The organism is Stenotrophomonas sp. STM01, assembly GCF_014852135.1.
In the GTDB taxonomy this organism is placed as follows: domain Bacteria; phylum Pseudomonadota; class Gammaproteobacteria; order Xanthomonadales; family Xanthomonadaceae; genus Stenotrophomonas; species Stenotrophomonas capsici.
Window position 1 is genome coordinate 111,438 of sequence record NZ_JACVBA010000005.1, and the last position, 56,631, is coordinate 168,068.

52 protein-coding genes, 2 tRNA genes and 1 pseudogene (1 of these 55 cut by a window edge) are annotated in these 56,631 nt (G+C 64.4%); 39 read left to right on the plus strand and 16 right to left on the minus strand.

All coding sequences use genetic code 11. The features are described from left to right. Positions 1-1,251, plus strand: the 3' portion of a protein-coding gene (aroA, locus tag IB227_RS17630) for a 3-phosphoshikimate 1-carboxyvinyltransferase (RefSeq protein ID WP_192288462.1). 63 nt of this gene lie to the left of the window's left edge; 1,251 of the gene's 1,314 nt are visible here — the last part of the coding sequence; its start codon lies off the left edge, out of view; its stop codon occupies positions 1,249-1,251. Here the strand turns inward: aroA and IB227_RS17635 are convergent. After that, positions 1,235-1,744: an energy transducer TonB gene (locus IB227_RS17635; RefSeq protein ID WP_225591958.1), complete on the minus strand. Its 510-nt coding sequence runs from the start codon at positions 1,742-1,744 to the stop codon at positions 1,235-1,237. The genes aroA and IB227_RS17635 overlap by 17 nt on opposite strands. A 98-nt stretch (positions 1,745-1,842) precedes the next feature. Continuing rightward, positions 1,843-2,496, minus strand: a complete 654-nt coding sequence (locus tag IB227_RS17640) for an energy transducer TonB (protein WP_192288463.1) — start codon at positions 2,494-2,496, stop codon at positions 1,843-1,845. 109 nt (positions 2,497-2,605) lie between these two features. On the opposite strand from IB227_RS17640, the gene serS reads away from it, so the two are divergent. From serS to IB227_RS17675, 7 genes are all read left to right on the plus strand, one after another. After that, positions 2,606-3,886, plus strand: a complete 1,281-nt coding sequence (gene serS, locus IB227_RS17645; RefSeq protein ID WP_192288464.1) for a serine--tRNA ligase — start codon at positions 2,606-2,608, stop codon at positions 3,884-3,886. Between the two features lie 210 nt (positions 3,887-4,096). After that, positions 4,097-5,089, plus strand: coding sequence for a LysR family transcriptional regulator (locus IB227_RS17650; RefSeq protein WP_132864139.1), 993 nt, complete (start codon positions 4,097-4,099; stop codon positions 5,087-5,089). A gap of 69 nt (positions 5,090-5,158) precedes the next feature. After that, positions 5,159-5,248: transfer RNA gene (locus tag IB227_RS17655), tRNA-Ser, on the plus strand. Positions 5,249-5,772: 524 nt separating this feature from the next. Continuing rightward, positions 5,773-7,347 (plus strand): sensor domain-containing diguanylate cyclase, encoded by a 1,575-nt coding sequence (locus IB227_RS17660; protein WP_192288465.1) that lies wholly within the window; start codon positions 5,773-5,775, stop codon positions 7,345-7,347. A 98-nt stretch (positions 7,348-7,445) separates the two neighbouring features. Next, the gene (gene tadA / locus IB227_RS17665; RefSeq protein WP_192288466.1) at positions 7,446-7,964 is read left to right on the plus strand and encodes a tRNA adenosine(34) deaminase TadA; all 519 of its coding nucleotides are present in this window, start codon (positions 7,446-7,448) and stop codon (positions 7,962-7,964) included. A gap of 87 nt (positions 7,965-8,051) precedes the next feature. Beyond that, on the plus strand, positions 8,052-8,627 hold the full coding sequence (orn, locus tag IB227_RS17670) for an oligoribonuclease (protein WP_132864136.1): 576 nt from the start codon (positions 8,052-8,054) through the stop codon (positions 8,625-8,627). A gap of 4 nt (positions 8,628-8,631) precedes the next feature. Beyond that, positions 8,632-9,483: an EcsC family protein gene (locus IB227_RS17675; protein WP_192288467.1), complete on the plus strand. Its 852-nt coding sequence runs from the start codon at positions 8,632-8,634 to the stop codon at positions 9,481-9,483. A gap of 151 nt (positions 9,484-9,634) precedes the next feature. On the opposite strand, the gene ppsA is transcribed toward IB227_RS17675, so the two are convergent. Further along, positions 9,635-12,010, minus strand: coding sequence for a phosphoenolpyruvate synthase (ppsA, locus tag IB227_RS17680; RefSeq protein WP_192288468.1), 2,376 nt, complete (start codon positions 12,008-12,010; stop codon positions 9,635-9,637). A gap of 195 nt (positions 12,011-12,205) precedes the next feature. Between ppsA and IB227_RS17685 the strand changes: the two genes are divergently transcribed. The 3 genes from IB227_RS17685 to IB227_RS17695 all read left to right on the plus strand — a co-directional run bounded on the left by IB227_RS17685 (position 12,206) and on the right by IB227_RS17695 (position 14,291). Then, positions 12,206-13,027, plus strand: coding sequence for a pyruvate, water dikinase regulatory protein (locus tag IB227_RS17685; protein WP_132864133.1), 822 nt, complete (start codon positions 12,206-12,208; stop codon positions 13,025-13,027). Positions 13,028-13,242: 215 nt separating this feature from the next. Continuing rightward, on the plus strand, positions 13,243-13,749 hold the full coding sequence (locus tag IB227_RS17690) for a DUF1249 domain-containing protein (RefSeq protein WP_192288469.1): 507 nt from the start codon (positions 13,243-13,245) through the stop codon (positions 13,747-13,749). Positions 13,750-13,802: 53 nt separating this feature from the next. After that, positions 13,803-14,291 (plus strand): 8-oxo-dGTP diphosphatase, encoded by a 489-nt coding sequence (locus tag IB227_RS17695; RefSeq protein WP_192288470.1) that lies wholly within the window; start codon positions 13,803-13,805, stop codon positions 14,289-14,291. A gap of 3 nt (positions 14,292-14,294) precedes the next feature. On the opposite strand, the gene IB227_RS17700 is transcribed toward IB227_RS17695, so the two are convergent. Further along, complete coding sequence (locus tag IB227_RS17700; protein ID WP_192288471.1) at positions 14,295-14,942, minus strand: class I SAM-dependent methyltransferase; 648 nt, start codon at positions 14,940-14,942, stop codon at positions 14,295-14,297. A gap of 164 nt (positions 14,943-15,106) precedes the next feature. Between IB227_RS17700 and IB227_RS17705 the strand changes: the two genes are divergently transcribed. The 7 genes from IB227_RS17705 to IB227_RS17735 all read left to right on the plus strand — a co-directional run bounded on the left by IB227_RS17705 (position 15,107) and on the right by IB227_RS17735 (position 21,627). Continuing rightward, positions 15,107-15,721 (plus strand): phosphatidylcholine/phosphatidylserine synthase, encoded by a 615-nt coding sequence (locus tag IB227_RS17705; RefSeq protein ID WP_192288472.1) that lies wholly within the window; start codon positions 15,107-15,109, stop codon positions 15,719-15,721. A gap of 53 nt (positions 15,722-15,774) precedes the next feature. Then, complete coding sequence (gene phaE / locus IB227_RS17710; protein WP_192288473.1) at positions 15,775-16,890, plus strand: class III poly(R)-hydroxyalkanoic acid synthase subunit PhaE; 1,116 nt, start codon at positions 15,775-15,777, stop codon at positions 16,888-16,890. Next, positions 16,887-17,954 carry a class III poly(R)-hydroxyalkanoic acid synthase subunit PhaC gene (gene phaC, locus IB227_RS17715; protein WP_192288474.1) on the plus strand — a complete coding sequence of 356 codons (1,068 nt, stop codon included), beginning with the start codon at positions 16,887-16,889 and terminating at the stop codon, positions 17,952-17,954. Before phaE ends, phaC begins: the two co-directional genes overlap by 4 nt. Continuing rightward, complete coding sequence (locus IB227_RS17720; protein WP_192288475.1) at positions 17,954-18,328, plus strand: DUF5329 domain-containing protein; 375 nt, start codon at positions 17,954-17,956, stop codon at positions 18,326-18,328. The genes phaC and IB227_RS17720 overlap by 1 nt, the downstream gene beginning before the upstream one ends. Before the next feature lie 8 nt (positions 18,329-18,336). Then, positions 18,337-18,804, plus strand: coding sequence for a hypothetical protein (locus IB227_RS17725; protein ID WP_192288476.1), 468 nt, complete (start codon positions 18,337-18,339; stop codon positions 18,802-18,804). 122 nt (positions 18,805-18,926) lie between these two features. Then, positions 18,927-19,142, plus strand: coding sequence for a hypothetical protein (locus IB227_RS17730; RefSeq protein WP_132864124.1), 216 nt, complete (start codon positions 18,927-18,929; stop codon positions 19,140-19,142). A 115-nt stretch (positions 19,143-19,257) separates the two neighbouring features. Further along, positions 19,258-21,627 (plus strand): Tex family protein, encoded by a 2,370-nt coding sequence (locus tag IB227_RS17735; RefSeq protein WP_192288508.1) that lies wholly within the window; start codon positions 19,258-19,260, stop codon positions 21,625-21,627. An 86-nt stretch (positions 21,628-21,713) separates the two neighbouring features. Here the strand turns inward: IB227_RS17735 and IB227_RS17740 are convergent, their stop codons facing one another. After that, positions 21,714-22,082, minus strand: a complete 369-nt coding sequence (locus IB227_RS17740; protein WP_132864122.1) for a response regulator — start codon at positions 22,080-22,082, stop codon at positions 21,714-21,716. Between the two features lie 129 nt (positions 22,083-22,211). Between IB227_RS17740 and IB227_RS17745 the strand changes: the two genes are divergently transcribed. Further along, a tRNA-Leu gene (locus IB227_RS17745) sits at positions 22,212-22,298 on the plus strand. A gap of 83 nt (positions 22,299-22,381) precedes the next feature. Here the strand turns inward: IB227_RS17745 and IB227_RS18665 are convergent. From IB227_RS18665 to IB227_RS17755, 3 genes and pseudogenes are all read right to left on the minus strand, one after another. Then, positions 22,382-22,486, minus strand: a pseudogene (locus tag IB227_RS18665) (integrase); the annotation flags it as partial. A gap of 227 nt (positions 22,487-22,713) precedes the next feature. After that, the gene (locus tag IB227_RS17750; RefSeq protein WP_192288477.1) at positions 22,714-23,010 is read right to left on the minus strand and encodes a hypothetical protein; all 297 of its coding nucleotides are present in this window, start codon (positions 23,008-23,010) and stop codon (positions 22,714-22,716) included. A gap of 563 nt (positions 23,011-23,573) precedes the next feature. Further along, positions 23,574-23,957, minus strand: coding sequence for a nuclear transport factor 2 family protein (locus IB227_RS17755; protein WP_192288478.1), 384 nt, complete (start codon positions 23,955-23,957; stop codon positions 23,574-23,576). 535 nt (positions 23,958-24,492) lie between these two features. Between IB227_RS17755 and IB227_RS17760 the strand changes: the two genes are divergently transcribed. Beyond that, positions 24,493-25,044: a hypothetical protein gene (locus IB227_RS17760; protein WP_192288479.1), complete on the plus strand. Its 552-nt coding sequence runs from the start codon at positions 24,493-24,495 to the stop codon at positions 25,042-25,044. Between the two features lie 100 nt (positions 25,045-25,144). Here the strand turns inward: IB227_RS17760 and IB227_RS17765 are convergent, their stop codons facing one another. Next, positions 25,145-25,600 (minus strand): GNAT family N-acetyltransferase, encoded by a 456-nt coding sequence (locus IB227_RS17765; RefSeq protein ID WP_192288480.1) that lies wholly within the window; start codon positions 25,598-25,600, stop codon positions 25,145-25,147. A gap of 388 nt (positions 25,601-25,988) precedes the next feature. On the opposite strand from IB227_RS17765, the gene IB227_RS17770 reads away from it, so the two are divergent. After that, positions 25,989-26,183 carry a hypothetical protein gene (locus IB227_RS17770; protein ID WP_192288481.1) on the plus strand — a complete coding sequence of 65 codons (195 nt, stop codon included), beginning with the start codon at positions 25,989-25,991 and terminating at the stop codon, positions 26,181-26,183. A 95-nt stretch (positions 26,184-26,278) separates the two neighbouring features. Here IB227_RS17770 and IB227_RS17775 read toward each other — a convergent pair whose 3' ends face one another. The 6 genes from IB227_RS17775 to tssJ form a co-directional block, all read right to left on the minus strand. After that, entirely contained in the window at positions 26,279-27,058 is a 780-nt protein-coding gene (locus IB227_RS17775) for a DUF3011 domain-containing protein (RefSeq protein ID WP_192288482.1), read from the minus strand. 155 nt (positions 27,059-27,213) lie between these two features. Further along, on the minus strand, positions 27,214-27,444 hold the full coding sequence (locus IB227_RS17780) for a DUF1653 domain-containing protein (protein ID WP_192288483.1): 231 nt from the start codon (positions 27,442-27,444) through the stop codon (positions 27,214-27,216). Positions 27,445-27,957: 513 nt separating this feature from the next. Next, on the minus strand, positions 27,958-30,480 hold the full coding sequence (locus IB227_RS17785) for a type VI secretion system Vgr family protein (RefSeq protein WP_192288484.1): 2,523 nt from the start codon (positions 30,478-30,480) through the stop codon (positions 27,958-27,960). A gap of 10 nt (positions 30,481-30,490) precedes the next feature. After that, positions 30,491-31,285, minus strand: a complete 795-nt coding sequence (gene icmH / locus IB227_RS17790) for a type IVB secretion system protein IcmH/DotU (protein WP_192288485.1) — start codon at positions 31,283-31,285, stop codon at positions 30,491-30,493. Then, a complete protein-coding gene (gene tssK / locus IB227_RS17795) occupies positions 31,282-32,616 on the minus strand; it encodes a type VI secretion system baseplate subunit TssK (protein WP_132864115.1) in 1,335 nt (444 codons plus the stop codon). Before tssK ends, icmH begins: the two co-directional genes overlap by 4 nt. 279 nt (positions 32,617-32,895) lie before the next feature. Further along, on the minus strand, positions 32,896-33,507 hold the full coding sequence (gene tssJ / locus IB227_RS17800) for a type VI secretion system lipoprotein TssJ (RefSeq protein WP_192288486.1): 612 nt from the start codon (positions 33,505-33,507) through the stop codon (positions 32,896-32,898). 252 nt (positions 33,508-33,759) lie between these two features. Between tssJ and IB227_RS17805 the strand changes: the two genes are divergently transcribed. The 16 genes from IB227_RS17805 to IB227_RS17880 all read left to right on the plus strand — a co-directional run bounded on the left by IB227_RS17805 (position 33,760) and on the right by IB227_RS17880 (position 54,215). Next, on the plus strand, positions 33,760-34,389 hold the full coding sequence (locus IB227_RS17805; RefSeq protein ID WP_192288487.1) for a tetratricopeptide repeat protein: 630 nt from the start codon (positions 33,760-33,762) through the stop codon (positions 34,387-34,389). 29 nt (positions 34,390-34,418) lie between these two features. Further along, positions 34,419-34,919, plus strand: a complete 501-nt coding sequence (gene tssB / locus IB227_RS17810; RefSeq protein WP_132864113.1) for a type VI secretion system contractile sheath small subunit — start codon at positions 34,419-34,421, stop codon at positions 34,917-34,919. 3 nt (positions 34,920-34,922) lie between these two features. Next, positions 34,923-36,413, plus strand: a complete 1,491-nt coding sequence (tssC, locus tag IB227_RS17815) for a type VI secretion system contractile sheath large subunit (RefSeq protein WP_192288488.1) — start codon at positions 34,923-34,925, stop codon at positions 36,411-36,413. A gap of 143 nt (positions 36,414-36,556) precedes the next feature. Then, complete coding sequence (locus IB227_RS17820; RefSeq protein ID WP_132864111.1) at positions 36,557-37,054, plus strand: type VI secretion system tube protein Hcp; 498 nt, start codon at positions 36,557-36,559, stop codon at positions 37,052-37,054. A gap of 124 nt (positions 37,055-37,178) precedes the next feature. Beyond that, the gene (gene tssE / locus IB227_RS17825) at positions 37,179-37,667 is read left to right on the plus strand and encodes a type VI secretion system baseplate subunit TssE (protein WP_132864110.1); all 489 of its coding nucleotides are present in this window, start codon (positions 37,179-37,181) and stop codon (positions 37,665-37,667) included. After that, positions 37,667-39,502 (plus strand): type VI secretion system baseplate subunit TssF, encoded by a 1,836-nt coding sequence (gene tssF / locus IB227_RS17830; protein WP_192288489.1) that lies wholly within the window; start codon positions 37,667-37,669, stop codon positions 39,500-39,502. Before tssE ends, tssF begins: the two co-directional genes overlap by 1 nt. After that, a complete protein-coding gene (gene tssG / locus IB227_RS17835; protein WP_192288490.1) occupies positions 39,466-40,557 on the plus strand; it encodes a type VI secretion system baseplate subunit TssG in 1,092 nt (363 codons plus the stop codon). Before tssF ends, tssG begins: the two co-directional genes overlap by 37 nt. A gap of 66 nt (positions 40,558-40,623) precedes the next feature. Continuing rightward, a complete protein-coding gene (gene tssH / locus IB227_RS17840) occupies positions 40,624-43,374 on the plus strand; it encodes a type VI secretion system ATPase TssH (RefSeq protein WP_192288491.1) in 2,751 nt (916 codons plus the stop codon). Between the two features lie 22 nt (positions 43,375-43,396). Beyond that, complete coding sequence (locus IB227_RS17845; protein ID WP_192288492.1) at positions 43,397-43,747, plus strand: hypothetical protein; 351 nt, start codon at positions 43,397-43,399, stop codon at positions 43,745-43,747. A 127-nt stretch (positions 43,748-43,874) separates the two neighbouring features. Beyond that, a complete protein-coding gene (locus tag IB227_RS17850) occupies positions 43,875-46,604 on the plus strand; it encodes a type VI secretion system Vgr family protein (RefSeq protein WP_192288493.1) in 2,730 nt (909 codons plus the stop codon). Between the two features lie 2 nt (positions 46,605-46,606). Next, positions 46,607-47,569 carry a DUF4123 domain-containing protein gene (locus IB227_RS17855; protein WP_192288494.1) on the plus strand — a complete coding sequence of 321 codons (963 nt, stop codon included), beginning with the start codon at positions 46,607-46,609 and terminating at the stop codon, positions 47,567-47,569. Positions 47,570-47,580: 11 nt separating this feature from the next. After that, positions 47,581-51,072: a T6SS effector BTH_I2691 family protein gene (locus tag IB227_RS17860; protein ID WP_192288495.1), complete on the plus strand. Its 3,492-nt coding sequence runs from the start codon at positions 47,581-47,583 to the stop codon at positions 51,070-51,072. Then, positions 51,072-51,980, plus strand: coding sequence for a DUF6708 domain-containing protein (locus IB227_RS17865; protein ID WP_192288496.1), 909 nt, complete (start codon positions 51,072-51,074; stop codon positions 51,978-51,980). Before IB227_RS17860 ends, IB227_RS17865 begins: the two co-directional genes overlap by 1 nt. A gap of 169 nt (positions 51,981-52,149) precedes the next feature. Next, the gene (locus tag IB227_RS17870; protein ID WP_192288497.1) at positions 52,150-52,479 is read left to right on the plus strand and encodes a hypothetical protein; all 330 of its coding nucleotides are present in this window, start codon (positions 52,150-52,152) and stop codon (positions 52,477-52,479) included. A 48-nt stretch (positions 52,480-52,527) separates the two neighbouring features. Beyond that, on the plus strand, positions 52,528-53,058 hold the full coding sequence (locus IB227_RS17875; protein ID WP_192288498.1) for a DUF6708 domain-containing protein: 531 nt from the start codon (positions 52,528-52,530) through the stop codon (positions 53,056-53,058). Positions 53,059-53,273: 215 nt separating this feature from the next. After that, entirely contained in the window at positions 53,274-54,215 is a 942-nt protein-coding gene (locus IB227_RS17880; protein ID WP_192288499.1) for a hypothetical protein, read from the plus strand. A 202-nt stretch (positions 54,216-54,417) separates the two neighbouring features. On the opposite strand, the gene IB227_RS17885 is transcribed toward IB227_RS17880, so the two are convergent. Next, entirely contained in the window at positions 54,418-55,155 is a 738-nt protein-coding gene (locus IB227_RS17885; RefSeq protein WP_192288500.1) for a hypothetical protein, read from the minus strand. Between the two features lie 196 nt (positions 55,156-55,351). On the opposite strand from IB227_RS17885, the gene IB227_RS17890 reads away from it, so the two are divergent. Further along, positions 55,352-56,233 (plus strand): M15 family metallopeptidase, encoded by an 882-nt coding sequence (locus IB227_RS17890; RefSeq protein ID WP_318639562.1) that lies wholly within the window; start codon positions 55,352-55,354, stop codon positions 56,231-56,233. A gap of 101 nt (positions 56,234-56,334) precedes the next feature. Further along, positions 56,335-56,595, plus strand: coding sequence for a PAAR domain-containing protein (locus tag IB227_RS17895; RefSeq protein ID WP_132862274.1), 261 nt, complete (start codon positions 56,335-56,337; stop codon positions 56,593-56,595). Positions 56,596-56,631: the final 36 nt, after the last annotated feature.

Genomic DNA, 56,631 nt, shown 5'->3' on the forward strand with positions numbered 1-56,631 from the left:
CCCGGCGACAAGTCGGTCTCGCACCGCTCGGTGATGTTCGCCGCGCTGGCCGATGGCGTCTCGCACATCGACGGCTTCCTGGAAGGCGAGGACACCCGCGCCACGGCGGCCATCTTCGCCGAAATGGGCGTGCGCTTTGAAACCCCGTCACCGTCGCAGCGCATCGTGCACGGCGTGGGCGTGGATGGCCTGAAAGCCCCGCAACGCGAGCTGGACTGCGGCAATGCTGGCACCGGCATGCGCCTGCTCGCCGGCCTGTTGGCCGCGCAGCCGTTCGACAGCACCCTGGTGGGCGACGAATCGCTGACCAAGCGCCCGATGCGCCGGGTGACCGTGCCGCTGGCGCAGATGGGCGCCCGCATCGACACCCAGGACGACGGCACCCCGCCGTTGCATATCCACGGTGGCCAGACGCTGCTGGGCATCCATTACGAACTGCCGGTGGCCAGTGCCCAGGTCAAGTCGGCGCTGCTGCTGGCTGGCCTGTACGCGCAGGGCGAAACCACTGTGGTCGAGCCGCACCCCACCCGCGACTACACCGAGCGCATGTTGCGTGCGTTCGGCGTGGAGATCGACTTCGAACCGGGCAGGGCGCGCCTGCGTGGTGGCCAGCGCCTGCGCGCGACCGATATCGCGGTGCCGGCGGACTTCTCCTCGGCGGCGTTCTTCATCGTGGCGGCCAGCATCATCCCGGGTTCGCATGTGCGGCTGCGCTCGGTCGGCCTGAACCCGCGCCGGACCGGCCTGCTGACCGCGTTGCGCCTGATGGGCGCGGACATCACCGAGGAAAACCATGCCGAGCACGGTGGCGAAGCCGTGGCGGACCTGGTCGTGCGTCATGCACCGCTGAAGGGTGCACAGATCCCCGAAGCCGTGGTGCCGGACATGATCGACGAGTTCCCGGCGCTGTTCGTCGCCGCGGCGGCGGCCGAAGGCCAGACCGTGGTGACCGGCGCGGCCGAGCTGCGGGTCAAGGAATCCGACCGCCTGGCGGCGATGGCCACCGGCCTGCGCACCTTGGGCCTGCGCGTGGACGAAACCGACGACGGCGCGACCATCCACGGTGGCGTGCTGGGCAGTGGCACCATCGAAAGCCATGGCGATCATCGCATCTCGATGGCATTCGCCATCGCCGGCCAGCTGAGCACCGGCGAGGTGCGCATCAACGACGTGGCCAATGTGGCGACGTCGTTCCCGGGCTTCGACCAATTGGCTAGCGGCGCTGGCTTCGGGCTCAGCGCCCGGTCCTGAATTCCACCGGGACCTGCACGACGCTGGCGATGGCCTTGCCATCGCGCAGGGCAGGGTGGAAGCGCCATTGCAACAGGGCTTCGATGGCGGCCTGGTCCAGCCGCACGTCCTGCTGGCCCTGGTGCGAGACGATGACGGCATCGGTCACCCGGCCGCTGCTGTCGATCTGCAGGCGCGCGATCACGTCGCCTTCGATGCCCGCGTCAAGCACGTCGGCCGGATAGCGCGGCATCGGGTTGCCGACGATCGGTTCGGCGTCCATGTCGATCACCGCCGGCGCGGGTTGCGGCTTGGCTGCCAGGGGCGGACTGGCCGCCGGCATGGCCGGAGGCGTGGCTTCGGTCAATACGGCCGGATGCGTTGCCTGCCATCCCATCAGCAGCAGCAACGCCAGCATCCCGGCCGCCAGCAACGCCCACAGCCAACCGGCCACGGCATGGGTGCCGCGGCCGGTGGTGTCTGCACTGGTTTGGTCATGCGGGATGCTGGACATCGACGGGGCGTCTCGGTAGTGACTCGACGCCGCCAGTCTGGTCTGCCGGCGGTGAGCCGGGCTTAAACCCATCGCCCTGGCGCGGGCGATGGTTCAGCTTACTGAGCCGGTTTGAAATCGAACGGGATATCCAGGCTGGCCTGCATCGGTTGGCCATTGCTCAGCGCCGGCTGGAATCGCCAGCCACGCACGGCATCCAGCGCCGCACGGTCGAGGTCACGCGAGCCACTGCGCTGGATGACGCGTGCATCCAGAGCGGTGCCATCCACGCCGACCACGACCTGCACCACCACCGTGCCGCTGTCGCCACGGCGCAGGGCGGCCGGCGGGTACTCGGGCGGACGCTGGCCGGGCAGGGGGCTGGGGCGGTCGGTGGGGGTTGCCGCGACCGGCGCCGGCGCGTCACCGGCCGGGCTTTGCGTGGGCGCGGTTTCGGCGATTGGTTGCGGCGGCGGGGCGGGCGGTGCCTCGACCAGCTCGGGTTTCTCCTCGACCGGCGCCGGGCGGGCCTCGGGCATGTCGGCCGCACCCGCACCGGCGGGCAACGGGGCCGGCAGCGGGGCCAGTTCGGCCACGGCGGTCTGCGGCTGGGCCGGGTCGGCGCGGTAGAAGTCGTTGTTGCGGCGCGCGTTGAGCCAGACCACGACAAACAGCAGCAGACCCACGGCAAAGGCGATGCCGGCGATCTTCAGGCTGCTGCGTGGCAGATGGAAGGTGATGTTCTGGTCGGAGCGGGAAGAAGAGGCGGGCATGGGCTTGACCGGATTGAACGGGAAGATTCTGGCACAGGATGGACAAAGCGCGGCAGACGGACGCCGTTCGCGCGATAATCCCCTTTCACATCCGTACACAGTGCCTCCCATGCTTGATCCAGCCCTTCTTCGCCAGCAACCCGCCGAACTTGCACAGCGCCTGCGCGATACGCGCGGCTACGCGTTGGACGTGAGTGCGTTCGAGGCCCTCGAGGCGGACCGCAAGCGCATCCAGGTCCGTACCCAGGAGCTGCAGAGCCTGCGCAACAGCCGTTCCAAGGCGATCGGCCAGGCCAAGGCGAAGGGCGAGGACGTGTCGGCGATCATGGCCGAGGTGGCCGGCTTCGCCGACGAGCTGAAGGCCTCCGAAGCCCAGCTCGACGTGCTGCGCGAGAAGATCGAGATGCTGTCGATGGGCATCCCCAACCTCCCGGCGGACGATGTGCCCGCCGGCAAGGACGAGAACGACAACGTCGAGCAGCTGCGCTGGGGTACGCCGCGCACGTTCGATTTCCCGGTCAAGGACCATGTCGAGCTGGGTGCCCGTGATGGCTGGCTGGACGCCGAAACCGCCGCCAAGCTGTCCGGCGCGCGCTTCACGGTGCTGCGTGGCCAGCTGGCGCGACTGCACCGTGCGCTCGGCCAGTTCATGCTCAACCTGCACAGCAACGAGCACGGCTACGAGGAAACCAACGTGCCGGTGCTGGTCAACGCCGACTCGTTGCGCGGCACCGGCCAGCTGCCGAAGTTCGAGGAAGACCTGTTCAAGACCGCGCTGGGCGAGTCCACGCGTTACCTGATCCCCACCTCGGAAGTGCCGCTGACCAACATCGTGCGCGACGAGATCATTGAGGCCGAGCGCCTGCCGCTGCGCATGACCGCGCATTCGATGTGCTTCCGTTCCGAGGCCGGTAGCGGTGGTCGCGACGTGCGCGGCATGATCCGCCAGCACCAGTTCGAGAAGGTCGAGCTGGTCAGCGCGTGCCGGGCCGAGGAAAGCGAGGCCGAGCACCAGCGCATGACCCAGTGCGCCGAGACCGTGCTGCAGCAGCTGGGCCTGCCGTATCGCAAGGTGCTGCTGTGCACCGGTGACATGGGCTTCTCGGCGGTGAAGACCTACGACCTGGAGGTCTGGCTGCCGTCGCAGCAGACCTATCGCGAGATCTCCTCCTGCTCGAACTGTGGCGACTTCCAGGCCCGCCGCATGCAGGCGCGCTGGCGCAACCCCGCCACCGGCAAGCCGGAGCTGCTGCACACGCTCAATGGCTCGGGCGTGGCGGTGGGCCGGGCGATGATCGCGGTGATGGAGAACTACCAGAACGCCGATGGTTCCATCAGCATCCCGGCCGTGCTGCAGCCCTACATGGGTGGCGCGAAGCGCATCGGCTGACGGTGCGTTGCGCATCTGGCCGATTCCGGAACAGCCCGCCGCATGGCGGGCTTTTTCGTTGCCCGAACGGAACATATTGAACCGTAAGCATTTCTGGAACGCTGCGCGGCGGGATGGGGATGCTTAAATAGGACTGTTTGGGGCCTGATTTGTAAAATCAGGACAAAGCTGTTTGAATTCGGTGATTCGTTCCAATTCTGGGATCAATTCATGCAGGACCTCAACGACCTCTATTACTTCGCAATGGTCGTGGACCACGGCGGTTTTGCGGCGGCCGAGCGCGCCCTGGGCATCCCCAAGTCACGCCTGAGCCGGCGCATCAGCCAGCTGGAAACCGACCTGGGAGTGCGCCTGCTGCAGCGTTCGACGCGACGTTTCGCGGTCACCGATGTCGGCATGAGCGTGCATCGGCATGCCCAGACGATGCTGACCGAGGCGCAGGCCGCCCGCGAGGTGGTGGACCGGCTCAGTGCCGAACCGCGCGGCCTGGTCCGTGCGAGCGTGCCGGTGTCGCTGGCACAGATGCAGCTGCCCAGGCTGCTGCCGAAGTTCCTGGAGCAGTACCCCAAGGTGCGGCTGCAGCTGAACATCAGCAACCGCCGGGTGGACATCATCAATGAGGGCTACGACGTCGCCCTGCGCGTGCGCTCGCGCCTGGACGACGATGGCAGCCTGGTGATGCGCAGCTTCGGCCAGGTGCAGGAGTTGCTGGTGGCCAGCCCGGCGTACCTGGACAAGGCCGGCCGCCCGACCGCGCCGGAAGACCTGGCCAACCACGTCACCATGAGCATCAGCGAGGACGAGGCGCGCCAGCGCTGGGAGCTGCACGGGCCCGGTGGCGAGGTGCGCCGCGTGGACCTGCAGCCGCGCGTGGCCGGCTTCGACTTCCCGCTGCTGCAGTCGATGGTCAAGGACGGCTACGGGATCACGATGCTGCCGGAGACCGTGTGCGCCGACGCGGTACGCAACGGCGAGCTGGAAGTGGTGTTGCCGGACTGGTCGCTGCCGCAGGGCATCTGCCACGCCGTGTTCGCCTCCCGCCGCGGCCTGCTGCCGGCGGTGCGCGTGTTCATCGACTTCCTGGCCGAGCACCTGCCGCCACAGCTGGAAGCCTCGCGGCTGGATTGCGGTGGTGCCTGCGAACGCGCCAAGGAAAAGATCCGTGCCTCCACCGCAGGCGCGCTGGCGATCGAGGCCGGTTGAGCAAAAAACGGGCAGGCATGCGAGAATGCGCGCCCCGATCCGCATGCCGGAGCGAGGGACCTGATCAATGGACAGATGGCCGAGCGGTTTAAGGCACCGGTCTTGAAAACCGGCGAAGGGTCAAACCTTCCGTGGGTTCGAATCCCACTCTGTCCGCCAAGCTTTCCGAGAGCCGCTGCCTGCAGCGGCTTTTTGCTGTCCGTTGTATTTGCTGCCGCCGGACGCCATCGCTGGCCTGGGTGGCACCCGTGCCGCGCGGGATTTTTGTCTGGCGATTGTCCTGGCCTGTCCTGCGTCTTGCAGCTGCGCGTCAGCAAATGTCTATTCATGTGACGTGCGTGGTGATGCCGCATGTACTATTGCCGGTGGCGGCCATGTGCCGCCAGCCCTCTTTTCACCGGGAGGGCCTCTGCGCTGCGAGCCCAAACTCCAGTGCGCCGGCCGCCGTGGCCCAAAACATGGCGCGAGACGCCCGCAAGGCTCGTCGTGAACCGGCTCTTGGGTGCCGGTGCCTCCCGCGTGCCGCCCAGACCCGCCTGGAAAGGCGGCAGGCCGATGGCGGGGCTGACATCGCCCGCAGGGAAGTGGATCGGTAGAATGCGCCGTTCCGGGCAGGGGGCTGCGCACCCGGGGATTCGAGCGAAAGCCGCGGCAACACCCGTCACACGTTCGCGTTGGATCTCATGGATTTACGAAAGCTCATCCTGGTGCTCACCTTCCTCGGAGCACTGGTGCCGTTCGCCAATACGTTCTATGCAAGCTATACGGTCCAGCGCCAGCAGCTGATGGACGCGACGCTGGACAGCAACTACGCGTATGCGAGCAAGCTGGCCAAGAGCACGGAGGATTTCCTCCAGGCCTCGCAGTTGCAGCTGGCGTACACCGCTCAGCTGCTGGCAACGCAGATGGACGACGTGGGCCGCCTGGGCGGCGAGGCCACGCGGCTGCGGATGATGAGCAAGAGCTTCAACTCGATCACGATCTTCGATGCCACCGGCAAGGTGCTGGCCACGTCGCCAGAGGCGCTCGGGCTGCAGGGCAGGGTGTTGAACAGCGAAGCGGTGAAGGCGGCGCTGCGCGAGAAGCGGCCGTTGATCAGCGCGCCGTACCAGTCGGCGACCGGCAACTTCATCGTCTTCATCAACCATCCGATCGTGTCCCCGGCCGGGCAGTACCTGGGCGCGGTGGGTGGCGCCATCTACCTGCAGAAGGAAAACATCCTGGACCGGCTGCTGGGCCAGCACTTCTACGTCGATGGTTCCTACCTGTTCGTGGTCGACCGGCAGAAACGCATCATCTATCACCCGGATCCGCAGCGGATCGGTGATTTCGTGGAGAACAATGCGGTGGTCGACCGCGTCGCCGCCGGCGAGTCCGGCAAGGGCGCTGCCGTCAACTCGCATGGCGTGAGCATGCTGGCCGGCTATGCGCCGGTGGCGTCGACCGGTTGGGGCATCGTCGCCCAGCGCCCGCAGGCGGCGACCCTGGCGCCGCTCACCGAGCTGATGCAGTCGACGCTGTACAAGGCATTGCCGGCGATGCTGCTCACCCTGGCATTCCTGCTCTGGAGCGCGCGCCTGATCTCGCGGCCGTTGCGCCTGCTCGCCGATGGTGCCCGCAAGATGGACGACCCGGCCTCGGCCGGGGACATCCGTTCGGTGAAGTCCTGGTACTTCGAATCGCGGGAGCTGAAGAAGGCGATGCTGATGGGCATCGATGCCATCCAGAAGAGCTTCTCCAAGCTGCGCGAGGACACCGCGACCGATCCGTTGACCCAGCTGGGCAATCGCCGGCGCATGGACGATGCGCTGAGGACCTTCGAGAGCCAGGCGAACACCTTCTCGGTGATTTCCCTGGACATCGATCACTTCAAGGCCGTCAACGACACCTACGGCCATGACGCCGGCGACGAAGCCCTGCGCTGCCTGGCGCAACGCATGCGTGAAGCCTGCCGTGCCTACGACGTGCCGCTGCGCGTGGGGGGCGAGGAGTTCCTGATCCTGCTGCCGTCCACCACGCTGGCAACCGCGACGCAGGTGGCCGAACGCCTGCGCCGGGCGGTGGAGGAAATGAAGATTCCCAAGGTCGGTAGCATCACCGTCTCCCTGGGAGTGGCGAACTGGCCGCAGAGCAGCTTCGACATCGAGGCGGTGCTGAAGACCGCCGACGAGATGCTGTACGCCTCCAAGCGCGGTGGCAGGAACCGGGTTTCCGTGCGCCCGTCGGGCAGCGATGCCGCGCCCATGCGCGGTGCCTGAGCAGGACGGGGCGGGTTCAGGCCCGGGATGGCTGCCCGTCGCGCGGCAGGCGGTGACGCCTTATCCTCTGCACCCATCCCCTGCGCTGATGCCTTGCCTTGACCGTCGCCACGATGTCCCCGACCGATTCCTCCCGCGATGACGAACACTGGATGCGCCACGCATTGGCCCTGGCCGATCGTGCACAACGGGAGTTCGACGAGATCCCGGTGGGGGCGGTGCTGGTCGGTGCGGACGGCGAACTGCTGGGCGAGGGATGGAACCTCAACATCGCCAGCCATGACCCGAGCGCGCATGCCGAGATCGTGGCGATGCGCGCGGCGGGCAAGCGGCTGGGCAACCACCGGTTGATCGGCAGCACCCTGTACGTGACGCTGGAGCCCTGCGCGATGTGTGCGATGGCGCTGGTGCACGCGCGGATCGCGCGGCTGGTGTTCGCCGCCGCCGACCCCAAGACCGGCGCCTGCGGCAGCGTGTTCGACCTGGTGGGCGACCCGCGCCACAACCACCGCGTGCAGGTGCACGGCGGGGTGCTGGCAGCCGATGCCAGCCTGCGCCTGACCAATTACTTCCGGGCCAAGCGCGGCCGGCCATTGCTGGGGCCCGGCGAGCTTTGACGCGGCCGGCCGGTGGTGCCGGCGTATCATGTGTGCTTCGTATTCCGGCCAGCGCACCCGTCGCCGGCCCCCAGCAAGAGGCATGACATGGCGGACAACAGTGCAGGCAATGACCGGTTGATCTGGATTGACCTGGAGATGACCGGGCTCGACACGGACAACGATTCGATCATCGAGATCGCCACGGTGGTCACCGACGCACAGCTCAACGTGCTGGCCGAAGGGCCGGAGTTCGCCATCTCGCATCCGCTGGCCACGCTGGAGGCCATGGACGAGTGGAACCGCAACCAGCACCAGCGCTCGGGCCTGTGGCAGCGGGTGCTGGACAGCACCACCTCGCTCGGCCAGGCCGAGGCACAGACCATCGTGTTCCTGCAGGAGTGGATCAAGGCCGGTGCATCGCCGATGTGCGGCAATTCGATCTGCCAGGACCGTCGCTTCCTGCATCGCCAGATGCCGCGCCTGGAGCGCTACTTCCACTACCGCAACCTGGACGTGTCCACCCTCAAGGAGCTGGCCAAGCGCTGGGCGCCGACCGTGGCCGGCGGCGTGACCAAGACCTCCAGCCATACCGCACTGAGCGACGTGCACGACTCCATCGCCGAACTGCGCCACTACCGCCAGTTCATGGGGGCCTTGGCCGGCCTGCCGACCGCGGACTGAGGGCATGAACGAGCTGGCGCTGCGCGTGCAGGACCATCCGCAGGACATGGCCGACCTGCAACGCGCGGTGGCCCTGCTGGAGGCGCCGACCCTGACCGCGCGGATGGCCAACGTGGTCGGCGCGCCGCTGGAGTTCGCGGTGCGCAAACTGCCCAATGCAGTGTCCTCGCGCATCCAGAGCGTCACCGAGGCGGCCTTGTACAAGGCCGCGCAGGCAGCGCTGCTGACCATGGACCGCACGCAGCCAGGCAAGCGCGCCTCGCCACGGCTGCACAAGCTGGCGGCGGCCGCGTCCGGTGCCGTCGGAGGGGCGGGTGGCCTGATGACGCTGGCCATCGAGCTGCCGTTGTCGACGACCATCATCATGCGCGCGGTCGCCGACATCGCCCGTAGCGAAGGCTTCGACCTGAACGATTTCGCCACGCGCCAGGCATGCCTGGAGGTATTCGCGCTGGGCGGCAACAGTGGCAAGGACGATGCCAGCGAGACCGGCTACTACATGACCCGCGGCTTCACCACGGAGCTGATGCGGCATTTCTCGGCGGAGCTGGCCGGTAGCGCGGTCAAGGGTCACGGCCTGGGGTTGGGGATCGGGCCCAAGGAAGCCGGCAAGTGGCTGGCCAAGATCGTGGAGAAGGTCGCCGCACGGTTTGGCGTGGTGGTTTCGGAGAAGTTCGCCGCACAGGCCGTGCCGGTGATCGGCGCGGTGGCCGGCGCCACCTTGAACACCATGTTCGTGAGTTACTACCAGGACATGGCACGCGGCCATTTCATCGTCAGGCGGCTGGAGAAGACCTACGGCTTCGAGCCGGTGCGCCTGGCATACCAGTCGCTGGCGGGGCACATGCAGGGGTGAGCCGTGCCGGCAGGGCCGGGAATGTGTCCTGGCCTGCGTGCCCTCTTTCCTGCAGGGCGAAGGGAGGTGGGGAAGGGGCTTCGCATCTCTTCGCCCGTCCAAAACAAAACCCCGCCTTGGCGGGGTTTTGTTCATGCAACCAACCGCTGGATCAGCTGTTGGCCTTGAGCTTGGCCAGGCGCAGCCAGGTGTCGACCACGGTGTCCGGGTTCAGCGACACCGACTCGATGCCTTCCTGCATCAGCCATTCGGCCAGGTCCGGGTGGTCGGACGGGCCCTGGCCGCAGATGCCGACGTACTTGCCCTTGGCGCGCGCGGTCTTGATGGCCATCGACAGCAGCTTCTTGACCGCCGGGTTCCGCTCGTCGAACAGGTGCGCGACGATCGAGGAATCGCGGTCCAGGCCCAGGGTCAGCTGGGTCAGGTCGTTGGAGCCGATCGAGAAGCCGTCGAAGATCTCCAGGAACTCATCGGCCAGCAGCGCGTTGGACGGCACTTCGCACATCATGATGATCTTCAGGCCGTTCTCGCCCTGCTTCAGGCCATTGGCGGCGAGCACTTCCACCACCTTGCGACCTTCTTCCAGGGTGCGCACGAACGGGATCATCACCCACAGGTTCTCCAGGCCCATCTCGTTGCGCACGCGCAGCACGGCCTGGCATTCCAGCGCGAACGCCTTGGAGAACGACGGGTCGACGTAACGGCTGGCGCCGCGGAAGCCGATCATCGGGTTCTCTTCGTGCGGCTCGTAGTTGCTGCCGCCGATCAGGTTGGCGTACTCGTTGGACTTGAAGTCCGACAGGCGCACGATCACCGGGTTCGGCGCAACCGACGCGGTCAGGGTGGCGATGCCTTCGGCCAGGCGGTTGACGTAGAAGCTCACCGGGTCGTTGTAGCCGGCGATCTTCTCGTCGATCTTCTTCCGGGTATCGGCGTCCTGGCGGTCGTACTCCAGCAGCGCGTTCGGGTGAACGCCGATGTGGCTGGCGATGATCATTTCCAGGCGGGCCAGGCCGATGCCGGCGTTCGGCAGCTGGCCGAAGTCGAAGGCACGTTCCGGGTTGGCCACGTTCATCATGATCTTGAGCGGTGCCGGCGGCATGTTCTCAAGGTCGGTGGTGGTGCGCTCGAAGGCCAGCTTGCCGTTGTAGATGAAGCCGGTATCGCCTTCGGCGCAGCTGACGGTCACTTCCTGGCCGTCCTGGATCAACTGGGTGGCATTGCCGGAGCCGACCACTGCCGGCACGCCCAGCTCGCGCGCGATGATCGCGGCGTGGCAGGTGCGGCCACCACGGTTGGTGACGATGGCCGAGGCACGCTTCATCACCGGCTCCCAGTCGGGGTCGGTCATGTCGGCGATCAGCACGTCGCCGGGCTGCACGCGGGCCATGTCGTCCAGCGACTTCACCACGCGGGCGGTGCCGACGCCGATCTTGGCACCGACCGCACGGCCCTCGGCGATCACTTCACCCTTGCCCTGCAGCGCGTAGCGCTCCATCTGGGTGGCCTTGGCGCGCGACTTCACGGTCTCCGGGCGGGCCTGGACGATGAACAGCTTGCCGCTGACGCCGTCCTTGGCCCACTCGATGTCCATCGGGCGGCCGTAGTGCTTCTCGATGACCAGCGCCTGCTTGGACAGTTCCTGCACGTCCTCGTCGCTGATCGAGAAGGTGTTGCGCAGCGCGGCCGGGGTGTCCTCGATCTTGACGCGCTCGCCCGGGACGTCCGAATAGACCATGCGGATGGCCTTGGAGCCCAGCGAACGGCGCAGGATCGCCGGCTTGCCGGCCTGCAGGGTGGGTTTGTAGACGTAGAACTCGTCCGGGTTGACCGCGCCCTGCACGACCATCTCGCCCAGGCCGAAGGACGAGGTGACGAACACCACGTCGCGAAAGCCGGACTCGGTGTCCAGGGTGAACAGCACGCCGGAGGAACCCACGCCCGAGCGCACCATCAGCTGTACGCCGGCCGACAGGAACACGTCCTCGTGCTTGAAGCCGTGGTGGACGCGGTAGGCGATGGCGCGGTCGTTGTACAGCGAGGCGAACACTTCCTTGACCTTGTGCACGACGTCGTCGGCACCGGTCACGTTGAGGAAGGTTTCCTGCTGGCCGGCGAAGGAGGCATCGGGCAGGTCTTCGGCGGTGGCCGATGAGCGCACCGCCACGGCCACGTCGCCGCCGCCGTTGTCGGCGCTCAGCTTGGCGTAGGCATCGCGGATGTCGGTGTCCAGGGCCGGCTGCAGCGGGGCGTCGATCACCCAGGTGCGGATTTCCTTGCCGGCGGCGGTCAGCGCCGCGACGTCCTCCACGTCCAGCGTGGCCAGCTTGTCGAAGATGCGCTTGGACAGGTCGTTGTGGGCAATGAAGTCCTTGAAGGCTTCGGCGGTGGTGGCATAACCACCGGGGACGGACACCCCGAGACCGGCCAGATTGCCGATCATCTCGCCAAGCGAGGAATTCTTACCGCCTACGCGGGCCAGATCAGCCAGGCGCAGCTCATGCAACCACAGGATATTCTCGTTCAAGCGCGATGCTCCGTTAGGCCATCGCCCTAGCCGGGCTTGGATGGCCACGTCCGTAGGAAGAAGCCAATATGATGCAGTGCACACCGTACCCGCACAAGCTTGTGACAATACTTTGTCTTGTGCTTGTCTTTTCCGGGACAGGGTCCTGACCCCCACCCGGGGCAGGGTCGAAACTTACAGACGAAAGGAACGCGCATGTCGGCAATTCGGCCGGTTTTCTACGTTTCCGACGGTACCGGCATCACCGCCGAAACCGTGGGCCACAGCCTCCTCACCCAGTTCACCGGGTTCAGCTTTGTCACGGACCGGATGTCCTTTGTCGACGATGCGGACAAAGCCCATGACGCCGCAGCCCGGATCCGGGCCGCCGGGGAGCGCTACCAGGTGCGCCCGATCGTGGTCAGCTCCTGCGTGGATTCCAGCCTGGGGCTGATCCTGGAGGAGAGCGGGGCGCTGGTGCTGGACGTGTTCAAGCCGTTCATCGGCCCCCTGGAGCAGGAGCTGAACGCGACCCGCCATTCCAAGGTCGGCCAGGCGCACGGCATGGTCGATTTCGACACCTACCACCGCCGCATCAACGCGATGAACTTCGCGCTCAGCCATGACGATGGCATCGCGGTGAACTACGACGAGGCCGACGTGGTGCTGGTGGCGGTCTCGCGTGCCGGCAAGACCCCGACCTGCATCTACCTGGCGATGCACTACGGCATCCGCGCGGCCAACTACCCGCTGACCGAGGAAGACCTGGAGCAGGACCGCCTGCCGGCACGGCTGCGCCCATACCGCAACAAGCTGTTCGGCCTGACCATCGACCCGGAGCGCCTGCAGCAGATCCGCCAGGAGCGCCGCCCGAACTCGCGTTACGCCAGCGCCGAGGTCTGCAAGCGGGAAGTGTCCGCGGCCGAGACCATGTTCCGCATGGAGCGCATCCCGACCCTGAGCACCACGCATACCTCGATCGAGGAAATCTCCAGCAAGGTGTTGGCCACGCTGGGCCTGCAGCGCGAGATGTACTGACCGGCAGGCGCAGCCCCGGCCGCGAAGCCGGCGAAGGACAGGGCAGTGCGAATGAAGCACCCCTCCCCAACCCTCCCCTTGGCTCGGCCAAAGGGAGGGGGCGAAGACAGAAATGCCCCCGTGCCGGACATGGCTCGGCACTACCCCAGCATGCGCGCCAGTGCGTCCGATCCACAAGACTGCCTCTGACACATCGCGGCGTGTACGATCAGCCCATGGCACAAGCACTTTCCCGTATTGATCGCATCCCCCGGCTGAGCCGTCTGAGCTGGCTGATGGGCCTGTACGCGGAAAACCATGACCATCTGGTGCGGCTGTTCGCGCCGCAGGACCTGGCTGCGGGCAGCTACGTGTCCTGCATCGGCGACGGGCTGGACCTGCGCCTGGATGTCATCGAATGCCACCGCTACACGGTGGAGCTGCGCATGACCTACGACATCTGCGACCCATTGACCGGCGAGCCGGATCCGTCGGCCTATGTCCGCCTGTACCAGGATGCACGGCAGGCCGAGGCCACCCATTGCTACGTGGGCCGGCGCTGGCAGGACGTGGTCGGCATGTATCCGCCGGCCGATGCACTGATCAGCCATCGCATGCGCATGAACACCTTCCTTGGCAAGTGGCTGGAATACCTGGCCGAGCGCGGCCACGGCGTGGCCAAGCTGCGTCGCATCGAAGGTTCGCAGGCACCGCTGCGGGTTGCCGGCACGCGGGAGCACTGAGCCCGGCGGCGGGATCGGTCATACTTGGCGCTTTCCCGTTCCGGTTGTTGCTGATGCCGTACACCCCGATCATGGCCACGCTTGGCTACGTGTTGTCCGCCGACGGTAAGCAGGCGTTGATGATCCACCGCAATACCCGCCCCGGCGACATCCATCTGGGCAAGTACAACGGCCTGGGCGGAAAGATGGAGGCCGACGAGGACATCCTGGCCTGCATGCACCGCGAGATCCGCGAGGAGGCCGGCATCGAATGCGGCACCACACGCCTGCGCGGGACCCTCAGCTGGCCGGGTTTCGGCAAGAATGGCGAGGACTGGTTCGCCTTCATCTTCGTCATCGACGACTACACCGGCACGCCGCTGGAATCCAACCCCGAAGGCACGCTGGAGTGGGTGCCGGTGGACCAGCTGGAATCGCTGCCGCTGTGGGAGGGCGACCGCCATTTCCTGCCGCTGGTGTTCGACGAGGACACGCGTCCGTTCCATGGCGTGATGCCATACCGCGATGGCCGGATGCAGTCCTGGAGCTTCACCCGCCTGTAAGCGTCAGCCGCGCCGGGCCAGCAGCAGGTGGAACTGCTTGTCGACCCGGCTCCCCGCATTGCTGGTACCGGTTTCGGCGTGGGTCTGGTGCCTCCAGGTCGGGAAGCCACTGGCGTGCAGGGCGTGCTCGACCTGGGTCCGTTCGTACAGGTGGAAGCCGTGGGCAGTGAACGGCAGGGTGCGCATGAACGTGGCATCGCCGAAGGCCAGGCATAGCCGGCCTCCGGGGCGCAGCGCAGCGGCCAGTTGTGCCAGCACGCCGGGCAGGTCCGGCCAGAAGTACAGGGTGTTCACGGCCAGTGCGGCGTCGAAGCCGCCGTTACCCACGGCAAGCGCCTGCGCGTCACCGGTCTGCAGGCGCGCGCGGTCGGCCAGCCCCTGGTCGCGCAGGAGCCTGTTGCCGGCGTGGACCATCGCGCTGGACAGTTCGACGCCCAGATAGCGACTGCCGGGTGCGCTGAGCAGCAGTGGGGCGAAGGCTGCGTTGCCGGGGCCGATTTCCAGCACGTGTTCGTTGGCCTGGACCGCCAGCAATGCGATCGCGGTGCGGTTGAGCGCGCCGTTGCTGCGGTTCATCGACTCGGCCACGGCCAGCGCAGGCGCGCCATGGGGGTGCCGCAACTGGGCGGCCAGGGTGGGGGTGTCCAGCATCGTCGTCGTCCGTTCAAGCTTGGGCGGACGTGGCGGCGGCGGGTCCAGTGCCGATGATGGCGATCGCCGCTGCGTAAACGCAAGGTGGGTGGCCCGAGCCACGGCGCTGTCGCGGCCGTGGGTGCTCGCGGTAACCTGTCCGGGTCCATGTCCCGTGAGTCCCCATGAAACGTCACTTTTCGATGCTCCGCGAGTTCCAGTTGGCGGACTGGTTCACGCTTGGCAATGCCTTCTGCGGTACCGGCGCGGTGTTCGCCGCGATGCGTTTCCTGCAGGACGGCGAGCGTGGCTTCCTGATGTTCGGCATGGCGTTGATCCCGTTGGCGTTCATCTTCGATGCGCTGGATGGCCGGGTGGCGCGCTGGCGCCAGTCCTCGTCCACGCTGGGGCGGGAGCTGGATTCGTTGGCCGACGTGATCTCCTTCGGCGTGGCCCCGGCGGCGCTGGCCTATGCCTGCGGCATGCAGGGGGGCTGGGACTGGCTGGTGCTGAGTTACTTCGTCTGTTGCGGCGTCAGCCGCCTGGCCCGCTACAACGTGACGGCCGAAGAGATTGCCGGTGACGCCGACAAAGTGCCGTACTTCGAGGGCACCCCGATTCCGACCAGCCTGGCGCTGGTGATCGTGCTGGCGCTGGCGGCGCACTTCAATGCCATCGGCCCGGCGCTGTGGGGGGGCAGTTGGCAGTTGGGCCCGTGGCAGCTGCACCCGCTGGTGCTGCTGTTCGGCCTGTCCGGCTCGTTGATGATCAGCAAGACGCTGCGCATTCCCAAGCCCTGACATGGCGTGGTGCGGGCATTGATATCATCGCAGCGCAATCCGGGAACACGAGCATGAGCGCGTCAGGCAACAACGATAAGGGTGATTTCGAGGCTGGCATGCGCCGTTATTGGGAGGCATGGGCGCAGGGCATGAAGGGGGCCGCCGAAGGCAGTGCCGCCGAATTCCCGTGGCGCGAGAGCATCGAGCAATGGACCCGGCTGGTCACCACCGATACCCCGCCCGAAGTGCAGGAACTGGGCGGGCGTTTCCAGCACCAGGCCGGCGACTGGTTCGGCACCATGCATCAGATCGCGGCGCGGTTCGCCGGGCGCGACACCAGTGCGGCCGAGGTCGCCGGCGCCTGGCGCGAGGCCGTGCAAGGGCAGGGAGATGCGCTGTTGCAATGGATGCTGGGTGCGGCCCGTGGTGGCAACGCGCTCAACGACCAGCCCTGGGTGCGTGACTTCGCACGTGCCGCGCAGGGTGGGTTGGGAAGTGAATGGCTGGAGGCACCGGCGTTCGGTCCAGCACGCGAGCACCAGGCACGCTGGCAGGCATTGCTGAAGAAGCAACGCGAGTACCAGGCCCATGCCGAAACCTATGTCGATGCGATCCGCGCAGTGCTGGACGACGCCTTCAACCGCTTCGAGCAGAAGCTGGCCGAGCACGAGTCGCCCGGGGCGCAGCTGACCAGTGCGCGTGCCATGTTCGACCTGTGGATCGACGCGGCAGAGGAAGCCTACGGCAAGATGGCATTGTCCGAGGAGTTCCAGCGCATCTACGCCGACCTGGCCAATGCACAGATGCGCCTGCGTGCTGCCTCACAGATTGAGCTGGAACGCGCCTGCGAACTGATGGGCGTCCCGACCCGCACCGAGATGGACGCCGCACACCGGCGCATCGCCGAGCTCGAGCGCCAGGTGCGACGCCTGCTCAATGCGGCGGCCAGGCCTGTTCCGGACGCCGCGCCAAAGGCAGCGCCGCGACCTGCACCGAAGAAACCGGCGAAGACCACCGTAGCGCCGGTCGCAGCGAAGACGGCGGGCAGGAATGCCGCGGCGCCCGCGAGGAAGACGGCGGTCAAGCCTGCCGCGAAGAAAGCCGCCGCCAAGAAGGCTGCCGCCACCGGTAAGACCGCGGGCAAGTCCGCGGGCAAGCCGGCCGCGCGCCGCAGGAGGGCGCCATGAAGGGGCCGCTGGGCTTCGGCAGCGATGACCTGCTGCAGGAAACGCTGCAATGGCAGCGCAAGCTGGTCGATGGCCTGAAGCTGCTGCCGGGCGTGGACGATGTCGATTACGGCGTGACCGCGCGCGAGGAAGTATGGAGCGACGGCAAGGTCAGGCTGTACCGCTTCGTCGGCGACACGCCGGCGCCCGCCGGGCAGCCCCCGCTGCTGATCGTCTATGCGCTGGTCAACCGCCCTTACATGGTGGACCTGCAGGACGGCCGCTCGCTGGTGCAGAAGCTGCTGGCATTGGGCCAGGACGTCTACGTGCTGGACTGGGGCTACCCGGACCGCTCCGAGCGCTACCTGACCCTGGAGGACTATCTGCTGCGCTACATCGACGGCGCGGTGGACCACCTGCGCGCGCAGCAGCACGGCGCACCGGTCAACCTGCTGGGCATCTGCCAGGGCGGCGTGTTCTCGCTGTGTTACGGCGCGCTGCGCCCGCACAAGGTGCGCAACCTGATCACGATGGTGACGCCGGTCGACTTCCAGACGCCGGATAACATGCTCTCGCACTGGGCGCGCCACGTGGACGTGGACCTGTTCGTCGACACGCTGGGCAACATTCCGGCCGACCTGATGAATGCCAGCTACCTGATGCTCAAGCCGTTCCGCCTCAACGTGCAGAAGTACGTGGGGTTGATGGACATCCTGGACGACAAGCAGGCGCTGGAGGATTTCCTGCGCATGGAAAAGTGGATCTTCGATTCGCCCGACCTGGCCGGCGAGGCATTCCGCCAGTTCGTCAAGCAGTTCTACCAGGGCAACGGGCTGATGCACGACGCCATCACCATCGGTGACGAGCCGGTGCACCTGGCCGCATTGCGCATGCCGGTGTTGAACATCTATGCCGAACAGGACCATCTGGTGCCGCCAGCGGCATCCCGGGCCATGCGCGGGAAGGTGGGCAGCGACGACTACACCGAGGTCGGGTTCCGCGGTGGTCATATCGGTATCTACGTGTCCGGCCGCGCGCAGCGCGAGGTACCGGGCGCCATCCACGATTGGTTGAGCAAACGCTGATGAAACATCGCATCGTTCTTCTGGCCGGCCTGGCCCTGGCCGCGCTTTCGTCCGTGGCCACCGCCGCGCCCAGTGCTGCCGCACAGCGCGAGATCAGCGGCCTGATGCAGGCGCTGGAGCGTTCGGGTTGCCGTTTCCAGCGCAATGGCAGCTGGCACGACGCGGCCGAGGCGAAGTCCCACCTGCAACGCAAGTACGACTACCTGCTCAAGCGCAACCTGGCCGATACGCCCGAGCAGTTCATCGAGCGTGCGGCCAGCCGCAGCAGCATCAGCGGCCGTGCCTATCGGGTGGCCTGCCCGGGGGCGGCCGAACAGGATGCCTCGGCCTGGTTCCAGCAGCAGTTGCGCGGCCTGCGCGCGGCGGGCAGATAGCCGCACCGATGGCCAGGCAGGTGCCCGGGCAGCTCCGTCCGGCCCCGTCGTGGGGCGTGACCGCACTGCAGGTGCTGGGGGCGATCTGGACCTCGCCCAACACGCTGATCGGGCTGCTGGCGGGAATGGCCGGCATGGCCGCCGGCGCGCGCGGGCGTTGGAGCGGTCGCGAACGTGCGCTGGTGTTCCGGCACTGGCCATGGGGGCCGGGTGGCGCGATCACGCTGGGCATGGTGATCCTGCATACCGGCCCCGACCTGGATGGCCTGTGCCTGACCTACGAGCATCGAGCGGGGCGGTGCGAACACCCGCGCGTGCGCCTGGGCGATCATGAACGCGCCCACGTCTACCAGTACATGGTGCTGGGTCCGTTGTTCCTGCCGGTGTACCTGGCCTGTGGCGGGGTGAGCGTGCGCAATCCCTTCGAGCGTGCGGCTGACCGCTATGCGATGCAGGGCCGCGGATGGTGGCCCTGACTGCGCGCTGTCTTCGTGTCGCAACGCAGCAGTCATGCACCGCGAACCTTTTGTGTACATCCTTCTAACGCCCACCCGCGTACCGTGGCGGCGTTGCAGAATTACGAGGAGTACCAACCACCATGGCAGTTGTTCTTTATATCGGTGGCAGCAAGGACGGTGACAAGGGCGTGCTGCCCTATGGTTTCAGCAAGACCCGCGCGGACACGGAGAACGGCCCGGAGGTCTACGTGGAGCGGATGTTGGATGTGACCGGCCGGGGCCGGATGCGGGTCATGGTGCTGGAGGACCTGCGCGATGACATCGCCAGCCAGCGGCTGAACCAGCACCTGGCCTGAGCTTTCCGAACGACGCGCCGGGCTGCATGCCCGGCGCTTGCTGTCAACCGCTTCCGCAGGCGGCGTTGCGTTGCCAGAATGCCGGTTCCCCTTGAACGTGGCGCTCACACAGGCAATGCAGGATTCCAAGCTCGCGCAGCAGATCGCGCAGACCATCGCCACCGAGATCGGTGCGCAGACCGCGCAGGCCAAGGCCGCCATCGCCCTGCTGGACGAAGGCGCCAGCGTCCCGTTCATTGCCCGCTACCGCAAGGAAGTCACCGGTGGGCTGGATGACACCCAGTTGCGCAATCTCGAAGTGCGGCTGACCTACCTGCGTGAGCTGGAAGACCGCCGCGCTGCGGTGCTGGCCAGCATCGGCGAGCAGGGCAAGCTGAGCGACGAATTGCGCAACGACATCCTCGCCGCCGATACCAAGAGCCGGCTGGAAGACCTGTACCTGCCGTACAAGCCCAAGCGCAGGACCAAGGCGCAGATCGCCCGCGAAGCCGGGCTGGAACCGTTGGCCGACGGCCTGCTCGGCGACCCGTCGCGGGACCCGCAGGCGTTTGCTGCCGGGTTCATCGACGCCGACAAGGGCGTGGCCGATGCGAAGGCGGCGCTGGAAGGTGCCCGCGCGATCCTGATGGAGCGCTGGGGCGAGGACGCCGCGCTGGTCGGCGAGCTGCGCCAGTGGCTGGGCGAGAACGGCGTGATCCGCGCACGGGTGGCCGAAGGCAAGGAGAACGAAGGCGCCAAGTACCGCGACTACTTCGACCATGCCGAATCGCTGGCGAAGATCCCTTCGCATCGCCTGCTGGCGTTGTTCCGCGCCCGCCGCGAGGAAATCCTGTATCTGGAGCTGGACCCCGGCAGCGAGGCCGAGGCTGGCCACCAGTACGCCGAAGGGCGCGTGGCGCGCAAGGCCGGCATCGCCGACAAGGGCCGCCTGGCGGACCGCTGGTTGCTCGATGCCTGCCGTCTGGCCTGGCGCGCCAAACTGCACATGCACCTGCTGCTGGACCTGTTCAACCAGGCCCGCGAGAAGGCCGAAGCCGAGGCGATCGCCGTGTTCGGTGACAACCTCAAGGACTTGCTGCTGGCCGCGCCGGCCGGGCCGAAGACGGTGCTGGGGCTGGACCCGGGCATCCGCACCGGCTGCAAGGTCGCGGTGGTCGACGCCACCGGCAAGCTGGTGGCCACCGACACCATCTACCCGCACGAGCCACGTCGCCAGTGGGAACAGTCGCTGCAGGCGCTCAAGCAGCTGTGCAGCAAGTACAACGTCGAGCTGATCGCCATCGGCAACGGCACCGCCAGCCGCGAAACCGACAAGCTGGCCGGTGAGGTGATCAAGGCCTGCAACAATCCGAAGCTGCAGAAGGTCGTGGTCAGCGAGGCAGGTGCTTCGGTGTACTCGGCCTCGGAGTTCGCGGCCAGGGAGTTCCCGAGCCTGGACGTCTCGCTGCGCGGCGCGGTGTCCATCGCGCGTCGCCTGCAGGACCCGCTGGCCGAGCTGGTAAAGATTGAGCCCAAGGCGATCGGCGTGGGCCAGTACCAGCATGACGTGGACCAGTTCCGCCTGGCCAAGGCGCTCGATGCGCGCGTGGAGGACTGCGTGAATGCCGTCGGTGTGTTCGTCAACACTGCCTCGGCGGCACTGCTGTCGCGCGTGTCGGGCCTGTCCTCGACGGTGGCGGAGAATATCGTGCGCCACCGCGACGAGAACGGCCCGTTCAAGCGCCGCAAGGAGCTGCTGAAGGTGCCGCGGCTGGGTGACAAGACGTTCGAGCAGTGTGCGGGCTTCCTGCGCATCGCCGACGGTGACGAGCCGTTGGATGCCTCGGCCGTGCACCCGGAGGCCTATCCGGTGGTTGAGCGCATCGTGGCCGCGGCCGATCGCCCGATCAAGGCGCTACTGGGCGACGGCAGCTACCTGCGGGGGCTCAAGGCCGAGCAATTCACCGATGAAAAGTTCGGCGTGCCGACCGTGCGGGACATCCTCAAGGAAATGGAAAAGCCCGGCCGCGACCCGCGCCCCGAGTTCAAGGCGGCGCGCTTCGCCGAAGGCGTGGAGGACATCAAGGACCTGCGTGAAGGCATGGTCCTGGAGGGCGTGGTTAGCAACGTGGCCGCCTTCGGCGCGTTCGTCGACATCGGCGTGCACCAGGATGGCCTGATCCACATCTCCGCCTTGTCGGATACTTTCGTCAAGGACCCGCGCGACGTGGTCAAGGCCGGTGACATCGTCAAGGTCAAGGTGCTGGAGGTGGACGTGCCGCGCAAGCGCATCGCTTTGACCCGTCGCCTGGACGACGCACCGGCGCCGAAGAAGTCCGAGCGCGAGGAGCGCGGCGCAGGGCAGGGCATGGCGCCGCGTCGTGATGGCGGCAATGGCGGCCGCGGTGCACGTCCGGGAGGCAATGGCAACCCGCGCCCGGCGCAATCGGCGCCGCCGATCAACAACGCCCTGGCCGAGGCCTTTGCCAAGGCCCGCAAGGGCTGAAGCGAGGCGGAGCATGCCTTCTCCCGGGTAACGGGAGGAGGCGGGCGAGCGGAAGGAGTCCGGGCGTCATCAGCGCCTGCGGCGGCTCAGGCCGGCGCCAGCGCCCTGCGCAATGCGGCGCCGAGATCTGCGCCGGTATAGGGCTTGCGCAGCTTGATTCCCGCGTTGAACACGGCCGGCAACTGGCTGATATCCATGCCCGTCGCGACCAGGAAGGGCGTGCCCAGTGCGACCAGCCGTTCGGCCACCGGGGTGCTGTTCTCGTTGCGGGCCAGCCAGTAGTCGAGGAACACGACCTGCGGCTGCAGCTCCTCGACCAGGCGCAGGGCATCGGCCACGGACGGGGCCACGCCGGCCACGTGCATGCCTTCACCTTCCAGCTGCAGCTGCAGCAGCATGGCATTCAGCTCGTCGTTCTCGACGACGAGCACCTGCACGTCCTGAAGCGAGGTCATCGCTTGTCTGTACCCTTGATCAGTCAGTCGAAACAAGTATAGCCAGTCGGCGAAACACCCATTACACAAAATTTGTGCCGCAGAGGCTGCCCAATCGCCGAGGCGTCCGCTATACTCCCGCTCCGGCCAGCCGAAGTGGCGGAATCGGTAGACGCAGCGGATTCAAAATCCGCCGCCCTTAAAAGCGTGTGGGTTCGAGTCCCACCTTCGGCACCAATTGAAAACAGGCACTTAGGTGCCTTTTTCTTTGCCTGCGATTTGGGTCGGCTGCTCCGCAATATAGGAGCAGCTCCGCAATCTCATTTGGTCGGGGTCACCTTGTCGCCCTTGCGCTTCCGGGTGTGGTGCTCGGTCATTGAGGCTGTGGTGTGCCCGAACTGCCTCTGAGTCTGCCGGATATGGCCGTATCGCCGGCCGCGGTGATCCTTGCGGGCATCAAGGTCGCTTACGGCCGACGTGCGGCGCAGCACTTCGGGATCGGCGCGGAGCCGGCCGTAGAGCCCGAGGGGCCGACGTCGCCGTGACGCAGAGCGATGCTTGGTTCAACGGAGGAGGCCGCTATCGACCAGTAGCGGACGGTTAACTCCGGCATTAAGCCGACCTGCGGAGCGGCTTCGGCTTGAATGAATTGTTAGGCCTCATGGCTGGGAATCTCCGACAGCCGATGCACTCCCCCTGCATCTGCCAACGCGAAGTACCCAAGAGCAGAACTGTGGGCGATTGTGCCATTGAACAGCAGGGCATCGCGTTGACCGGATGGGCCTAGCTCCTCTTGGACAAAGGTGAAGCGCGAACCTAAAGCCGACTCAGGTGTTTTGCCCAAGGCTCGAAGGTCATCAAGCGTGCCTTGTACCAGAGAGAAAGAGCGCTCTGCGAGCTGGGAGTTGTCATCAAAGTAGAGACGCGGATGCGCGGTCTTGATCTGCATGAGGCCTAACTCCGGAATTATGCCGACCCGCGCAGCGGGTTCGGCTTGAGCGGACTGTCAGGGGCCAGCAGCACCGTGCGGCCCCGATGATTTGCCTACCCAGCCAGCCTCAACAACATCGACGGCAGATAGTATCTGCTGTGCAAACGAACGGGCCTGAGCCACGTCGAACTCCACTGGGCCCTCGTTAGGCATTGCCACGACCTTGATGAAGATGACGCCCTCATCTTGGCGCGGCACGCACGTTACCGTCTCTTGGTACTTCTGCTCTGGAGCGTCTGTCATAGCAATCCTGCGCCTAACTACCTAATGGACGGACACGTGGATCCGGTTATACGACTTGCCCACAAGGCACCGTTTTGGTGGGCTTTCGCCTTGATAAAGCGCGATGCTAGGGCCGCTAGGTCCGACCAACAAGCCGAGGTATGGCCGGGCCTGGCGCTAGGCTCGGTTGCCGCATCAATGTCCGCTATGGGGCGCGCAGGGTCCAGAAGCCAAAGTTGGCCGCTCACGGCACTTTGGCTTTCGCTTGGCGGCGTCGGCTGGCCCCTTGGGGCGTGCACTCAACTACGGTCAACGATTTTTGTGATTTGTCCGTTGCCGAATGAGAATTCCGATTTTCCCTGAAGGTCAAGAACAGTACCGGCGAGCGGGCCGTTAGGAATGTCTGCGGCCAGCGTTCCACGGTACGCAATGGTTGCGATGGCGGAGTCATGGCCGAACTCCAAGCCCGTTATGCGTTGCTCGCGCTCAGAGAACAATAACTTGGACTGCTCCGCGAGCTGTCTGAACTCAGCAGCTCCGGTTGTTGCCGCCGTGAGTTGGTCGCCCGAGTAGTTCTCGAAGCGAACATCCTGGGAAAGAAGCGACAGCATTCCATCAACGTCGAACGCGTTGTAGGAAGCCAAGTAGTGGGCAATGAGGTGCTTCATGCTTTGAGGGTTCATGATCTCTCCATGCAGGCCTAGCTGCCAAACAGATGAACTCAGAGGGCCGGGTACACGACCATCCGAGAGGTACCGCATCACGCGCGTTTCCCTGAGAACAACTTGATCTTAGGGCCGGCGAGTTCAGCCAACAAGCCAGCGCATGACGCAAGCTGGCGGCAAACGTTGTCCTCGCTCCAAACTCGCGCCGATAGACATGCTCCGGAATGCTGGTCGCGCACAAAAACCAGGACCATTCAGAACGCCGTCCACACCGAAATCTGCCCACGCTCGCATGAGGTCGCTCCCTGACGCCAAGGTCGTTTTCGGCAGGCGGGCGGCGCAGTACATCGGGATCGGCGTGGAGCCGGGGCTCATCCCCGAGCCCAAACCGGATCCTGTTCCCGAATGGGCGCATTCAGGCCTCGCAATGAAATGAGTGTCTGCAGATGTGCGCTCCTCGGTCAGGCAATTGAGGGCGTTCGCCAGCTGGCCTACCATCTCACGAGTACCCAGAGTGGTACCGGAATGAATGTGTGGATTTCTGGAGGCGTCTGTGACGAAGTTGAAAGCAAGGAAGCAGCCTCAGTTGCTGCTCGATACGGGTGACGTCATCAAAACGCACCCGCGTGATGGATATTGGGGGGCGGCGGTCGTACTGCAGGTATCCGCAGAGGACGGGATGTTCGCCATGTCGTGCCATATTGGCATAACCCCCATCGTGTTCCGGCACGATTATGCGTTCGCGGAGTTGGATGCATCCAATCTATCGATACTCGAATTTCACCGGGGCATCCGCGGTGAACCCTTCGAGTATGGACAGCGTCGTGAAGTCTGCATTGGCATCTATAAGCGCAAGGTCACAACCGATCTATCCGTGCTTGGACGTGTGGACAGTGCGTGTATCAGAACGCCACCACTGCCGTTCCAGATCGGGAATGGCTCCGATGGGGGATGGCCTCTATGCAGGCTGGGAGGCGCCTTCGGGAGCGAGGCCATTGATGAATGGCGTCGCGTCCATGACCGCGTGAGGTATCTTGACGAAGGGGAGACGGCCGCTCTTTCGCATGAAGCCATGCTTCAGAACTTTCCCAAGAATCAGGCATAGGGCGCTCGTTTCGATGGTCAAGAAGAGCGATGGCGCCCAGCTCAGGATGGACGACCATCAGATGCTGCGCGCACGGGTGCGGACCGGTTGCAACCGTCAGTCAAGTGCTGCCGGCGTACGTCAGGCAGTGGACGGTGACATGGAACTTCTCGTTGCCCGGCATCCGACCGTTGGCGATGCCTGATTCTACGAATCCCACGGATTTGTAGAATGCCAATGCGGCCTCATTCCCGGACAGGACCTCGATGGAAAGTCCGTTCGGTCGTTCCAGCAGCGTCGCCTTCGTCAAAAGTTTTCCGACGCCGGAGCGGTAGGATCCCGGGTCTACGTACAGCCATGCGAGTTCGTCCTCACTGAAGGCGACGAAGCCCAGAACAGTGCCGTTCCTCTCGGCGACAAGGATGTCATAGTCAAAGAGGCCTTCTTTTTCGGCGGCGATCTCCAGGGGAATGAATGCATCCTGCAGGCCCGCTTCGCGCAACTCATCCATGCGGGCCAGGTCATGAATCGCGCAGAGGCGGGGCCAATCGGCATTCTGGTAGGGACGAATGTTCATGCGATGCCTGCGTCTGATTGCCCGCTCGTTGTGCTGGGCTGCATGCGGATTGTAGCCATGGTGGTTGGTGGGCTGAGGGCTGGGGCCCCGGTCTGGTTGATTCCCGGTCCCCGATAATCTCCACGTGTTCCACGACATCCTTGATGGCACGCAGCCCCGTTCTACGAGTACGAAGTTGCTGCTTGAGGGCCTGACTTTTTCTGATTGCGATGGTGCCGCCTGCGCGGGCGATTTGCGGGTGCGCCTGGCCATCATCTGGCTTCGATTGACGTCGCGCCCACGCTCAAGCAGGCCGGTTGGCGCAAATGTGCGCCGCGAAACAGAATGGTCGTTACATCGCGTCCTATGCTCTGTCTGCCTGAACGATCAGGCCTACAAGGAGAGTGGCATGAAGAAGTGGATCAAGCGCGTCGTCGCCTGTGGCTTCCTGTCGATGGCCGTTTTCGGGGGAGTGGCCTCCGCGTCCTGGTGTGGCACGGGCTGTCTCAACAGCTACAACGCCTGCATTGCCCGTGGCACCGCGCAGGACAAGTGCGAGGCCATCTATGAAAGCTGCCTGGAACTGATGTGCCCGAACGGTTGATGCGGTCCCAAGGCATTGCTTGAAGACGCCGCCGGCTTACGTGCCGGCGGCGTTCTTGCGAGGGGTCCTGCTTCGAAGCGAAGGGGGGAGCGCCGTCAGTGCGAGCGCTGCTTGATCCGGGTGAGGGATTGGACCATGCCTTCCTTGGTGACCATGCACAGGAAACGACCATCGGGATAGTCCAGGATGAGCTCGTCCAGGGTGTCGTTGACCGGGACACGGGTGACCAGGGCACCGTCGGCGTTCGCTCGCATGTTGCAGGCGCCCAGCTGGACGCCGCCATTCGCGCTGGCGTGGTGCGGCGCGTGGCCCTCGGAAGAATTGTTGCGGAACACGGCGCGGCAGCCGTCCTTGACCCAGATCGAGTGGCGGTTGAGGCCCCAGCTTTGGCCTTCGACGCAGGCGCTGTGGCTCAGTTGGCGTACCAGCTCCACGTTGCCGCGGGTATCCATGTCGCACTCCTGCTGCTCGCTGCCGCGTGATTCGCAGGTGACTTCCCCGGGCAGTCCGCTGGACGTGGCGGGCCCGTTTGCCGCGGGGGCGGGCCCGGTTCCGGCGACGATCTGCCTGGCGACGACGCAAACGCCATTTGCACCCCCGCGCCCCGTGTAGGAGAGGTCCACGCCGCCGTCCGGCTTGCGGCTGAGTGACAGGGTCACGCCGCTCTGGCTGTCGAAGGCCTCGTAATAGTTCTCGTTGAATTGCTTGAGCTTGGTCTCACGACCGTTCACGTAGATCGGGCCACCTTCGTCCGCGTGGACTTCAAGGTCACCCGGGCAGAGGGCGTTGGTCAGCGGAATAGCCGCCTGGACAGCTGCGGCGTGGCCCAGCAGTCCGGCAAGCGCCAAGGTCGGGAGAGCGAGTGAGCGCAGCATGGGCGGAGTTCCTGCAGGTGGTTTGTGCGGAAATCCTATAGCAGGTTGGGGTGAGTGTCTTTACAGGGCGATGCCTGTGCAACCCTTATCTGGAAGGCGTGGCACGACAGGGGGCAACCGCCCGACAACCGCCATCACCGTGGATCAGCCGGGACTCACTGCTGATGGGCAAACCGGGGTCGCAGCATGCCGCCCACCTCGACCTGTTCGACGAACATGGCATAAGGCCGTGCCCAGATGCCGAGATCTCCGTACAGCGGCTTGTAGAGGACCAGCGGCTCCAGTGTCTCGCTGCTCCTGGCAAGGCCAATCACCTCGTATTCGCCCCCTTTGAAATGCCGGTAGCGACCGAGCGGAAGGGGCGGGAGGGGTGGCAGCTCGGTCATGGCGCGTCTTCAGTGCATGGAAGGAGCGGATCGTAGCATCCGTGGAAGCGATGGCATCCGAACTCGAGGAAAGGGGGAAGGCTGTTCGCGGGAGGCGATGTCGTACCTCTCCCAGGTCCCCGGATGCACGCGTGATTGGTGAGGAAAGCAGCGTGTGTCGATCACAAATGCGGCATTGTCGAGAGTACCAATGCATCGCGTCCCGGGAGGGCGGCCGGGTATCGGTCTTCTGCCTTCGCGACGAAACCGTGAGGGATACGCAGGCCTGAGAGCAGGACATCAGCAGGTGACGCGCGTATGCGGGGCGGAACAAGAACGAAGCGAGTGAGACGCAGGGGGCGTGTCTTCACTCCAGTGATGAGGCAACGGCGTACCACCGTTGCCTCATACGAGAACTTTCAAGCCAATTCTGTGCTTCAACGAGCGGCTGTCGCTTGATTGAAGCATTGCGCTCATCCGCTACGGCATCGCAGCGGCTAAGGATGGCGGCTCGGGATGGCTGGAGAGTCGTGCCTAGCTGGAAAAAGAGAACTTTCGCGCTGCGTCGGTCAGGCCTCGTGGCAGTGCGTCCAGACCCGCAGCATCGCTTTGCCCTCCCATGAACGGATGCTCGCTTGCCTTGACGGTGAACTCGCCCGGGCAACTGAACGTGATGTCGCCGCCCTCCAGCGTGATCGCACTGCTGCCGGCCTGCAGCACCACCTTGCTCTGGGCGAGCACGTCGATGCGCTTGTCGGTGGCGGTCACCGTGAGTGCCTGCTCGGCGAGCAGTTCCAGTTCGCCGTCATTGGCCTGCAGGCTGACCGGCCCCTGCGCGGCGATGACCCGCAACGGGCCGGCCTGCGAGAACAGGGAAACACTGCCGCCGGACACCGAGGCCAGTGTTTCGCCGGCGTTGGCATGCAGGTCCTGTTGTACGGTCAGTTCCAGGTTCTGGCCGGCGAAGGCCACGGCGCTGGCCGGGGTGGTCCACGCAACGTGATGCGGTGCTTCGGCCAGCAGGAGCGGCTTGCCGAAGCGTTCGACCGGCGTGTCGCCGGGGGTGCGGCCGTCGTCAGGCTTGAACCCGGATTGCCCGTTGACCTCACCCTGGTAACGGCCCTGTTGCTCGGGGTCGATCAGTTCGCGCAGCTTGCCGGTCTGCTGCCAGGCACTGAGGCCGGGCACCTGCTGCTGGCCGAGCGTCTGCTGCATGGCGTCCAAGCTGCGCTCGGCGCCCTTGAGCTGGGAAACGACGCTGGCATTCTCCATCACGGTGTTGGCAGCACGCTCCTGCGCGCTTGCCGACAGCAGCATGCCTTCGGCGGCATGCACATTGCCCCAGCCCGTGGTGGCCAGTTCGAACCCTTCACCGCGCAGGTTTCCGCGCGAGGTGTTCTGGTGTTCGATCAGGTAGCCCAGTTCCAGGCGGCTGTCGGCCAAGGAGCTGTGCAAGCGGGTGCGCAGCTGCCCGGGCGTATCGTCGATCACCCATTGCTGGCTGCCGCCGCCATCATGCGAGGTGGTGTGCAGGCCGCTCAGCACGCCAGGGTGCTTGGCGTCTTCGTCCACGCCGCCACCGAAGGGCGGCGCAACTTCCCCGTTGTACAGCTGGCCGGTCACGCGTGGCTGGTCGATGTCGCCGTGAAGGAATTCAACGAGCACCTCGCTGCCAATGCGCGGCAGGAATGCCGTGCCCCAGTTGGGGCCGGCCACCCATTCGGCAACGGGAACCCAGCTGCCGGTGGTCTGGTCACCGGGGGCATGGCCGTCCTGGGTACTGCCGGTATCGCTCAGGCCGCCGCTGTTGGGCTGCGCGCCGCGCTGCCAATTGAACTGCACGCGGACCTGGTGCTCGCGATTGGGGCTGAGTGCGGCGTCGGCGACGCCAACCACGCGCGCGGATTGTGGGCCGTGCAGGGCGGGGCGGTCCTGCGGCAAGGCGCGGATGGCTACCTGTGCGTCGGTGGCGAGGAACTGGTTGCGGTAGCTGCCACGCTCCAGTTCCGCGCTGCCGAGCAGTTCGGCGATGCCATGTTCCAGATTGTTGACCGCGACGTGCTGGACCGACAGCAGGTGAAGGGACTGCCCTTCATGCTGGGGGTGCTGGCCCAGGGCGAAGCGGCTGCCCGCCGCAAGGCGACGTTCGCTGCCGCCGCCGCTGAACAACTGCTGCGGCACGCGCAGGGCGTCCAGTCGTGCCTGCGCCTCGTCTTCGGCCCATTGCGCCTCGTTGAAGCGGCCGGCGCGCGGCTGCACGTAGACCTCCAGCGGGGGCAGGTTGCCGGCATCGGCCTCCAGTTGCGCAGCCACGGCGACAAGTTTCTCGCTGTGCCAGCTGGAGGTCGTGCTGATGTTGGGAACCAGTTGCCGTCGCTCCGAAAACTGCGTGATGCCATCGCTGCTCTCGGTGGCATGGGCGCGATGGAAGCGGATCGTGCCGAGGTCGGCCAGCTCGCTGGCGGGCTCGTAGATCACCAGCTGGTGCTTGCCATCACCGTCCTGGTTCTGCTCGATCCGCCAGGCCAGGCCAGCTTCGGCGAGCAGGCGGTTGATGAACTCGCCGTCGGTCTCGCGGTACTGCGTGGTGATGGCGCGGCGGGGGAGGCTGGCCTTCACGTCAAAGCGATAGTCCGCCTGCGGGTAGTCGGCGAAGATGGCCTCGCAGATGGCACGCGTATCGATGTCCTGGAAGATCACGGCGTTGCGGCGCAGGCCGAGCAACGCGGTCCATGGCTCCATCACCAGCCGGTAGCGCGCCAGGCCGCCGTCGCTGCCCAGCAGCGCGGTGGCCGTGCACAGGCCGTGCCACTGACGCGTGCTGCCATCGGCCTGGCTGAGCTGCAGGGTGAGCGGCTGTTCCAGCCAGGCCTCGGTATCGAGGGAGGCATCGGTGGCCAGGCAGTCGATCTGGAAGCGGGTGTCGCCGCAGACGCTTTCCTCGCCCTCGAAGCGCTCCACCACCAGTGCATCCGAAATGCCCCGCAGGCGGATCAGGCGATCACGATGCGAAAGCTTGGAGAGGGAGGCGAGCAGGGTGGAGCTTGGGATATCCATATCGGCAGGCTCATGGCAGGGTGATCGTGATGTGGGCCGTGCGTTCCGGCATCTGCACCACATCGTTGTAGGCGGCCAGCTGCTTCTGGGTTTCATGGCCCATGTAGAACCGCAGGCCGAAGAAGGCCAGCACGCCGAAGCAGCCGACCAGCACCGCCGGCAGCCACATCGGGATCACGCGGCGCAGCTGGTGGCGCACGGTATCCGGCGGCAGGGCGTGCGGCGCGAAGCCGTGGCGCTTGCCCTTGAGGTACACGATTTCGTCACCGAGCCGCGCGGTGAGGTAGCCAAGCTTCTCAGTGCCTTCCAGGCGGTACTTGCCTTCGAAGCCCATCAGCAGGCAGTAGTGGTAGACCTCGAGCGACGGCAGCCGGGGAGCGCCCTGGCGCCGCAGTTCCTCCAGCCGGTCGAAGAAGTGCTCGCCGGCCAGGTGCTCGCCGAACAGCCGCAGCTGCAGCGGGTTGCGTTCCCAGACCTCATGCAGTGCCGAGGGCTGGGACAGGATCGCCTCGTCCACGGCCGCGCAGAACGCGTACTTGGACGCATAAACGTCCTCGGACGAGATCCCCAGGCGCATGGCGTTGCGTTCCACGCCATCCAGGAATTTCTGCACGGTCTGCACGAACGACTCGGCGTCGTTCGGCAACTGGCCGCGCTTGAGCAGCAGCAGCAGGTAGAAGCCATCGGACATCAGGTCCAGCAGGCTTTGCGGCGCGGCGGCATTGGGCGTGGCATTGGCCATCGTCGCGTTGGAGGTCAGCGACGGCATCGGCCCGGGGGTCGGGGGAAGCTGGGAGTTCATCATGAGGTCACCGCGACAAGTTCCATCTTCAGGTCGGTAATGCCGGCCGGCACGTAGATCATCAGCGACTGCGCCTTGAGCATGCGCTCATACAGCGCGCCGCGCGCATCCAGTTCGAAGTAGTGGCTGCCCGGGCGTACCGGGATGGCGGCAGGCACCTGGGCGGCGTGCGCGAGCTTGACGCCGGGCAGCGCGGACAGCACGCACTTCTCCACGTCGTCCGGTGCGCCGACCTTGAACCGGACCGGGACGGTCTGGATCAGTTCCTGGGCGGGCAGGGCCGCCGACACGGACAGGTAGAACGAGGCGTTTCCATCGATGCGCTGCGAGTCCAGCCGGCCCAGGTGATAGGACGGCTTCACCTCGCTCAGCGCGATCTTGAAGTAACGCGTGGAGATCACCGTATCCAGCAGTGCGCGCACGATGTCCAGCAACCTGCGGAACGATTCTTCCGGTTGGTCGTGGCGGTACACCGGCAGGTCGCTCAGTGCATAGGCGTTGGAGAAGGTGAGCAATGCGCCGGCCATGCGCAGCAACTCCTGGTGCAGGCGCTCGGGATGCAGCTGCGGATGGTGCAGCAGGTGCGCCAGCGCACTGAAGGAGGTGTTGATGGTGTGCAGCAGCCAGAACGAGGCAATGTCGCCGGAGCGGAACTCGATGATGTTCTGCGAGGTCTGCCGGTGCAGGCCGTACAGCGCGTCGACCTTGGCCTGCAGGGCGTCGAGCACCGAGCGCAGTTCGCGATGGAGGTAGGGTGAGGCCTGCAACTGCGCGCACGGCGGGATGAATTCGTCGTCCAGCTCGAAGCCGCCGCTGGACGTGCGGCGGACACGGGCGATCGGCACGGTGGCGTAGGCGTCGCGCGGCTGGTCATCGGTGAGCAGCTTCACCGCCTTGCTCAGGTAGGCCAGCTCGGCTTCGGCGGCATCGGTGAACAGATCGCCGGTGACCTGGTTGGCCTGCCGGTAGCGCGCGAGCTGGGTACCTTCGGCATCGCCGCAGTTGTTGCCGTCGTCACGCAGCAGCGGCAACGCCAGGTGGATCACCGTGGATTGCACGCCCTGTGGCAGGCCCTGCAGCGAAACGGCATCGGGGAGACTGTCGTGCGCGGGCGCGTCGTAGGTCTCGCCATCGGGGAACACCGCAGACAGGTCCAGTGGACGCAGCGCACCGCCGTTGAGCGCGTGCGGATCGAAGCGGACGCGGCGTGCGCCCCAGCCGTAGGGGTGAAGTGTGTGCGAAAGGTCCTGCAGGCGTGCCTCGTAGTAGGCGTCCTGCCGCTGGAAATGCTGGGGGCGCAGGAACAGGCCTTCACCCCAGAGAACTTTGGACATCCTGCTTACGTAAGCCACATTTCAATCCTTGGAAATTCCGTTGAATCGACGGCCCCTATCCGTCGAGCGTCGCATGCGAATCCTTATGCTTTCCTGTTCACCGACATCGTGTTGACTGTTGCTCCAATGCCATCACAGCGGTGCAAATCCCCTGCCGCCATGTCGGTGAAAGACGCAAAGATACTAGCGCAAGCGTTAAATCCGTGCCGCCTTGCTTCGTTGCTGAACAGGCTGAACGATAGAAAGGTCGGCGTTCATTATGAAGACTGCGTCTCTTAATCAGCGTGACGAAGCGCACCTGATGGAGGCCAGGCTGTTGGGGTCGCCAGAGATCCTGGTCAGCAGGGCGGCACTGTCACTGGTCAGGGCGCACGCGTGCACGCCGATGGTCACGCCGGTGGCCGGGAGATCCTTGGATTTGGCATCAAAGGTGAGCCGCCAGCGGTTCTCGGCAGGTGCGCGGAACAGCGCCACCACGCCAAGCACCATGGTTCCATCACTCAGTTGTTCGGACAATTCCTGGCGCACGCCCGGTGTCAGCACCACTTCGTTGGCGGACAGCAGGTCCGCACCCAGGGCTGCCTGCTCGCCGGCCTGATCGAGGAATGCGTTGAAAGGCGCCTGCTCGAAGCGTTGGCTGCTGCGCAGGTGGTAGATCTTCACGACGGCCGCGGTGGCGCGTTTGTCATTGGCTGCATTGAGATTGCTGCCGGCGTACAGCCGCAGTGGAATCACTGGGGGTTCGGCAGGTTTCTTCTCGCGCAGACCCACGGCCTGCAAGGTGCTGTCTACCGCTTTACCGATCTTTCCGTTGCTCGCGCAGCCGGGCGTTGTCAGTAGAACTATCCCCATGACAGTTGTAACTGAAACCACGCGTAGGAAATCTCTCATAGGCGTATTCATTATTGTGGTGACAGTGGATTTGTGTGAGCTACGACACGGAGTCACGTGTGCGCTGCAGCAGGTGTGCAATCTGCAACATGTGAAGAGTGTGTGTAGATCAGTGATTTCTGACTTGTTGAAAATCACTATACCGACGCGTGTTGGCGAATGTACACTCGCGCCGCAGGGACTGGATTCCCGTGTGTTGTATCGGCGGTTGTCTGGTTCCCTTTAGAGGAACTTTCTCAACGAGGGATCACGATGGATGTGAAGGCAATAAGCGCGGTCGCCTATCGGCCGATGATGGCATTGGTTCTGTTGTCCGGTCTTGCTGCGTGTGCGTCCGCACCGAAGAAGCCGGTCGCAGTGCCATTCGAAACGACCATGGCGAATGCCGAGGCACAGGTCGCAACGGTCGGCGCGGATGCATCGATCAAGGCATTCGAAGATGCGGCGAAGTCGGATCCAACGCGCAAGGAGCCTTGGGTGCGCATCGCGCAGTTGCAGTTCGACCAGGGGAATTACGCGCGTGCGATCGTTGCGGCCGAGGAAGTGCTGCAGCGTGATCCGGATGACCTGGTGGCCGATGGCGTGCTCACCGTAGCCGGCTTCCGCGTGGCGAACCAATCGCTGCAGCGACTGCAGGGGCGTGGCGTGCTTGCCTCCGAGACCGCGCGCCGGGAGGCACAGACGCTTGCCGATACGCTGCGCGCGACGATGGGCGATGCGGTGCTGGTGGCTGAAAAGCCCAAGCCGCGCCCGCGCACGCCGGCCCGGTCGACCGGGCGTCGCGCCGCGACGGCAGCACCGGCCTCGGCCCCGGCCGCGGCGCCGGAACGGCCGCAAACACGCAGCGATAACTCCGATCCCTTTCAGAATATCGGCAACTGAGCCAACGAGCTCACAGTCAGGAGACACGTATGGCCAAGAAGGACAGTGTTCAGAAGCGGCTGCAGAAGATCCGGCCGCCGCGCGTCCAGCTCACGTATGACGTTGAGAAGGGTGACGCCATCGAGCAGAAGGAGCTGCCATTCGTGGTCGGCGTGCTGGGTGACTTCAGCGGCAATCCGGAACAGCCGCTGGCGAAGGTGAAGGACCGCAAGTTCGTCAGCGTCGATCTGGACAACTTCGACGAAGTGATGGAAGGCGCCGCGCCACGCGCGGTGTTCCGTGTTCCCAACAAGATCAGTGATTCGGGCGGTGAGTTCGGCGTCGAGCTGAAGTTCAATTCGATCGACGACTTCCGCCCGGAAGCCGTGGTCGAGCAGATCGAGCCGCTGCGCCGCCTGCTGGAGTCGCGCACCAAGCTGGCCGACCTGCGCAACAAGTTGGCGGGCAACGAGAAGCTGGAGGACCTGTTGACGGACGTACTCAACAACACCGAGCAGCTCAAGCAGCTCGGCGCGGGCAAGGGGGAGTGATCTATGTCGGTTGAAGCCAGCCAGTTGGGCGCAGCAGCAGCGGTCACCGAAGAGGTCGGCCTGCTCGACCAGATCGTCGAGAAGAGCAAGGTCGCCAAGTCGCAGACCGAACACGAGCGCGCCAAGGACATCATTTCCGCGTTGGCGCAGGAGGTGCTGGATGGCACGGTGGTGGTGTCCGACAACCTCAACCTCACCCTCGATGCACGCATCGCCGAGATCGACCGGATCATCTCCGAGCAGCTCAGCGCGGTGATGCATGCCAAGGAGTTCCAGCAGCTGGAAAGCAGCTGGCGCGGCCTGCACTACCTGTGCTCGCAGACCTCCACCGGCCCGAACATGAAGATCAAGGTCTTCAACGCGCCGAAGAAGGACCTGGTCAAGGACTTCAAGTCCGCGATCGACTTCGACCAGAGCGCGCTGTTCAAGAAGGTCTACGAGGAAGAGTTCGGCACCTTCGGTGGTGCGCCGTTCGGCGCGCTGATCGGCGACTACTTCCTTGGCCGCCAGCCGGAGGACATGTACTTCATCGAGCAGATGTCGCATGTGGCCGCGGCGGCGCATGCGCCGTTCATTTCCGCGGCGGGCGAGGGCATGTTCGGCCTGGAGTCGTTCACCGACCTGGGCAAGCCGCGTGACCTGGCCAAGGTGTTCGACACCGTCGAGTACGCCAAGTGGAAGTCGTTCCGCGAGAGCGAGGACAGCCGTTACGTCGGCCTGACCATGCCGCGTTTCCTCGGCCGCCTGCCGTACAACCCGAAGGACGGCACCACCGTGGAGGGCTTCAATTTCGTCGAGGAAGTCGAGGCCGCCGACCACAGCAAGTTCCTGTGGTGCAACACTGCCTATGCCATGGGCGCGCGCCTGACCCAGGCGTTCGAGAACTATGGCTGGTGTGCCGCGATCCGTGGCGTGGAAGGCGGTGGCCTGGTCGAGGACCTGCCCACCCACACCTTCCGTACCGACGATGGCGAAGTGGCGTTGAAGTGCCCGACCGAAGTGGCCATCACCGACCGCCGCGAGAAGGAGCTGAGCGACCTGGGCTTCATGCCGCTGGTGCATTGCAAGAACACCGACTACGCCGCGTTCTTCGGTGCGCAGTCGGCGCAGAAGGCCAAGAAGTACAACACCGACTCGGCCAATGCCAACGCGATCCTGTCGGCGCAGCTGCAGTACATCTTCGCCGTCTCGCGCATCGCCCACTACCTCAAGGCGATGATGCGCGAGAAGATCGGCAGCTTTGCCTCGGCCGGCAACGTCGAGGAGTTCCTCAACCGGTGGATCGCCCAGTACGTGTTGCTGGACGACAACGCCAACCAGGAAGCCAAGGCGCAGTTCCCGCTGCGTGAGGCTTCCGTGCAGGTTTCGGAAGTGCCGGGCAAGCCCGGTGTCTACCGCGCGGTGGCCTTCATCAGGCCGCATTTCCAGCTCGATGAGCTGTCTGTTTCGTTGCGTCTGGTGGCCGAACTGCCGGCTTCCGCGAAAAAGGCGTAACGGTTTTGCTGTTGCTGTAGCGTCGGGGGGACCCCTGTCCCTGTACGCAGCGACGCGATTAGAGGGCATAGCCCCCTGAACCGCCGGGCCCCCCCGCCCGGCAACCCAAATCTCACGGAAGAACGGAACTTAGGAGACCAGATATGCAGCACGCTTTTCTCTCGATTGACACCATCAAGGGCGAGTCGCACGACGACAAGCACAAGGACTGGATCGAGATCCAGTCGTTCTCGCAGGACCTGTTGCAGCCGCGTTCGGCCACAGCGTCGACCTCCGGCGGTACCACGGCAGCCCGCGTGAACCTGTCACCGATCGAAATCACCAAATCGATCGACCTCGCCTCCACGGCCCTTAACCAGGCCGCCGCCAACGGCACCACCTTCCCGAAGGCCCGCGTGGAGTTCATGCGCGCCGACAAGGACGGCAACGCGATCAATTACTACCTGGTCGAGTTGATGAATGTGCTGGTCCACCGCGTCACCACTACGGTGGACAAGGAGGGCATGCCCCAGGAGGTTGTTCAGTTGAGCTTCGGTGCCATCAAGTGGACTTACCAGCAGCAGAAGCCGGAAGGCGGTGTTGGTGGCAAGACCGTGGCGCAGTGGAGCGCAACCAAGAACATCCCGAACTACACCGTGTGATGTTGTGTCGCTGCGATGGCGCCTCGTGCGCCATCGCAGTCTGATCCCGGCGGGGCCAGGAGCGGCCTTGCCTCGCTGCACCGCTGCCGCATGCACGGATGCCGAAACCTGAGTGGATGGACCAATGAAGGGACTCGAACCCAGTCTGCTGGAAAAACTGTTCGACGATACCCCCAAGCAGCCGGGTGCCGGGCCGGTATTCAAGTCCGTCTCGCTCGAGCAGTACAAGGAATCCATCGCCCGCGACCTGGAAGGGCTGCTGAACTCCCGCGCCGCGTTCCAGGAGAGCGACATGCAGGAGTTCCCGAACTGCCGCCAGTCGCTGCTGACCTACGGGCTGGCCGATTTCTCGGCGATGAGCCTTGCCAATGCCTACGACCGCTCGGCGATCTGCCGTTCGCTGGAACAGGCCGTGGCGCGCCACGAGCGCCGCCTGAAGAACATCAACGTGCACCTGGACGCCGGCAACCAGTTCGCCGGCGGCCTGCACTTCACCATCCATGCGCTGCTAGACCTTGAGCCAGCGCGTGAGCCCGTCAGTTTCGATGCGATGTTGCAGCCCTCGACATTGCAGTACCAGGTGACGCGCGCGCGTCGCACGCAGGCCGGCTGATGCAGGACCTGCTGCCCTACTACGAGCGCGAACTGGCTTACCTGCGCCGCTATGGCCGCGAGTTCGCCGAGCGCTATCCCAAGATCGCCGGGCGCCTGCAGCTGTCGCCGGAAGGCAGCCAGGACCCGCATGTCGAACGCTTGATCGAGGCCTTCGCGCTGCTCAGTGCGCGCGTGTCCAAGCGCATCGAGGACGACTACCCGGAGTTCACCGACGCGCTGCTGGACGTGCTTTACCCGCATTACCTGCGCCCGTTCCCGTCGTGCTCGATCGCGCACTTCGACATGGACGGCGTGGCATCCAAGCTCAGCGCGCCGGTCCGCATCCCGCGTGGCACCGCCCTGCAGAGCCGGCCGGTGCGTGGCGTACCCTGCGACTTCCGCAGTGCCTATGACGTGGTGTTGGCGCCCATCGGCGTGCAGCAGGTGGTGTACCGCGGGGTGGCCGAGGCCCCGATGGCAACGACCCTGCCGGCCGGCGCGGGCGGGCAGATCTCGCTGGGCTTCCAGCTGCTGTCCGACCAGTTGGGGTTCTCCCAGCTCGGCACCGAGAAGCTGCGGTTGTTCCTGGACGGCGAACCGTCGGTGCGCGCGGCGTTGCGTGATGCGCTGATGTACGGGGTCAAGGCCGCCTATGTCGAATCGGATGGCGACGGCCGCTGGCGACGCCTGGAGCAGGTGCCTCTGGAAGCGGTGGGGTTTGCCGACAACGAGGCGTTGATCGATTTCCCCGCGCGCTCGCATCCGGCCTATCGGCTGCTGACCGAGCTGTTCGCCTACCCGGAGAAGTTCGGCTTCGTCGACCTTCACCTGCCGACGGTGACCGCCGGCGCCAGCCGTCGCTTCACCCTGCACCTGGTGCTGCAGAGTGCCGGCAACGACCGCAGCAACACGATGGTCCTGGAGGAGCTGGGCGTGCACAACGTGCGCCTGGGCTGCACGCCCATCGTCAACCTGTTCAAGACCAGCGGCGAGCCGATCCGTGTCACCCACCGTACGGTGAACTACCCGGTGTTGGCCGACGCGCGGCGCGCGTTCGCCTACGAGGTGCATTCGATCGATTCGGTGCACCGCATCCGGCAGACGCCGCAGGGCGAGGTGATCCAGGCGTTCCGGCCGTTCTATTCGCTGCACCATGGCGAGGACCCGGAGCGGACCGGGCAGTACTGGGTCGCGCGTCGCGACGAGGACGTCGCCCGGCAGAGCCCCGGCTTCGAGATGGAGATCAGCTTCGTCGACCTGTCCTTCAACCCGGTGTTGCCGCAGACCGATACGGTCAGCGTGGAGCTGACCTGCAGCAACCGCGACCTGCCCAACCAGCTGCCTTACGGCGCGGCCGGCGGTGACCTGAGCATGGAAGGTGGCAGCCCGGCGCGCTCGATCGGCCTGCTGCGCAAGCCGACCAAGCCGCTGCGTTTCCGTCATGGGCGCAACGCGCAGTGGCGGCTGATCTCGCACCTGTCCTTGAACCAGCTGTCGCTGACCGGCAGTGGCCTGCCGGCACTGAAGGAGATGCTGCGCCTGTACGACCTGTCCGGCTCCAACGTCTCGGCGCGCCAGATCGACGGCATCCTCGGCCTGGAGCAGCACCCGGCCACCACGTGGATGTCCGGCCGCCAGTTCGCCTCGGTGGTGCGTGGCCTGGAGATCCGCCTGACCATCAATGAAGCCCACTTCGTGGGCACCGGTGTGGCCGCCTTCGCCCAGGTGATGGACCACTTCTTCGCACTGTACGTGCACGCCAACAGTTTCACCCGACTGGTGCTGGTTTCCGGCGACAGCGGGGAGGAGATCGTCCGATGCCCAGCGCGCAGCGGCGAATCGATCCTGGCGTAGCGCAGCAGCTGCTCGCCGAACCCCACCGCTTCCAGTTCTTCCAGGCGGTGCGGTTGCTCGAGCAGGTGTTCCTGCGCCAGGGCGTCACGCCCGGGCAGGCGGTGCCCATGCGGGTGCGTTTCCGCAACACGCTCTCGCTGGGGTTCCCGGCGACCGAGCTGTCCTCCGAAGGCACGGTGGTGTCGCTGAAGGGCGAGACCTTGCAGGACGCGCAGGCCATCGAGCAGGCGCTGCACGACGAGACGCTGGGCGAGGTGCACCTGACCCCGCAGTTCATGGGCCTGCTGGGCACGGCCGGTGCGCTGCCGCTGCATTACACCGAGACCCTGCAGCTGCGTGAGCTGTACCAGCGCGACCGCACGGCGCGCGCGTTCCTGGACATCTTCTCCACGCGCGCGGTGTCGCTGCATTACGCCGCGTGGAAGAAGCACCGCCTGGCTCTGCAGTACGAGCTGGACCGGCGCGAGCGCTTCCTGCCGCTGGTGCTGTCGCTGCTCGGCATGGGCATGAGCGAGCTGCGCGACCGCCTGCACGAGGGCCAGGGCGAGATCTTCGACCAGGCCGTGGCGTACTACGCCGGCGCGGTGCGCCAACGGCCGGTGTCCGCTGCGTTGATGCAGCGTGTTCTGTCGGACTACTTCAAGGTGCCGGTGGAACTGGAGCAGTTCGTCGGTGCCTGGTATCGCGTGCCGTCCGGGCAGGCATCGCGGCTGGGACAGGCCAATGCCGTGCTCGGCGCCAGCGCGCTGGCCGGCGACCGGGTCTGGCAGCGTGACCTGCGCATGCGCCTGCGCATCGGGCCGCTGCGACGCGACCAGTTTGACGACTTCCTGCCCGGCGGCAGCGCCGCCGAAGCGCTGGCCAAATGGTTGTCGCTGTTGACCGGTGGCACCCTGGAATACGAGGTAAGGCTGGTGCTGCGCGCTGACGACGTGCAGGGCAGCGCATTGGGCGAAGGTGGCGGTGCGCGCCTGGGCTGGGACAGCTACATGACCACGCGCCCGCAAACGGCATCGCGCGAAGACACGACCTATGGCATCCACACGTTGCAATGACCCCATGCCCCTGGCGCCGGCGCCGGGGGCATCCGAACTGATCCAGCATGGAGTGCGCGTTTCTGCATGAGCATCAACCTCAAGACCCTGATCAGCAAGTTGGACGACACCTGCCGGCAGGCCGCCGAGCGGGCGGCAAACCTGTGCATGTCGCGTGGCAACTACGAGGTGGACCTGGAACACCTGTTCCTGGCCCTGCTGGAACAGCCGCAGTGTGACTTCGTGTTGATCGCCCGGCGCAGTGGCATCTCGCCCGAGTCGCTGGAGCGCGACCTCAACGACGAGATCAGCCAGTTCAAGACCGGCAACAGCCGCACGCCGGTGTTTTCGCAGCACATTCCCAAGCTGTTCGAGCATGCCTGGCTGATCGCGTCGCTGGACTCGGAGACCACCCGCATCCGCAGCGGCCACCTGCTGCTGGCGCTGCTGACCGAGCCGGACCTGGCGCAGCTGGCGTATCGCGGTTCCAAGCTGTTCGTGCGCTTCAAGCGCGACGAGCTCAAGCACGACTTCGCCAAGCTGACCGAGGGCTCGCAGGAGTCCGTGCAGACGGTGCGTTTCGCCGATGCCGCTGCGCCCGGCGCAGAAGGCGCGGACGGCGACGATGCCATGCCCGGCGAGGCCAAGGGCGGGCTGTCCAAGACGCCGGCGCTGGACCAGTTCACCACCAACCTCACCCAGCGTGCGCGCGAGGGCAAGATCGACCCGGTGATCGGCCGTGATACCGAGATCCGGCAGGTGATCGACATCCTGATGCGTCGCCGCCAGAACAACCCGATCCTCACCGGCGAGGCCGGCGTCGGCAAGACCGCGGTGGTCGAGGGCTTGGCCCGGCGCATCGCCGAAAAGGACGTGCCCGAGGTGCTGCAGGGAGTTGAACTGCACACGCTGGACATGGGCCTGCTGCAGGCCGGTGCCAGCGTCAAGGGCGAGTTCGAGAACCGCCTTAAGAACGTGATCGACGAGGTCAAGAAGAGCCCGCACCCGATCATCCTGTTCATTGACGAAGCCCACACCATGATCGGTGCCGGCGGCGCCGCCGGGCAGAACGACGCGGCCAACCTGCTCAAGCCGGCATTGGCGCGCGGCGAGCTGCGCACCATCGCCGCCACCACCTGGGGCGAGTACAAGAAGTACTTCGAGAAGGACGCCGCGCTGGCCCGCCGTTTCCAGGTCGTGAAGGTGGAGGAGCCCAGCGAGACGCTTGCCGCCGCGATGCTGCGTGGCATGGTCGGCTTGATGGAGTCGCACTTCGGCATCCGCGTGCTGGACGAGGCCGTGACCGAGGCCGTGCGCCTGTCGCATCGCTACATCAGCGGCCGGCAGCTGCCGGACAAGGCGGTCAGCGTGCTCGACACCGCCTGCGCCAAGGTCGCCCTGGGGCAAAGCGCGACGCCGGCCATCATCGAGGACACCCGCAAGCACATGGACCGCCTGCAGGCCGAGATCGATGCGCTGCAGCGCGAGACTGCCGGTGGCAACGACCAGCACGGTGAACGACTGGCCGAGCTGCATGCGCAGCAGGCCGAAGCGCAGGCCGTGCTGGCCAACAACGAAGAGCGCCTGGGCCGCGAGCGTGAACTGGCCGGGCGCATTGCCCAGTTGCGGCAGCAGCTGGAGCAGGCGCCGCCACAGCCACAGGGCGAAGCCAGCGAGGAAGGCGAGGGCGATGTCGCCGTCGCCAAGCCGGCCAGCAAGCGCAAGGCCGCCAGGCCGGCGCAGTCGCCGCAGCATGCCGAACTGGCGACGCTGCAGGCCGAGCTGAAGCAGTTGCAGGGTGAAACCCCGATGGTGCCGCTGCAGGTGGATGGCACCGTGGTGGCGGAGATCGTGTCGGCATGGACCGGCGTGCCGCTGGGGCGCATGGTCAAGGACGAGATCCGCACCATCCGCTCGCTGGGCAACCTGCTGGTGGAGCGCGTCATTGGCCAGGACCATGCATTGGATGCCATCGCGCAGCGCGTGCGTACCGCCACCGCCAAGCTGGAAGACCCGAACAAGCCGCGGGGCGTGTTCATGTTCGTGGGCCCGTCCGGCGTGGGCAAGACCGAAACCGCGCTAGCGCTGGCCGACATCCTGTATGGCGGCGAGCGCAAGCTGGTCACCATCAACATGAGCGAGTACCAGGAAGCGCATAGCGTATCGGGCCTGAAGGGCTCGCCGCCGGGCTACGTGGGCTACGGCGAAGGTGGCGTGCTCACCGAGGCGGTGCGTCGCAACCCCTACAGCGTGGTGCTGCTGGACGAGGTGGAGAAGGCCCACCCTGACGTGCTGGAGATGTTCTTCCAGGTGTTCGACAAGGGCGTGATGGACGATGCCGAAGGCCGCGAGATCGACTTCCGCAACACCCTGGTCATCCTCACCTCCAACATCGGCTCCTCGCAGATCATGCAGGCCTGCCTCAACAAGCCGGCCGAGGAGATCCCGGCCGCCGATGCGCTGGCCGAGGCGCTGCGCCCGATCCTGATGCGCAGCTTCAAGCCCGCCTTCCTGGGCCGCCTGAAGGTGGTGCCGTACTACCCGATCAACGACGACGTGCTGGTGAAGATCATCACGTTGAAGCTGGGTCGCATCCGCGACCGTGTCGTGGCCAACCACAAGGCCACTTTCAGCTGGGACGACAGCCTGGTTGAAGCCGTGTTGGCGCGTTGCACCGAGGTGGATTCGGGCGCGCGCAATGTGGACCACATCCTCAACGGCACCCTGTTGCCGGAGATTGCCGAAAGTGTCCTGGCTGCGATGGCGGAAGGAAACCGCATCAACGCCATCAAGGTCACCGCCGGCAAGAAGGGTGATTTCAAGTACAAGGTTTCTTGATTACCAGCAAAGGAGAATGACGATGGAATTCTATGGATTTGACCGCGAAGCCGCCCTCAAGCATTGCGACAGCCTAGAGGTTGGCCTTGCACGTGACCTGGACCGCGTCCGCGCCTGGAACCGGGTGCGCCCGGAACACGTGATCGAACTGCTGGATACCGCTGCACCGGCCGCACGCTGGGAAGCGCGCAACGTGGCCGCGCAGATCAGCCGCGGCTCCTGGCGCGTGCACATGGACGCGGCGGTGGTCGGCAAGCCGCAGCTGGTCAGCAACGCGCGCGAGGTGCAGATCACGGCCGGTGGCCGCGACTATCGGCTGAAGATCAGCGAAGGCGTGCGCCTGCAGCTGGAAGAGATCGTCCAGGGCGTGTGACCACTCCCGCGCGCACTGGCCGGTATCGGCAATGCGCGGGGCAGGGGGCTGCACGAATGCAGCGGTAGCGTGAACGGAACGCATGCCTGAGGGGGCAGGCACGCGTACTGCAAGGCAGGGAATGACCATGGATCTGGCAAGCAACATACTGGCGGCGCTGGCGGGGCCGGCGCATGCACAACGCTTCCTGCGGCTGCATACCGCGCTGGGAAGCGAGGTGCTGGTGGCTGAAACCCTCGATGGCGTCGAGCAGGTCGATGGCCCGGGCTTCCAATGGACCATCACCGCGTTGTCCACCGATGCGGGGTTGGACCTGGGGCCGCTGGTCGGCCAGGCCGCCCTGCTTCAACTGCAACAGGCCGACGGCAACCTGCGCCCGCTGCATGGCCGGATCACCGCCGCCGAGCGCATCGGCAGCAATGGCGGCCTTGCCCGCTACCGCCTGCGCCTGCAGCCATGGCTGGCGTTCCTGTCCCAGCGCGTGGACAGCTACGTGTTCCACGACAAGACCGTCGTGCAGATCGTGGAGGATGTGTTCGCCGACTACGGCGTGTTGGCACCGGCGTGGCGCTGGTCGTTGCGTGATGCCAACCAGTACGCGCGGCGCAGCCTGACCACGCAGTACCAGGAGAGCGACCTGGCCTTCGTGCAGCGCCTGCTCGCCGAAGAAGGCATCTATTACTGGTTCGAGCACGAGGGGCAACCTTCGGACGCGGACTTCGGCAAGCACACGCTGGTACTGGCCGACCACGGCCACGACGCCACCGATGCGGGCAGCGTGCGTTTCCATCGGCGCGATGAAAGCGAGCGCAGCGACACCGTGCAGCGCTGGGACGTGGCGCGGCGGTGGCGCACCCACCGCGTGGAGCGCGCGACCTGGGACCACCGCACCCTCGAGCGCCGGCAGGCCAGCGCCGCGGCGGAGAGTGCCAGCGACTTCGGCATCGTCGACCGCGACACCGGAGGTCCTTACGGTTGGCAGGACAATGCGCGCGGGCAACGCCGCGCCCAGCAGCACCTGGATGCGCCGCGCGTCCAGACCCACCAGATCGAAGGCGCCGGCCAGTGGCGGGCGCTCGCACCCGGCACCCGGTTTGGCCTGCAGCAGCATCCGCAGGTGCAGGGCGATGCCCGCTTCTTCTGCCTGTCGGTGCAGCACCAGGCGCGCAACAACCTGGACGCCGACGTGTTCGATGCACTGGAGCAGCTGCTCGGGCCTGCGGCCATCGCGGTACCGTCGCTGCCTGCCGCGCTGGCCGGCACCGCCCAAGCCGATGCGAGCCGCAGCGTGGAGACCGCCTTCTACGACAACCACTTCGTCGCCGTGCCGACCGAGGTGAGCTACCGGCCGCAGACCGACGATGGCCATGGCGGGCGCCTGCATCCGCGCCCCACCATCACCGGTACGCTCAGCGCCATCGTGGTCAGTGACGGCGAGCCACTGCTGTCCGACCGTGACCACCGCATCAAGGTGCAGTTCCCGTGGCAGCGTGGCGGCAACGGCAGCAGCGGGCGCGATCATCCGGGCGGTGACAACAATGCCAGTGCCGACGGCAACGCCTGGACCTGGGTGCGCGTGATGACGCCCTGGGCCGGCGACAACTGGGGCGGCGTGGTGTTGCCACGGCGCGGACAGGAAGTGCTGGTGGCCTTCCTGGAAGGCGACATCGACCGGCCCGTGGTGGTCGGCAGCCTTTACAACGGCCGCGGCCAGCAGGATGCACAGCACAACCAGATCAACGGCGGTGGCGCCAACGCCACCGGCAACGCGGCGGCCTGGTTCGAAGGCAACGACCACGCGGCGGTGTTCACCGGCTTCAAGAGCCAGGCGCTGGCCGAAAGCCAGTCCGGCACCGGCGGCTACCAGCAACTGCGCTTTGACGACACCCCCGGCCAAGGCCGCACCCAGCTGTCCACTACCCAGCACGAAAGTGCGCTCACCTTGGGGCATATCAAAGCGGGGCAGGACAACGTGCGTGGCCCCGAGCGCGGCTTCGGCGCCGAGCTTTCCACCCGCGCCCAGGGCAGCCTGCGTGCCGGCAAGGGCCTGCTGCTGACCACCGAGCAGGGTGCACAGCAGCTCTCCGCGTCGCAGGCGCTGTCGCAGCTGATGGAAGGCCAGAACCTGTTGAAGTCATTGGCCGACTCGGCGAAGGAGCAGAAGGCGCAGCTGCCCAAGGACCAGGACGAGCTACCTGCGGACAGAATGTTGAGCGAACTGCAGGAGCAGCTCAAGGCGACGCAGGGTGGCAGCAGCGGTGGCGCCATCGCCGGTGGCGGCGGTGAGGCGCCGGGCTGGAGCGCACCGGCACTGCTGGGCAGCGGCGTGGCCGGCGTGCTCAGCCTGACGCCTGCCGACCAGGCTTGGGTGAGCGGCACGCACACCCTGCTGAGCGCGGGCGTGGCCCTGAACTGGATGACGCAGGGTGCGCTTACCCTGGCCGTCGCCAACGGTCTGGTCGTCTACACCGTTGGCCAGAAGGCACGGGGCGAGAGCCCCAACCAGGAGAGCGGCATCGCGTTGCACGCCGCGCAGGGCAAGGTCAGCGCCAGGGCGCACAAGAACCTGGCCAAGGTGGCCGCCAAGACCGACGTACGCATCGCCAGCACCGAAGCAGACGTACAGTTGTCCGCACGCACCAAGCACCTGCTGGCCAATGCCGCCGGTGCGTACATCCGGATCGAGGGCGACAACATCGAGCTGGGCGCGCCGGGGAAGATCGAGTTCAGGGCAAGCCAGAGGGAGTGGGTGGGGCCGGCGAGTACAAGCGGCTCTCAATCCATTCCGGAAGCCGAGCTGAAAGCATGCCCCACCAAGGATGATGCGGCAGCTGCATCTGGCGCCGCTTTTGTCTGAAGATGGATACAAGCCAAAAAAAGCAGTCCATTCAACGGTTTCTGGCTGAGCGTGCGGCTGGTTCGGAACACGGGCTTGTCGTGATGCTGGATCGCTTCCTGGATCGCGGCGCGGGTTTCCAGGAGTTCGTTGGCCGCGATTGCCATTCGGTTGACGTGTGTTTGAAGCACCCTGCATTCACGGATGTCTGCCGCACGCCGCGACTTGTTCATATCAGGCCAGAAGACTCCGACCTGATTGCGCGCGTCCTCGACCTGGCGTTGCGAGAGCAGGCCTTCCCTCTACAGGAAGCTGCTGCCGGATTGTCCGTGGCCGGATGGATGGAAACCGATGCTCCGCTGGAAGTCTTGGCCAGGCATTTCGCAGTAACAATGGAGCAGCGCCTTGGGACGACCGGCCAACTGCGGGTGTTGCGGATCTCCGATCGACGCGTACTCGAGTTTGTATGGGCTCTTCTGGATATCCCTCAGCGGCGCTCGTTGTTGGGCCCCATCACTCATTGGCATTTCATTGATCGACGCGACGAGATACAGAGCCTTGCTCTTAAAGACGGCGATCAACGCCACGAAGTTTCCGGCCAGAGGCTGCGACTCGATCACGCACAGTGGCTGGAGTTGGAGCAATGTCAACAGGTCCAGGAGATGGCTCGTGGTTGGAAAGGCATGGTTGAGGTGCTTCCCAAAGATTACCTTCGCCAGTTGCGTGCGGCGCTTGCCTCCGCAAAACGTCTTGGCTTGTCGGTAAATCACGATATTCAACTGTTGGCGGCCTACATATTGCAGATTCATCCTTTGCTCGCCAGCCATCCCACGGTGGTTGCGTTGGTTGAGCGCTCAGTAGCCGAGCGGTCGCCGTTGATGGATGCCTTGGCTGAGATTCCCGATCCGGAGGGTTGGGACCAGATCAAGAGTGAACTGGGGCCGGTCAGGTTCCCCTACTTTGCCTTCGACACGGCGCAAACTTAAGGAACACAGGAATGTTCGACGGTAACCAGCCGATAATGACTTACGGCCCCAGGGCCATTCAAGCCGCGAGTGCAGCAAGCCGATGTGGCCAAGGCGGTTGTCCATCGTGTGTGAAAACAGGATTGCCCGTGCTGGTGGTGAGGCCCGGGGTGGTCGCCAAGCCTTTTATGTCCAATATCCAAGGGCATCTTTCGCCATTGCTGCGGGGGATTGGCCTGCCCAGGCTCAAGTACCTTGATTACGCGGCGCGCACGCTGCGCGAGGGATACCTGTACGCTTTTTATGAAAAGGCCCATACGCCGGAGATCAAGGCACAAGGCGGCTGGCAGGTGAATCTGGTGGATGAAGGTGGCTACCTGACCCCGGTTCCGCTCTCGCCTATTCCATTGGTCGGGGTGGGTGAAGTGCCGCGGTTCTCGTGTGAACGCACGGCCGGCTATGCTGCTGCGATGTTGTTTGTCATTCCCGATGCGAAGAACACGGGAAGAGTATGGGTGGCTTTCAGTGAGAACCCCTGGGCTCCCAAGGTCTTGGAACGCTACGCAAAAGACGAGGGCTTGCGGAACAGGAGAATGACCTGCATCAACGCTCCAGCAGCGTCGTGCCCGGCATCGCTCCCGTTCACTGCGGGTTCTGCAGAGCAACTCATCTACGACTACTCGTACACGACCGTGGCATTGGCGGGCGATGCTGGGCCATACCCGCGCTGGAGCCCGCGCATGGCTAGCGGACTTTCCATGGAGCTGAAACTTCCGGGAACGGCGCCCCCCCGGATGCGTTCTGAAGTCGCACAGGATGTTGTGGTTGCTGCCAGGGAAATACTATCGCGGGGGCGCAACCAGTATTCCGAATCTGATCTGCGGATGGTCATGGTTGATGATGTTGTAGGCATTGCTCATGAAACAGCGGTGCTGCGTACAACCTACTTCAAGAGTGCGAGTGACTACGTCCTTGGCCGTGCCGACGGAAACGCGGAGAAGGCTGACTGGATGCTCAAGTCGGCCCTGAGCATAGAAGGCTTGATGGGCAGCCTGAGGCAGGCAGGCCAACGTAAGCAGCAGGAGTACGACGAGGCAGGGTATTCGCGCTATCACAACACCTCGATGATGCACGACGTATTTGTGCAACTTCAACAGGGCAAGCAGCTCCCGGCTGAAGCGGAATTTGTGCCCAATAGGCAGGTGCATGTCGCCGCAGGCGGTCCATTGGCTTCAGGCTATTCCGTTCCCGACTATTCGGTTCCTGGAAGGGTAGTTCTGCCTTCCCCGGTCAACCAGGCGGAGGAACAGTGCGAAAAGCTCCGTAAGAAGCTTCGTGGACGGGGGGCGAAAGCGGACTATCGGAGTTTTCTCGACGCCTACGAGACGCATGCTCGAAGGGACGCGGAGGGAATTCTGGCAATGGAGGGGGATCATTTCGATTGCCTCGATTGCGCCCCGAGAAAATTCCTGTTCGAGTACGACTTCGATGAGGACGATAAGCTCAGCGGCTTCTTCTATGCGTGCACCGCTGCCCGCGTCCTTCATGGCGGCCATATCACCGGCAACACCGCACAGGAGCAGGGGGAGGCTGGCGCCGGCAATCTGGGGAAGGGCAAAGGCGGGGAATGGTACGCGCGCTACCTTGGCGATGACCCGACCTTGAAGGAAAACATCCTGTTGAGAGCGTTGCTTGGCAATACCTCGCAGGGCTTCAAGGAGTGGCTCGACAAGCGGGACGGGCACTTCGGCATGATGGGCAACGTTCTCGATAATGTTGAGGAACTTTCGCGGAATCCCGCGGCAGCGGGCTGGGTGAGGTTCGGAGGGAAGCATTCAAATGCATTGCGCATGCTTGCTTCCGGGTATGTGTCCGGGCTGCTGCCGATTGTCGGGGGAGCGGCATGTCTGCTTCAGTTGGCAGGGCGCATGACGCCCGTCGCCCTGGCGCGGATGACGAGTTTGATCTCATTGGTAAGCAATGCCGGTGCCCGCCACGCTGGCGCCACTCTGGTCGGCGTCACCATGCCGCTGTATAAGGCGCTGCGCATATGGCGGCGGATGATGATAAATACGCAGGATGCGGCAATCGCCGCAGGACGTGTCACCGCAGCGAAAGGAACGGCGGTCGTCAACTTCAGCAGCATGCTGAAATCGATTGGCGCGACTGCGGCTGCTGATACGTTGGTTGAAGTCTACATGTGGGTGGATAAGGCCCCGCGCGAGATGGAAGCTTGGGCGCAGGCAAATGCGCTGAAGTCGGTTGCGCTGACAGGGGCCATTCGTCAAGGATCGAGAGCGGCCCAGTACGCCATTCGATTGATGCCAGGCGTAATGAGTGGAGCCTGGACTCAGGCGACCCGCCATATCAACGGCGCCACGCTCGCACAGCTGACAGGGACAAGCGGAAAGGTATTGGCCAATGGAACGGCGATCATGGCCGGTGGTGCCGGGGTGCTTTCTGTTCTTTCGATCATGAAGAACTATGAGCAGTTTTCCAAGGGAAATGAGACGGAACGGGCGGAGGCGACAATAGGAATTTTGACCGGTTCCCTTGCGTTCGCCGGCGCTGCATTGACGCTGCAGGAGCAGATATATAAGGCGAAGTCTTATGATCTGCGGGCAGCGAATATGAAAATGCTGGCGGGAAGGTTGGTGGCTACAGCGTCGTTTGTAGATGCCGTGGTCAGCGCCGTCAAATTTTTTCAGGCGAAATCGCGCGGAGACTATGCGGCTTCGGGTGTTTTGGCACTCCAGGCATTTGTGTTGGCCGGCGCCGGCGCCGCGGCATGGGCTGCAGCTGTTGGCTCGTCAGCAACGATCCTTGGAATTGGAATGACGGGCTGGGGCTTGATTTTGGCTCTAGTTGGCGTGGGTTTGACATTTGTCTACTATTATCTAAAGAATTCCCCGCTGGAGGATTGGGGGGCTAGGTCTATATGGGGGGGCAATTCTGGCGGCGGGTTTAAGGGTTTGGCGGAAGAGCAGTTGAATTTGAATATGCTGCAGTCCGGCGCTAAGTTTGAGTTCGAGGATAGGTTGTTTACGGATATGAATACTCCTGGTGGTAAAGGGATATTCTCCAATATAACGCCCTGGATGGTTCTTAAGAATATACTCGGCGATAAAGATCGCCTGAAGCGAGGAGGGGTGCGTGAGGGCTGGGTTAGGATCACTATGCCCAGTGAACTCAAGAGTACGATCCGTATTTGCATAGGGGTATATGCAAGAAAGAATTTCAGTAGGCGCATGGTGTTGGCCGGGGCATATTTGCCTGGTGATATGCCCTTGGGTGCTCTCATGGATGAGTACCCGGATGTTGTAGATATTCGCGGGGAAGTTATCGACACTGGAGTTCAGAAGGATGAAAGCGGAGCTTTCGAGTTGGTGACGGCATATGGAATTCCTAATTTCAGGTACACAGACGCGCACGCAGTTATTTGGTTGCAAGAGATGGATGAAGATGCCGGTAACTTTGCGGAATCTTCATTCAAGATAAGGTTGACGGACGGCGGGGATTCGTGATGCTCAGAGAGACAACAGTAGCGGTGTGGAAGAGCGCTGAGCCGGAAGTGGTATTTACACCGGAGCTTTTCAAACAGAACGCTCATGCGCGGCGGACACCATTTCGCGTCCTGCCACCGGATCATAGTGTGTCATTGAATGTCGATCCGGTTGCTTTTGATGCTGTGCTGCGAGTCCATCCCGATGCATTGGAAGTTGGGACCGTTCGTGGTGAGTACTCGAAAGATATCAAGTGGTCGAAATTTTCAGCGTTCTTTATGTGGGCATTTGGCATTTTTTCGCTCGCAATAATGCTTCTGTCGGTTGGGAGGGGAGGGGAGGTTAACCCTCTTTATGAACTGTACATTGTTGGTCTATTTGGCTTCATGTCATACTTTATGCTTTGCTTTGGTTCCTATTTTTGGCGATCGGCGAAAGTTAATTCTCTGGATGATCCTGTTATGTTCAACAGGAAGTCCAGGCTCGTTTATGTTCTTCCGTATTTGAAGGGGGGCTTCTTTAAGTTCTGGGTGAGCGGCTCTCATGGTGCGCCCGTCTCCTACAGGTGGGATGATCAGATCAAGGCGCGCATCTACAGCTACATCTATTTCCGAGGGGCGAACCTCGCTTCCGAAGGTTTCGAGCTGGGATTGCTGGCGATCCGCGAGGGAACCGGTAACGAAGTCGAGCACCTGATTCAGCTGGGCGTCCAATCCAACGGCTTCGACAGCACGCAGTTGGCGTTGTGGGAGCACATCCGGCAGTACATGGAGGAAGACGGTCCGCCGCTGCAACCAGGCGACAAGCTGCGCGCAACGGATCTATCGCGTGTTCCTGAGTTCCCGCCTGAGATTGTTGCCGCAGCCGGTGGCCCGGCATTGGATCAGGAAGCTATTGATCAGTTGGTACAGCAGAAGGCGAGGCCATAATCAGGAACGGATGCTTCCTTCGTCCTTGCAATGCGATGCACGGATGCACGGATGCACGGATGCAGGCCTGGTGATGTGGGCTTCTTCAGAGGAGAGAGATGATGTCGATCATTGAGTGGTCAGCACAACCTGATAATTGGACGTCACTAGCTAACGGATGCATCTCTTGATGCTTCGCGAGACGACAGTAGCGGAATGGAAGAAGGCCGAACCGGAAGTCGTGTTTGGGCCCGAGCTCTTCAAGGAGAACGCGCATGCGCGGCGTGCGCCATTTCGCGTTCTACCTGCGGATCATGAAGTGTCATTAGAGGTCGATCCGGTTGCTTTTGATGCCGTGCTGAGAGTTCATCCCGATGCGCTGGAGGTGGGCACTGTTCGTGGTGAGTATTCGAAGGACATAGGGTGGTCTAAGTTTTCGGCATTTTTTATGTGGTCTTTTGGGTTGCTGTTTTTCTCCCTCATGGTTTATGTGAATATTTTATCGATCCGCTTTGAATGAGGTATTGATCTATTCATAATTGCGACTTTTGGTTTCGGTGCATATTTCATGTTTTGCTTTGGCTCATACTTTTGGAGATCCGCCAGAATTAACTCTCTGGATGATCCTGTCCTGTTCAACAGGAAGTCCAGGCTGGTCTGCATTCTTCCCTATATAAAGGGTGGATTTTTCAAGTTCTGGAAGAGTGGTTCCCATGGAGCGCCCGTCTCCTACAGGTGGGATGATCAGATCAAGGCGCGTATCTACAGCTACATTTATTTCCGAGGGGCGAACCTCGCTTCCGAAGGTTTCGAGCTTGGCTTGCTGGCGATCCGCGAGGGAACCGGTAACGAAGTCGAGCATCTGATCCAGTTGGGTGTCCAATCCAACGGCTTCGACAGCACGCAGTTGGCGCTGTGGGAGCATATCCGGCAGTACATGGAGGAAGACGGTCCGCCGCTGCAGCCAGGCGACAAGCTGCGCGCAACGGATCTATCGCGTGTTCCAGAATTTCCACCTGAAATTGTTGCTGCAGCCGGTGGTCCGGCATTGGACCAGGAGGCTATCGATCAATTAGTGCGGCAGAAGGCGAGGATATAGCTTGATATCGGATGCAAGGAGGCAAGTGCGCGTGGATGGTTCACCGAACGGAAACAATGACACCGATGCGTGGGAGTAGCCGCGGGATGTTGTTTGGGATGCGCCATCTTCCGGACAGGAGTGGTGGGTGGGGGCAGCTGCTGGGTGTCGGGCGCGATGAAGGGAGCGCCGAACCCGCCTCTCTGAATGCCATCCAGTCGGTCAATGATTCTTTCATGACGTTTTCACCTGCTGTGGAAGCTTCAGGCCGGGGATTTACGTTCATCCTGGGCTTGGTGATCGGATGTGCCGGCGTGAGCATGGTTCTGTCACGGGTGGTGATTGGAGGAATACTCTCAAGGGCGGATTTTTGGCCTTACCTCGTGGGTGTCTATGGAGTCATCCTGCTGTTTGCGGGTGCGTTCTTTGCTTGGTCGATTTCCTCTGCAGCACGTCTCTCTGCGCCTCCCGTAGTGCTGAGCAGACGGCTAAGAAAGTTCTTCTGCTGGATTGACCGGAAGAACGGCTGGGTCAGCATCGACTACGATGCGGCGCAGCCGATCTCCATGGTTTCCAGGAGCTACAGCCTGGCCGGCGCCGCCACCGGCTATGTGCTTGCCGTGGTCGATATTGAGGCGTCCGATCGTCGTATCCGTTCGTACGTTCCCCTGGCACAACCGTATCGTGATGATCGCGCGCCCGGGATGATCTGGGAATTTATTCGTCATTACATGGACGGCGACCCGGAAACGTTGCCGCCTGCGGATCCACTACCGCCTGCTGATGATGCGCGGGCGGACTATGTGCTGCTGGATCGGCAGTTGTTCGGCGGCTTGGTGGATGCGCATCATCGCGTCAAACCGGGCGCGTTTCCGATGACGTATGTGTGTGTGGTAGGTGCCCTGATGTACTGGTTCGAGCGCGCCGGGCTCTGGATATGGCGCATCGCCCCCAGACCGGAGTGGCCGGCGGAGATCCGTGCCGAGATGTCGATGCCCGCGCCCGCGAGCTCGTTCCGGACGCGGCCTCTCACCGAGGCGGAGCGTCTTGCGTATGCGGGCAAGCTTGGCTATCTGAACCGACGTTGGTTCGTGCTCGGCGCCATTTGCACGGTGATCGTGTTCATGATGTTTGCCGTGCCTGGCATCCCGCCGTGGTTCTCGGAGCTGAACCGCTGACTGCGCCCAGGCGAGCCCAGACAACCCTCCGTGCGGTGGTGATCATCACGATTACCATCCCGACGATCACGGATGCCCAGCGGGAACGATGTCCGCGCTTGGCCGGGTCGCGATCAGGGCAGGGTATGCGCGCGCCAGCGAACGCATTGCGTTGAAGGCCGGGGCTTTGCGCTTCGCGCGTGACCTGCTGCAGCTCACGCCTTTACATCGCAGGGCAGGCCGGATCCTTCCCGGTGACGTTGGCACAGACGCGGCGGCGACATTCCAGGCCTTGCAGGGTATTGGCGCCCGGACAGCGGCGCAGCTGTGCCTGGATGCCGGATTCGGTCGAAGCCGACTTCTTGCTGGCGACCTGGTCGAAGGCGGTGCGCTCGTCTTCGGCACGCTGTTGCTGGTCGGCTTCGATCTTGGCGATCAGGTCGTCCATGGTGCGCGGTTGCTGCGCTGCCGGCTTGGGCTTTTCATCTTCCTTGATGATGCCGAGCAACGTGCCGAGCAGGTTGTCGCTTTCCTTGCCCTTGGTGCCGGCACGCGCCGCCGGTTGCGCCCTGCGCGTAGGCGCAGATGCAGTCCGGCTGGCGGTTGCGAGGGAGGGCGTGGCGCCGGCTGCCGCCGATGCCGCGGTGTTGCCGGGGTCGGCGAGCGCATCGAGCGGGTTGCCCTGCGCGGTGCCATCGGTGTCAGGGGCATCGACGATCATGGCCGCGCCATCGTTGGGCGCAGCAACAGGTGCGACGGGATGGCCGGTCGGGGCGCTGCTCTCGGGTGTCAGCGAGTACTCGTCCTGGTCCATGCCGGCACCGCCGCGCATCAGCGCCCACGCCAACAGCGCCACGATGACCAGCACCGTGGCGGAGACAATCCACCACCACTTGCGATGGCCATTGCTGCTGGCAACACTGGGCGCACGCGGCGACGCGGCAGCCTGCCGGCCTTCCATGTCAGCCAGGATCCGTCCCGAGTTCGGGGCTTGGGCCTTGGTCTGCTCTCCCCCTGAGAGAAGACTTGGCCGGTTGATTCCGCCATTATTCAAGTGCATCCAGCCCTTGGTTTGAGTCGGCTTCCGCCGAAGCGAATGGTGCATTCTTAGGGCATGCTTTTCGGCGCGTCAACCTGTCGGTTTCCATGGAGGATCAGTGTCAGTAGTTGCCGGTGTAGCGATTGCGGCTTTTTTGTTGGCGGCCTTGGTGTGTTGGGCACTGCTGTTTCCGGATGCAGTTGCGCGATTGCGCGAGCGCTTCCGAGCAAAGCAGGTCAAGTCTCACAGCGTGGGTGCGGTTCGTCAGGCAAAGGATGAGACGCCCATCGCCAAATCACGTATTTCATTTCGTGAAGAGCGACATGGTCTGCGGGGTTGGTTGATGCGGCATTGGGTCGTCCTGACAACTGCGCTTGCGTTGTTGGCGGTGCCGCCGCTGGTCATCCTGTTGTCGCGGCAGACCGTCGTGCTTGCGGATTTCCGCGGTGACGACCTGTCCGAGTCCGGCTCGATGGTGGCGCAGCTGCTGCGGGGAGAGCGCCTGACACCGCCACCGCCGCCGCCGCCCGAGGTCTTCACGACGCAGGAAGTCCGTCGTCTGCGCCCCGAGATCGTGACCGCGGACCGCAAGTGGGAGCAGATCGACGCCGATCTGCAGCAGCGCGTGTTGGCCATCTACGAGGTCATGCGGCGCCAGTACGGCTACGAGATGGTGTTGATCGAGGGGTACCGCAGTCCCGAGCGCCAGGCCGAGTTGATGGCCGGTGGCAAGGCCACGCGTGCCGGTGCCTGGCAGAGTTGCCATCAATACGGGCTTGGCGTGGACAGCGCGCCCATCCGCGATGGCAAGCTGCAGTGGGACATGAACGATGAATGGACACGCCGTGGGTATTATCTGTACGGCGAGCTGGCTGAACAGGCAGGGCTTGATTGGGGCGGCAACTGGCGGAGCATCAAGGACTACGTTCACGTCGAGATGTCTGACAGATGCAAGGCAGCAAGGGCCATCAAACGTGCGGAGTTGTCTCAGCAAGGGTGATAAGAACACCTGACTGCTGGTATCGTTTCGCGAGGATGAGTCGGGTTGCTGCGACGCGGCGATGGAAAGACCGGTTCACACAGGATCAGGGAGCGTGATGTATGGCACGACCTTTCATAGTTGTTGGTGACAAGCTGTCCCATGGCGGCAGCGTGGTCTCTGGCGCGGAACACACCGACGTCGCGGGAAAGCCGGTGTCGCGGGTGACCGACCGCGCCGTCTGTGCGGTTCATGGGGCAACCACCATCGTCAGTGGCGATGCCACCGTCATCATCGACGGTCAAGCAGTGGCGCGTGAAGGCGACAGCACCGCCTGTGGGGCAACATTGATTTCCTCGCAGACCACGACGGGCCTGGGTTGAACCCGGCGATCACAGGAGCGCGCATGGAGCATAGCG

Excerpts from the sequence above, each read along its gene's own strand:
- serS (WP_192288464.1), top strand. The coding sequence starts at position 2,606 with ATGCTTGATCCAGCCCTTCTTCGCCAGCAACCCGCCGAACTTGCACAG.
- IB227_RS17850 (WP_192288493.1), top strand. The coding sequence starts at position 43,875 with ATGGATCTGGCAAGCAACATACTGGCGGCGCTGGCGGGGCCGGCGCAT.
- IB227_RS17700 (WP_192288471.1), bottom strand. The coding sequence starts at position 14,942 with ATGCTGGACACCCCCACCCTGGCCGCCCAGTTGCGGCACCCCCATGGC.
- IB227_RS17755 (WP_192288478.1), bottom strand. The coding sequence starts at position 23,957 with ATGAACCCTCAAAGCATGAAGCACCTCATTGCCCACTACTTGGCTTCC.
- IB227_RS17695 (WP_192288470.1), top strand. The coding sequence starts at position 13,803 with ATGCCGTACACCCCGATCATGGCCACGCTTGGCTACGTGTTGTCCGCC.
- IB227_RS17725 (WP_192288476.1), top strand. The coding sequence starts at position 18,337 with ATGGCCAGGCAGGTGCCCGGGCAGCTCCGTCCGGCCCCGTCGTGGGGC.
- IB227_RS17635 (WP_225591958.1), bottom strand. The coding sequence starts at position 1,744 with ATGTCCAGCATCCCGCATGACCAAACCAGTGCAGACACCACCGGCCGC.
- IB227_RS17735 (WP_192288508.1), top strand. The coding sequence starts at position 19,258 with ATGCAGGATTCCAAGCTCGCGCAGCAGATCGCGCAGACCATCGCCACC.
- IB227_RS17690 (WP_192288469.1), top strand. The coding sequence starts at position 13,243 with ATGGCACAAGCACTTTCCCGTATTGATCGCATCCCCCGGCTGAGCCGT.
- IB227_RS17740 (WP_132864122.1), bottom strand. The coding sequence starts at position 22,082 with ATGACCTCGCTTCAGGACGTGCAGGTGCTCGTCGTCGAGAACGACGAG.
- tssK (WP_132864115.1), bottom strand. The coding sequence starts at position 32,616 with ATGTCCAAAGTTCTCTGGGGTGAAGGCCTGTTCCTGCGCCCCCAGCAT.
- IB227_RS17750 (WP_192288477.1), bottom strand. The coding sequence starts at position 23,010 with ATGCAGATCAAGACCGCGCATCCGCGTCTCTACTTTGATGACAACTCC.
- IB227_RS17895 (WP_132862274.1), top strand. The coding sequence starts at position 56,335 with ATGGCACGACCTTTCATAGTTGTTGGTGACAAGCTGTCCCATGGCGGC.
- IB227_RS17720 (WP_192288475.1), top strand. The coding sequence starts at position 17,954 with ATGAAACATCGCATCGTTCTTCTGGCCGGCCTGGCCCTGGCCGCGCTT.
- phaE (WP_192288473.1), top strand. The coding sequence starts at position 15,775 with ATGAGCGCGTCAGGCAACAACGATAAGGGTGATTTCGAGGCTGGCATG.
- phaC (WP_192288474.1), top strand. The coding sequence starts at position 16,887 with ATGAAGGGGCCGCTGGGCTTCGGCAGCGATGACCTGCTGCAGGAAACG.
- IB227_RS17865 (WP_192288496.1), top strand. The coding sequence starts at position 51,072 with ATGCTCAGAGAGACAACAGTAGCGGTGTGGAAGAGCGCTGAGCCGGAA.
- tssH (WP_192288491.1), top strand. The coding sequence starts at position 40,624 with ATGAGCATCAACCTCAAGACCCTGATCAGCAAGTTGGACGACACCTGC.
- orn (WP_132864136.1), top strand. The coding sequence starts at position 8,052 with ATGGCGGACAACAGTGCAGGCAATGACCGGTTGATCTGGATTGACCTG.
- tssJ (WP_192288486.1), bottom strand. The coding sequence starts at position 33,507 with ATGAGAGATTTCCTACGCGTGGTTTCAGTTACAACTGTCATGGGGATA.
- IB227_RS17880 (WP_192288499.1), top strand. The coding sequence starts at position 53,274 with ATGACGTTTTCACCTGCTGTGGAAGCTTCAGGCCGGGGATTTACGTTC.
- IB227_RS17845 (WP_192288492.1), top strand. The coding sequence starts at position 43,397 with ATGGAATTCTATGGATTTGACCGCGAAGCCGCCCTCAAGCATTGCGAC.
- IB227_RS17775 (WP_192288482.1), bottom strand. The coding sequence starts at position 27,058 with ATGCTGCGCTCACTCGCTCTCCCGACCTTGGCGCTTGCCGGACTGCTG.
- IB227_RS17640 (WP_192288463.1), bottom strand. The coding sequence starts at position 2,496 with ATGCCCGCCTCTTCTTCCCGCTCCGACCAGAACATCACCTTCCATCTG.
- IB227_RS17765 (WP_192288480.1), bottom strand. The coding sequence starts at position 25,600 with ATGAACATTCGTCCCTACCAGAATGCCGATTGGCCCCGCCTCTGCGCG.
- IB227_RS17870 (WP_192288497.1), top strand. The coding sequence starts at position 52,150 with ATGCTTCGCGAGACGACAGTAGCGGAATGGAAGAAGGCCGAACCGGAA.
- IB227_RS17730 (WP_132864124.1), top strand. The coding sequence starts at position 18,927 with ATGGCAGTTGTTCTTTATATCGGTGGCAGCAAGGACGGTGACAAGGGC.
- icmH (WP_192288485.1), bottom strand. The coding sequence starts at position 31,285 with ATGATGAACTCCCAGCTTCCCCCGACCCCCGGGCCGATGCCGTCGCTG.
- IB227_RS17820 (WP_132864111.1), top strand. The coding sequence starts at position 36,557 with ATGCAGCACGCTTTTCTCTCGATTGACACCATCAAGGGCGAGTCGCAC.
- IB227_RS17785 (WP_192288484.1), bottom strand. The coding sequence starts at position 30,480 with ATGGATATCCCAAGCTCCACCCTGCTCGCCTCCCTCTCCAAGCTTTCG.
- IB227_RS17685 (WP_132864133.1), top strand. The coding sequence starts at position 12,206 with ATGTCGGCAATTCGGCCGGTTTTCTACGTTTCCGACGGTACCGGCATC.
- IB227_RS17660 (WP_192288465.1), top strand. The coding sequence starts at position 5,773 with ATGGATTTACGAAAGCTCATCCTGGTGCTCACCTTCCTCGGAGCACTG.
- tssF (WP_192288489.1), top strand. The coding sequence starts at position 37,667 with ATGCAGGACCTGCTGCCCTACTACGAGCGCGAACTGGCTTACCTGCGC.
- IB227_RS17780 (WP_192288483.1), bottom strand. The coding sequence starts at position 27,444 with ATGACCGAGCTGCCACCCCTCCCGCCCCTTCCGCTCGGTCGCTACCGG.
- IB227_RS17770 (WP_192288481.1), top strand. The coding sequence starts at position 25,989 with ATGAAGAAGTGGATCAAGCGCGTCGTCGCCTGTGGCTTCCTGTCGATG.
- tssG (WP_192288490.1), top strand. The coding sequence starts at position 39,466 with ATGCCCAGCGCGCAGCGGCGAATCGATCCTGGCGTAGCGCAGCAGCTG.
- IB227_RS17675 (WP_192288467.1), top strand. The coding sequence starts at position 8,632 with ATGAACGAGCTGGCGCTGCGCGTGCAGGACCATCCGCAGGACATGGCC.
- IB227_RS17855 (WP_192288494.1), top strand. The coding sequence starts at position 46,607 with ATGGATACAAGCCAAAAAAAGCAGTCCATTCAACGGTTTCTGGCTGAG.
- IB227_RS17875 (WP_192288498.1), top strand. The coding sequence starts at position 52,528 with ATGTTTTGCTTTGGCTCATACTTTTGGAGATCCGCCAGAATTAACTCT.
- IB227_RS17885 (WP_192288500.1), bottom strand. The coding sequence starts at position 55,155 with ATGGAAGGCCGGCAGGCTGCCGCGTCGCCGCGTGCGCCCAGTGTTGCC.
- tssC (WP_192288488.1), top strand. The coding sequence starts at position 34,923 with ATGTCGGTTGAAGCCAGCCAGTTGGGCGCAGCAGCAGCGGTCACCGAA.
- tssB (WP_132864113.1), top strand. The coding sequence starts at position 34,419 with ATGGCCAAGAAGGACAGTGTTCAGAAGCGGCTGCAGAAGATCCGGCCG.
- tssE (WP_132864110.1), top strand. The coding sequence starts at position 37,179 with ATGAAGGGACTCGAACCCAGTCTGCTGGAAAAACTGTTCGACGATACC.
- IB227_RS17805 (WP_192288487.1), top strand. The coding sequence starts at position 33,760 with ATGGATGTGAAGGCAATAAGCGCGGTCGCCTATCGGCCGATGATGGCA.
- IB227_RS17860 (WP_192288495.1), top strand. The coding sequence starts at position 47,581 with ATGTTCGACGGTAACCAGCCGATAATGACTTACGGCCCCAGGGCCATT.
- IB227_RS17705 (WP_192288472.1), top strand. The coding sequence starts at position 15,107 with ATGAAACGTCACTTTTCGATGCTCCGCGAGTTCCAGTTGGCGGACTGG.
- IB227_RS17650 (WP_132864139.1), top strand. The coding sequence starts at position 4,097 with ATGCAGGACCTCAACGACCTCTATTACTTCGCAATGGTCGTGGACCAC.